Below are 55,418 nucleotides of genomic sequence, written 5' to 3' on the forward strand. Positions count from 1 at the left end.
GCCCGGTTACATTCCGAACCCGGAAGCTAAGCCTCACAGCGCCGATGGTACTGCAGGGGGGACCCTGTGGGAGAGTAGGACACCGCCGAACAAATATTGGGAAAACCCCCGCACTTTCAAGTGCGGGGGTTTTCTGTTTTCCGGGGGGTATTACGGTGATCTCTATGAGTAGCTTTGTGGTCAGGTCCGTGCGCGCGGACGAGTGGCGTGCCGCCAAGAAGCTTCGGTTGGCTGCCCTGCAGGATCCCATCGCGCATCTCGCCTTTCTGGAGACGTACGAGGAGGTTGTGGGCCGGCCTGACTCCTTCTGGCAGGAGCGGGTGCAGCGGGGGGCCGAAGGTGCGACCGGTGCTCAGCAGATCATTGCCGAGGGGCCCGACGGAGAGTGGGTCGGGGGCCTGGTGGTGCTTGTTGAGGACGCGGGGACCGCCGACTGGGCCGGGTTCCCTGTCGAGCGGCGGCAAGGGCACATCGTCGGAGTGTTCATGCTGCCCGAGCATCGTGGGTGCGGGCTGACCGATGTTCTCTTCGACGCCGCGCTGGAGTGGGCCTGGGAGGCCGCGGGCGCTGAGCGGGTGCGGTTGATCGTGCACCCTGACAACGTCCGGGCGCAGCGGTTCTACCGGCGCGTGGGGTTCGTACCCAGTGGGGTCAGTGTGCCGGTGGGTGGGGGTGCGGATGGCTCCGGGGCTGAGATGGAGCTGGAGTTCGTGCTGGAGCGGGAGTCACACCTGTAGGTCGTGGTGGGGCCAGCGGGAACGGAGTTGTTCTCTTGACCGGAGCAGGGCCATGGTGGGCATGCCTCGGTCTGTTCCGGTGGTGAGTAGCTCCGGGAGCTGGGGGAGAGGGGCGACCGCTGCGACGTCGTCCAGGACCAGGGTCAGTGGTGGGTCGAGGCGACCGGAGGATGACCGTTCGGCCATGCGCCGGCCGCGCTCGACCACGCTTGCGGCCAGTGCGGTCAGGAGGGGCATCGCGCCCGGGTTCGTCCTGGGGTCCTCGATAGGTTCACCGACCACATAAAGCGTGCCCCCTTCCGCGATGAAGGAATCCAGCGCGAGGGCATCACTTCGGTTCGCCGCGCACGCCTCGCGGATGTTCACCGTCGACAGTGCGGCGAGGGCTCGGCCTGTCAGCTCCTGGGCGATGTCCCGGCGTTCGGGGTACGCGGTCAGGGTGGCCTCGAGTTCGCCGGCGGCGCCGGGGGCCGCCTTGGGGTTGGTGCGGAGGATGCGTACGGCTTCCTGGACGTTGATGCCCTGGGACCAGCGGTGTACGTGGCGGATCGTGCGGGCGTCTATCGCGGCGGCGTGCAGGTAGCTGCGGAGGAGTGTTTCCGCGGTTTCGGTCGTTGTTCGGTCGATCTTCGCGGTGGGGCGGACCGGAGTGAGGAGAGCGGCAGCTCGCGCTGCCGCTGTGTTTCTGTCCTCGCAGCCTGTGGTGGGGGGCCAGTGGAGGCGGGCCGGGGTGTCGCAGAGGTGGGTGGGGTCGTAGAGGAGGGTGGGGCCGAGTTTGGCTCGGGCGTCCTTTGTCTCCTGCCAGAGGGTGGGGTTCGAGGTGATGATTAGGGCGGGGCCCTCGGCGTTCTGGATGGCTTCGGTTGCGGGGGGTGTGCGGGTGTCTTGGGTGCCGTAGAAGATTGTTTCCCACCCACCCACCCGTTTGCTGTCTGCTGCCATGGGTGCCGTCGACAGCGCCTTTGCGGGTTCCGGTGACGGTGGTGGTTCGGGGAGCTGTGGCTGTGGCTGCGTGTGGGCAGGCTCTTCGAGGGGCCTTTCCGCTTCGGCCAGCGGCTCCGTGCGTTGTTGGGGGACCTCGCCGCGAGATGCCCTCCTCGCCGTCCGTACCGCCTTCCAGCGGGCCAGGGTGCCCACGGTGAAGATCGTCAGGACCGACAGGATCATCAGTTGGCCGATGAACAGGCCCCAGAACAGGCCCCAGCCCGAGAGTTGGTTCGGGGGTGTCGTCGGCCAGGCGCCCGGGACGTCCTGGGGGTCCGTGATCAGGTGGCGCAGGGCCTCCGGAGTACGGGTGAACGTGATGCCCTGGGGCCAGGCGCCGTGGGACAGGACGCCGGCCAGGCCTGTTGCCGACCAGACCAGTAGCGTCAGGCCCAGCAGGAAGCCGATCAGGCCGATCAACAGGCCGTCGGAGACGCCGCGTTGGCCCTGCTGTTCTGGCTGGCCTGCGTCCGGTCTCATCGCTTCATGCCACCGTTGACTCGGGGGAGTCGTCGAGGTCGCTGAGGTGCTGTTCGACGAAGGCCGCCGCGCGTTCCTCGGCTTCCAGTTCCGCTGCTCTGAGGGCGTCGTCGGTCAGTTCGCGGTCGCGGGACGATTCCGTCATGGCCCGGTCGGTGAAGACGAGGGCGCGTTCGGTTTCCGTGACCAGGTGTTTGACCACCTGGACGTTGCCGTTGACGTCCCAGACGGCGATGCCCGGTGTCAGGGTGGGGATGATTTCGACCGCCCATCGCGGTAGGCCGATGACGCGGCCTGTTGCTCTGGCCTCGTCGGCCTTCTGGGCGTAGATCGTCCTGGTCGAGGCCATTTTCAGGATCGCGGCGGCTTCCTTCGCCGCCGCTCCGTCCACCACGTCGGACAGGTGGTGGACGACCGCCACGAAGGACAGGCCGAGGCGGCGGCCGAACTTCAGCAGGCGCTGGAAGAGCTGGGCCACGAACGGGCTGCTGATGATGTGCCAGGCCTCCTCGACCAGGAAGATGCGCTTCTTCCGGTCGGGGCGGATCCAGGTGTGCTCCAGCCAGACGCCGATGATCGCCATCAGGATGGGCATGGCGATGGAGTTGCGGTCGATGTGGGACAGGTCGAAGACGATCAGGGGGGCGTCGAGGTCGATGCCGACCGTGGTCGGACCGTCGAACATGCCTCGCAGGTCGCCGTCGACCAGGCGGTCCAGGACCAGGGCGACGTCGAGACCCCAGGCCCGTACGTCGTCTATGGCGACGTTCATCGCTTCCGCGGACTCCGGCTCGGGGTGGCGGAGTTGCTCGACGATGTCCGTCAGGACGGGCTGGCGTTCGACGATCGTCTCGTTGACGTAGGCGTGCGCGACCTTCAGGGCGAAGCCCGAGCGTTCGTCGAGGCCGTGGCCCATCGCCACTTCGATGATCGTACGGAGGAGAGCCAGCTGGCCTGTGGTGGTGATGGCGGGGTCGAGGGGGTTCAGGCGGATGCCCATGTCCAGGGCGGCCATGGGGTCCAGGCGGATGGGGGTTATCCCCAACTCCTCCGCGATGAGGTTCCATTCGCCGACGCCGTCCTCGCCCTGCGCGTCCAGGACGACCACCTGGCGGTCCCGGAAGCGGAGTTGGCGCAGGACGTAGGTCTTCTCCAGGGCTGATTTTCCGTTGCCCGATTCGCCCAGCACCAGCCAGTGCGGGGCGGGGAGTTGCTGGCCGTACAGCTGGAAGGGGTCGTAGATGTAGCCCTTGCCGGAGTACACCTCGCGGCCGATGATGACGCCGGAGTCGCCGAGGCCGGGGGCCGCCGTCGGGAGGTAGACGGCCTGGGCCTGGCCGGTGGACGTGCGGACGGGCAGGCGGGTCGTCTCCACCTTGCCGAAGAGGAAGGACGTGAAGGTGTCGGTGAGGGCGGTCAGCGGGTCCCGCATCAGCGCATCAGCCCTACCTTCGGATTCCGGTGGCGAACGGGAGAGTGTTGACGAACGCTCGGTGGTGCTCTCGGTCGCACCATTCGAGCTTCAGATACGACTTGCCGGCGGACGCCCTTATCGTGCGCTTGTCGCGCGCCAGGGCCTCGGGTGAGCGGGAGGAGACGGTGATGTAGCCGACCAGGTTGACGCCGGCCGCGCCGCTCGCGAGGTCCTCGCCGCGCTGGTCGAGGCGGTTGTGGGAGGCGATGTCGCGCGGGTCGACCGTGCGGTTCATCTTGGCGGCCCGGCTCGCCTCGGCGTCGTCGTTGGTCTTTTCGGTGAGCATGCGTTCGATGGCGACCTCGGTGGGTTCGAGGTCCATCGTGACCGCCACCGTGCGGATGACGTCGGGCGTGTGGACGAGGAGCGGCGCGAGGAAGTTGACGCCCACCGGCGTCATCGGCCATTCCTTCACCCACGCCGTGGAGTGGCACCAGGGGGCGCGCGTCGACGACTCGCGGGTCTTCGCCTGGAGGTAGGTCGGCTCCATGGCGTCCAGTTCGGCCGGCCAGGCGTTGCGCTTCGTCATCGCCTGGAGGTGGTCGATCGGGTGGTCCGGGTCGTACATGGAGTGGATGAGAGACGCCAGTCGGCCCTGGCCGAGGGGCTGGCGGACGCGGATGTCCGCCTCTTGGAGCCGCGAGCAGATGTCCGTCATCTCGCGGGCCATGACGACCGCGAGTCCCGCGTCGCGGTCGACCTTCTTGCCGTGCTGCGGTCGGGCGGCGCGCGCCATCGTGTGGGCCTCGGCGGCCAGCTCACGGGTGAAGTGCATACAGGCGACGAGGTACGCGCGGTGCTGTTCGCTGCTCGTCGACACCATGGACTGGAGCTGGTCGTAGGAGTGCTGCAGCCATGGGGGGGACTTCTCGTCGCCGCGTACGGCCACGTCCTTGGCGTGGGCGTCCGGGTCGGCGGGGAGGGTGCGGGCGAGGATCTGGAGGCGGGTGACGAAGCCGTCGCCGTTCGCCACGTGCTTGAGCAGCGTGCCGAAGCGGTCGACGAGGGCCTCCTGGTCCTCGCTGTCGCGCAGGCCGACGCCCGGGCCCTCGATCTCGATCGCCGCCGTCACCGTACGGCGGTCGGCGTGCAGGAGTACGGCGATCTCGTCCGGGCCGAAGGGGGCGGCGAGCCAGTTGATGCGGCCGATGCCCGGGGGCGGGCCGATCTCGACCTCGCGGCCGTCGATCTGGGTGCCGGCCTCCATGACGGAGCTGCGGTAGGTCGTGCCCTGGCGGAGCGTGCGCTTGTAACTGCGGTTGATCTCGAACCACTTGTAGAACGTGCGGCGCTTGTACGGGACGTACACCACGGCGAGTGCCAGCATCGGGAAGCCGGTCAGCAGCACGATGCGCAGGGCCAGAACGGGTACGACCAGGCCGCACACCATGCCGAGGAAGGCGCCCACGATGATGAGCGCGATCTCGCCGGACTCGCGGTTGCGGCCGACGATCGCGTTCGGCCGGGCGCGGCCGATGAGATACGTACGGCGGGGCGAGACCGTGTGGGCCACATGGGCCACATGGGAATCGGTGGTCAACGCCCGTCACCTCCAGGGCGGTTGGATCGGTTGCCTGCGTGCGGGCTGCTGCGCGGCGGGGGTGCGGCGGAGGGGACAGATCCGCCGCCGCCCGAGGGCCGCGAGCTGTGCGCGGCCACGCCGCCGGAGACGGGGTTGGCGGGGCGCGCCGCGGAGGACGACTGGCCGCCGCCTCCACCGCCCCCGTTGTTGTCCGCCCGGCTGCTGTGGGTCTTGATGCCCTGGGCGACGAGGGTCGCCGGGGAGCTGATCACTGCGGCGGCCTTGCCTTCGGCGCCCTGCATGATGCGGTTGTTGCGGGAGTTCGCGATCTCGTCGCCGAAGCCGGGGACGAAGCGGTAGATCATGGCGCTCGCGAAGATGGCGAGCAGGATGATGGACAGGCCGGAGACGACGGCCGAGAAGGCGTCCGGGCCGTCGTTGGTGGAGAGTGCTCCGGCGAGGCCGAGGACGATGGCAATCACCGGTTTGACCAGGATGACCGCGATCATGATGCCGGCCCAGCGGCGGACGTGCCCCCACAGGTTCTTGTCGACCAGCCCCGCGTACACGACCGTGCCGAGCAGTGCGCCCACGTACAGCAGGGCGGCCCGGATCACGAGCTCCAGCCAGAGGATGCCGGCCGCGAGGATCGACACCATGGACACCACGATCAGCATGATCGGGCCGCCGCCGATGTCCTGGCCTTTGGCCAGCGCGCCGGAGAAGGTGCCGAAGAACGTGTCGGTCTGGTCGCCGGTCGCGCCCGCGAGGACCTCGGTGACTCCGTCGGTCGCCGAGACGACTGTGTAGAGGATCAGGGGTGTGAAGGCGGAGGCCAGGACGGTCAGCCAGAGGAAGCCGATGGCCTCGGAGACGGCCGTGGTGAGGGGGACGCCCCGCATGGCCCGTTTGGCGACCGCGAGCAGCCACAGCACCAGGGTCAGGACGGTGGACGCGGCGAAGACGACCGCGTACTGCTGGAGGAACTTGGTGTTGGTGAAGTCGACGCTCGCGGTCTCCTTCACGGCCTCGCTGAGCTTGTCGACCGTCCAGGAGGCGGCGTCGGCGCAGCCCTTGGCGAGGGAGGAGAGGGGGTCGAGGGTGGAGGTGGGGTTGGGGACCGAGCCCGTGCCGGCGCCGCCCTGCTGGACCTCGCAGAGATCCTTCGCGTCGCCGGTGAGCAGCGCGCACTCTTCTTTTCCGGCCGTCGGCGAGGGGGTGGCGGAAGGCGTCGGGTCCGCGTACGCCTGGGAGGCCAGGAGCACGGCCGTCGTTTGTACGGCTGTCAGCGCGCCGGCGAGCTTGAGCACGAGGTAGGGCCTAGCTGGCGTGTTACCGGGCATAGGTGAACCCTCCGTACTCGTCGATGGCCTTGGTGATCTCGTCGGAGTCGGCGGCTCTGTCGTCGCCGGGGACCGGATTGGGGCCGTCCTTCGCTGCGTAGGAGACGATCTTCCAGTCGTCGCCCGACCAGCGCATGTCGTAGGTCCAGGTGTTCCAGGACGAGGTAACCGGATTGGTGGACTTCTCACCGGCGATGCCGCTCAGGCCGACGTACCAGATGTCGACCGTGGCGGTGGCGCCGCCGTACGCCACGGTCTTCGTGCCGACTGGGGTCACGCGGGAGACGAACGTGCTGCCCTCGGGGGCGTTGCCGCCCGCGTCGAGGCCGAGTCTCGTGAGGAGGTTCGCCGAATAGGTCTTGTCCAGCAACGGCTTTTGTTCGGCGGCGGCCTCGCTGGTGAAGAGGGCGTCGACGATCGAGTCCCGGGTGTCCTTGCGGAACATGCCGGTCGAGCCCAGGGACACCGCGTAGTTGGCGGCTGCCGACTGGGCGCCCTCGCGGTTGTGGGCGAACCCTGTCGGGATGCCGGCCGCCTTCTTCGTGACCGGCTGCTCGCCGGAGGCCGCGGTGGGTGCTGTGTCGGGTTGGCCGGCGCTGCCGCTGGTGCCGCCGGAGCCGCTGCCCGCCGTGGAGGACGCGGAGTTAGAGGAATCGTCTCCTCCACGGTTCGCGAAGGCGATCGCCGCGATGAGGAGGGCGACCACGGCGACGCCCGTCACCATGCCCCGGGACGACTTGGGGCGCCGGGCGCCGCCGTACGGGCCGCCGGTTCCCTGGTCGTGGTAGCGGGTGCGGGTCTGGCCGGTGCCGCCGTACCCGCCGTCGTCGGAGCGCGCGGAGTCGCCGTTGCTCTGGCTGTCACCAAGGCTCATTGCGCGTCCGTCCCCCTCGAACTCGTTGCGAACTCGTGTCGAATCCACGCGTACGGGTACGCGTGACAGTACGACGGTAGCCGTGCTGGTCCCCGCGCGGGCGCGGTGTGGTGACTCGACATCAGGGAGACGCAACCTCAGTCGGTGGGCACAACGGGTGGGTGGATGGTGGAGTGAAGAAACCGGGCGCACCCGGGTGGTCCGACTGACGAGACGCGCCACGCGGGGTGGCGCCGGCTACACGGCCATGCCGTACACGATCGTGAAGAGGGTGCCGAGTGAGCCGATGATGAACACACCCGTCAGGCCGGCGATGATGAGGCCCTTGCCCTGTTCCGCGCTGAAGGTGTCACGTAGCGCCGTGGCGCCGATACGCTGCTTCGCCGCACCCCAGATCGCGATGCCCAGGCACATCAGGATGGCCACGGCCATCACGACCTGAACCATCGTCTTCGCCTCGGTGCCCAGGCTGCCGAAGGGGCCCCAGTCCGGAGCGATCCCGCCGATGATGGTGTTGATGTCGCCCTTTTCGGCCGCAAGCCACATGTAAGTCACCGCCCCTGTCGGGTAGTTCCGCGCGCCCCCTGCCGCAGTGCAGAGGTCAGGTCCATTCTCGCCGACAATGACCCTGTCGTATGTCGACTTGAAGTCATTGATTGGCGGGTTTCGTACGAATACCTTGCCACCGACCCTCGCGGCACCCTATGGGGGAGCGCGGGACGGTGTGCGAGGGGTTGAACGGATCGTATGGTCACTCTGTGTATCACGGCAGGTTACGCCGAGCAATGAGGTGTGGGCGGAACCTGTGGTGTGGTTCCGTCGTTGACCACCGATGGCCAGCCGCGGCCACCAGTACGGACACGGACCGCTTCTGACGGTTCGTATCCAGGTAAAGGCTATCGCGGACCTCGGACATGGCGACGGGCCGCGGCTGGCAGCCGCGGCCCGTTCCCCAGTGCCCGCCGGTGATCCCCACGACCTCCGGTGGCGTTTGTGTGATCAGTTGCGATTTGGCTTGATCTGGTGGTTCTGGCGGTTCTGGTTGTTCTGCTGGTCGGGGATCAGCCGGTGAAGCCGGTCAGGCCCTGCGGGGTGCCCAGGCCGGTCGGGCCGTCGTAGCCGGCGCCGGCGGTGCAGAAGTAGCTCGTGGAGCAGGTGCCGTTGTTGCCCGACGTCACGTCGTTGAGGGCCGAGGTGCCGGCCACCTTGTAGGGGAACTGCGCCGGGTAGGAGCCGGTGGAGGGGGTGCCGCCGAGGGCGTAGACGCCCGCGATGATCGGGCTGGCTGCGCTGGTGCCGCCGTAGGTGACCCAGCCGCTCTCGCCGTAGGTGTCGTAGACCGAGACGCCGGTCGCGGGGTCGGCCACGGCGGAGACGTCGGAGATCATGCGCTTGGTGCAGCCGGTGTCGGTCTGCCAGGTCGGCTTCGCGTCGTACGCGGAGCAGCCGGAGCCGGTGCCCTCGGTGCTGCTGGTCTTCCACACCGTCTCGGTCCAGCCGCGGGTGTTGGAGGCGGTGGACAGCTTGGTGCCGCCGACGGAGGTGACGTACTTGGAGGCCGCCGGGTACTCGGCGCCGTAGTCCGAGTCGCCCGCGCTGACCGTGATGGCGACGCCGGGGTGGTTGAAGTACGAAGTGTCGTAGCTGGTGTCGGAGGACGACTCCGAGCCGCCGTAGCTGTTGGAGACGAACTTGGCGCCCAGGGTCACCGCGCGGTTCACGGCCGTGCCGAGGTTGGCCATCGAGGCGGAAGTGGCCTCGACCAGCAGGATCTTGCAGTTCGGGCAGGTGGCGCTGGCCATGTCCAGGTCGAGCGAGATCTCACCGGCCCAGCCGCTGTCGGCGGCGGGGAGGGAGGTCGTGGAGCCGCTCTGGCTGACCTTCTTGAAGCAGCCGCTGGCGACGGTGCAGGCCGGGAGGCCGTAGTACGAGCGGTACGCCGCGAGGTCGGCCGCCGCGTTCGGGTCGTCGTACGCGTCGACGATCGCGATGGTCTCGCCGGAGCCCTTGGAGGAGGCGGCGGAGGTCAGTCCGTAGGCGGACTGGATGTTGCTGGGGCCGTAGCCGGTGGGGGTGGCCGAGGTGGCGTGCGGCTTGATGGTCGCGGGCGTGGTGCCCCTCCTCGCCGCCTGTTCCTCCTGGAAGGCGGTGGTGCCGCCGGTGACGCGCAGGGCACTGCAGGACGCGAAGCCCTTCGCCGGGGTCGCGTCACACTGGTTGGTGTAGCTCACGTGGGCCTTGGCGACCTGCGCGGCGATGGTCTTCGCGGTGACCTTGGGGGTCGCCGAGGGCGCGGGGGTCGCTGCTCCGGCCTGGGCCGCGGTGCCGAGCCCGGCGAGAGCGAGCGCTGCGGTGGCCACGGCGGCGGTGCCTATGCGGCGCCATCTGCCGTGCGTGGACTGGCTGCTGGGGGGTGACGTACGCAACGTACAGCCTCCTGTTAGGGGGTTGGCAGGGGCAGTGCGGGTGGGGGTTGGCCGCCGGTGCGGTGTCCCCGGCGGCGGGTTGGCGGCCCGCGACGACCTTCGCTTGTTGAGTACGTGACAACAAGATGGGTTGCGGAATCCTGACTTCCGCGTGACTGAAGGGGGTTGCTGGGTTACCGATCACTGACGTGGTGATGGGTGGGGGGAGGGTGTGGCTTGACCATGTGCACGAGTCATCCACATGTTGTGGACGGGGGAGCGGCTGTCCGTGCGGGAGGTCAGTCCCGGCTGTACGCGTAGGCGCGTTCCACTCGGGCGACCTCAACGCTGTACGAGGAGTACCAGCGTTGACGTCCGAGCCGTTGCGCTTCGAGGTGTTCCGGGTGGGCCTTCCAGGCCGTTATCGCGGCCTCGTCCGTGTAGTAGATGACGACGAGGTCGCGGCCCTGCTCGTCCGTCATCGACTCGCGGCCGAGGTAGCCGGGTTGCGCCTCACCGAGTTCGGCCATGCGCTCGCTCATCGCCGCGTAGCCTTCGAGATCCTCGGCCGGCCGGGTGGTGATGATCACTGCGTAGTACGGCGGTTCGGGGCGGGCGAACGAGGTGGTCATGCGGAGAGCCTCCGTCGGTAAGGAGTGTGTGACGCCAAGACTACTGACGTCAGGCACTCCTCGGTCGGACGAAGTGATCGAACTCGCCTGCCCGCACGCCGAGAACGAAGGTGTCCCATCTCTGGCGGTCGGTGGTGACGACTGTGCCGGGAGTAGTGGTTGAGTGGAGATGGACGAGGGTGTCGGGGTCGGGGTTGTCCGAATCTTCGGGGGTTGTGACGAGGGTGAATTCCTTCGGTGGGGGCGCGTCCGTCTTCAGGGTGGTGAGGAGGGCGCGGAAGGTCGTGGAGGTGGTGGTGAGGGTGGCTCCGGTGGGGTCGCCGGATTCGGTGAGGTGGATGCCTTCGGGGGTGGCGGCTATGTGGACGCAGGAGGCGCCTTCGGAGCAGTACGACGACTTCTGCCAGTGCGGAGTCATGGGGATCCGTCCCTTCACAGGTCTCGTATCACGTTGTGGATGAGCTCCCGGGACTTCTCCGGGTCGAGCGCCATGGCCTCGATACGGTCGAACAGTGTGCGGTATTTGCGCAACTCCGCCTCGGCGTCGAGGAAGGCGAGGCCGTGTGTGACGGTCTGGACGTGTACGAGGTGTCCTCGATCGCCCTGCCGGAAGACCCGGACGACTATGCGACGCCAGATCTGATCGTGCTGCCCGTCGAGTGGGAAGAGGACGACGACTGGTTGGCCGACGCTGCGGATGCCGCGCTCGCCGTCGAGGTCATCTCCCAGTCCGAGAAGTCCCGGGACATCAGGGACAAGGCCGACTGGTACGCCGTCGTTCGCGTACCCGTCCTCCTTGCCATCGATCCCAGAAAGGCCACCTGGGCCCTGCACACCCGACCTGACAACGGCGCCTACCGTGACGTGTTGACGGGCAAGTTCGGGGAGTCCGTGCTGCTGCCCGAGCCGTTCGGCGTCGAGATCGTGACCGACGGGTTCCCTGTGTACGGGGTGGCTCCGCGTTCGGGTCGCAAGTCCGGGGCGTAGAGCTTTTACGGGTTCACGCACGATTCTCAGCGACGAGGTGTGCCTCTTCTTGATTTCGGGCGTCAGAGTGGCCACTGATGAAGCGACTCACTCGTCCTCGGCCTCGTCATCAGCGGTGGCACGTGCTGTTTCCCGTGGTCGCGTTGCTCGCCGTCACCTCCGTCTCCGGGGCCGGGCCGGGCAGTGCCTCCTCAGGGGTGCTCCGGGTTGTCGCCGTGGCGCGGGCGGTGCCTCGGAGTGCCCGTGTAGGGGCCCTGTTCAGCGGTGATCTGGAGGGCGGGCACTTCTGTACGGCTTCTGTGGTGCGTAGTGGGGGGCGGGATGTGATTCTCACCGCCGCGCACTGTCTTGGAGGGGACGGGGACACCGACGTCGTGTTCGTGCCCGGGTATCGGGACGGGCGGGCGCCCTACGGGGTGTGGCGGGTGACCCAGACCTTTGTGCCGAAGGCCTGGAGCGATCGTTCCGACGAGGACAGCGACTTCGCCTTCGCCACCGTCGCTTCGAAGCACAGGCAGGATCTGGAGGATGCCGTGGGGGCGAACGTCCTTGTCACGGGGCGGGCCACCGGGGCCGCCACGGTCGTCGTCACCGGGTATCCCAACGTGCGGGACGCGCCGCTCAGCTGTACCAACCGGCCGACCGCGCACAGCCGTACGCAACAGCGCATCGAGTGTCCCGGCTTTACGGACGGGACGAGTGGGAGTCCCTGGGTGGATGCGCGGGGGGAAGTGACGGGGGTGCTCGGCGGGTTCGAGCAGGGTGGGGCGACTGATGACGTTTCCTACAGCGCGGTGTTGGGGGGTGCGGCTGCCGCTCTGTATGAGGAGGCGTCCGGGTCCTCCTGAGCGCGGCGCGTTTTCGTCATGATCACCCCGAGCATTGGGTAGCGCCTCTACACTGACGTGGGCGTACTCCCTGGCGGTGAGGGGCGGTTGACGGTGCGTAAGGCATGGATCGTGGCGAGTGTTGCCGTCGGTGGCGCCCTCAGCTTCGTGATGCTGCTCGTCGTCGGCGTCTATCTCGTCGCCGGGAACGTCGCCGGTGGGGTGGGCGGCGGGACCGTCGCCCTCGCCAAGGGGGCCGTGCCGGCCGCGTATTCGGCACTCGTACAGAAATGGGGCAATCTGTGCCCCGCCATCAATCCCGCCCTGCTCGCCGCGCAGCTGTACCAGGAGAGCGGATTCAATCCGAATGCCAAGAGTCCGGCAAAGGCGGAAGGGATAGCGCAATTCATCCCTGGTACGTGGGCCACGCACGGAATCGACGGCGACGGTGACGGCGACCGTGACGTCTGGGACCCGAATGACGCGATTCCGTCGGCCGCGTCGTACGACTGCGAGCTCGCCTCGTACGTGAAGGACGCGCCCGGAGACCCGACGCACAACATGCTCGCCGCTTACAACGCGGGGGCGTACGCCGTCCTCAAATACGGGGGCGTACCGCCGTATTCGGAGACCCGGAACTATGTGAAGACCATCACCACGCTGCAGGCCAGCTTTGCCGCTCCTGTGGGGCGCGTCGACCCCTCCGAGCAGGCGGCCGGGGCGATCAACTACGCCCAGGAGAAGCTCGGCACGCCCTACCTCTGGGGCGGCACCGGTACCGCTGAGCAGCAAGGACGCTTCGACTGCTCCGGGCTCACCCAGGCCGCGTACGCGAGGGTGGGCATCGAGTTGCCGCGGGTGGCGAACGACCAGTACAACGCCGGGCCGCATCCCTCGCGGGCGGAGTTGCTGCCGGGCGACCTCGTCTTCTTCTCCGACGATCTCACCAACTCGCGGGCCATCCGGCATGTGGGGATTTATGTGGGTGGCGGTTACATGATTGACGCGCCGCGGACCGGTGCGGTCATTCGGTTCGATCCCATCGACACCCCCGATTACTTCGGGGCGACCCGGGTCACCGAAGATGGCGCGAAAGCGTTGCCCACGGCCGTGTGAGCGCAGCGTGAAACCCTCCCCTGAGCTGCGCGTATGCGTCTCTCTTCGATAACGTCTGCGTGATCATTCGGTGGAGAGTGGAACGTATTAACGGAGGGTGTGCGTTCCTGTTCCAGTGGTGGATTCACCGGCGGCCGGATCGGGCGCCTGTGGCACGTGTCAGGCGTGGACAGTGGGGGGTCCCCGCGTCACGGGGTGGGCAGGAGCGGCGCACGCAGCAGTGCGCTCTGGACATGACGACGAAGGGCCGCAGCACCATGGCTGGTCTCGCCGAAACCGGGTCGAACCCCGACGTCGACCTGCTCTACGACATCAACGGTCTGGCCAAGGACGCGCCCCGGTGGTTCGACCGGGTGGTCGAAGTCGTGGGTGAGTACGGGCTGTTGGCGGCGATGGTCGTCCTCGTGGTGTGGTGCTGGTGGAGTGTGCGGCGGCGGGGTGGGGACGAGGCGGTCTCTTCCGTGGCCGCACTAGTCTGGGCGCCGCTTGCCGCGGCTGTCGCCGTGATCGTGAACATCCCGATACGGGGTTTCGTGGAGCGGCCCCGGCCCTTTCTCGATCATCAGGGGCTCGAGGTTCTGGTCTCAGGGAAGACCGACTACTCGTTCGTGAGCGATCACGCGACGATCACCATGGCGATGGGGGTCGGGCTGTTCGTGGCGAACCGGAGGTTCGGGGTCGCGGGGATAGGGATCGCGTTGGTGGAGGGGTTCTGCCGGGTTTACATGGGGGTGCACTACCCGACCGATGTGGTGGGTGGGTTCGCGCTGGGGACGGCGGTCGCGTTGCTGCTGTCGCCGTTGGCCATGGCGCTGCTTACTCCGGTTACCCGGGCTGTTGAGGGGTCGGCTTGGGGTGGGGCGTTGATTCGTGCTCGGGGTGCGGGCTCGGGCGCGGGACGGGGGTCTGTGGTCCCGGGGGCTCGGGCGGAGGCCGGTGACGGGGAGCGGGACCTGGCGGCGTAACGGGCCTTGGTTCGCCCCCGCCGTCACTACGGTCCCGTCCTGTCCCTGGGAGCGCTTCCCCGGGACCCCCGGATCGTGCTGAAGGTGCTTGTCCTCCATCGCAGGGCGGGCTGGAGACGCGGGGCCGACGTTGTGGAGGGGTTCTGCTTGTGCTGCGAGGGGTGGGGGTGGTGGGAGGAAGGGCGGGCTGGGTCTGCCTGGGCCTGGGCTGCGCAGATGCGGTGAACGGGTGAGCGGGAAACGTGACTTGGGCCGCACCGGCGTTGCCGCCTCGGAAGCCGTGTCTCGACTCCGAGAGCAGCCCCCTTCTCGGGCCCGCGGCGGAAGAAGGCGTAGCCGCGGCCCCGGGCCGGGAAGCCTACGAGGCGGCACACCACGAGCATGCCGACCGCGCTGACCCGTCGCTGGGCACGCACTGCCTCCACCCGCGATCTCGGCGGCAGGCACACAAGGCATGAGGTGTGTGCGCAACCCGTATGGGCTGACAGGGTTTTCTGGTTACTGCAACGGCATGGTCCGAGCGTCTGTCCGGACTCCGGCGGTCCAAATGGGACAAGTGTGCTTGTATCAATGATCACCTTTGTGAGGAGTGAGAATGCGCGTTCGTAACGTGGCGATTGCCTCCGCTGTGGCGATCGGTGCCGTCGTGATGACATCCCTGCCCGCGACGGCCGCCGACACGACCACCACGTTCACCGTGACCGCGACGTCAGGGCTGGCCATCAGTGCGCCTGACAGCGCGGCTCTCTCGTCGGCCGCACCTGGCGGCACTGCGTCCGGCTCACTCGGCAACGTCACAGTGAATGATCAGCGTTCCCAGTTGAACAGCACCTGGACGGCGACGGTGGCACTGAGCACCGCGTTCACGACGGGCACCGGCACGGCCTCCGAGACGATTTCGGGAGGGCAAGTGACGTACACGCCAGGCAACCCCGTCGCGGAGACCAATCCTCCGCACACTCCGGGAACTGTGGGAACCCTGACCGCGCAGCGCAATGCCTACGTTCGGGCCAGTGGCGATGGCGCCAACGCCGTCACGTGGAACCCGTCGGTCAGCGTCGCCGTGCCAGCGGGCAATGTGTCCGGTGACTACTCGGGCGTCATCACCCATTCGGTTTCCTGAGCGTCCCGGACATGTGGAGAAGAAACCTGTCCTTGCGAGTGCCGGGCGCGGCTCTGGCCGCGCTCGCCCTGACGTTTCTGGGCATGCCGGGAGCCGCTGCGGCCACTGAGGCCAACGGTTCGTCCGATCCTGGATACGTCGGGTTCCGTCTCCTCGAGGCCCCGCTCGTCCGTCGCGACGACCCCCGTGCCTTGAAGTACATCGTCGATCATCTGAAGCCGGGAACCGTCATCGAGCGCCGGTTCGAAGTGGCCAACAAGAGCGACACCGGGCGTGCGGTGAAGCTGTACGCGGGCGCGGCAGGGATCGCGGACAACCAGTTCGCCTTCGCCGAGGGCCGGAAGCCCAACGAACTGACCCGGTGGACCAGTGTGAAGCCCTCCGTGCTCACCCTCGGTGCGTGGGAGAAGACCGAGGCCAAGGTCACGATCAAGGTGCCGGCCACCGCGACGCCGGGAGAGCGCTACGCGGTGGTGTGGGCGGAAAGCGGAACACCACCCGACGAACGGCACAACATCGGCTCGATCATGCGCGTGGGAACGCGGGTGTATCTGGACATCAGTGACAGCGGGGAGTACGCGGACTTTCGGATCAAGAAGATCGTCGCGCTCCGCAGCAAGGACGGTAGGCCCAGCATCGTCGCCCAGGTGCACAACACGGGTAAGCGGGCCCTGGATCTGAGGGGGAAGCTTCATCTCTGGGACGGCCCCGGTGGGTTGGACGCAGGGGTCCATCCGGTCACCGAGGGGACGACGCTTCCGCCGGGCGGCTCCGGACGCGTCAGGGTGGAAGGACTCAACAGAAGTCTGCCCACCGGGCCCTGGGCCGCGCGGCTGGAACTGGAAAGCGGAATGGTGCGGCACAGCCTTTCCGCCCGTTTGACCTTTCCGGAACCCGGCGGTATGTCCACCGCGTGGATGGTGAGTTCGTCGAACCGTCCGTACTGGTATACGGGGGTGGGTCTGCTGGCTTCGAGCGGTGCCGTCCTGCTGCTCTTCAGGTACCGGTCCGTAACGCGCCACCTGAAAACCTGACTGAAGGCTCTTCCCTGGCCGGCCGGGTGAACCCGGCTCGGTTCGGGCGCCGATAGGACACACAGATATCTTCGAGTCCCTCAGTATGGTGAACAGCCATTTTGCGGGTGCGTAGAAAGGAGCATGAGTGGGATCAAGATCCCTCTCATGGCCCCGGATCTCTTTGCGGATCGGGACCGGAGGAATGCTGTGTGTGGGCTGCTTGGTTCTGCCGCCGGAGGCCGCGGCGGAAGCGAAGACCATGACGATCTCGCCGGTCTTCGCCGTTCCCCGGGCCGTGCTGGCGCCCCCTGTGATCACCGTGCCGGCGACGGGCAGTCTGGGGGCGGTACAGGCGGGCCAGACGGGGATCGTGAAACTCGGGTCGGTGAAGGTGACCAGCAGCAATAACCGGACCTGGGTGGCGACGGTCTCGGTCACGAGCTTCAAGACGGGGGGCGGCTCACCTTCGGAGACCATTACACCCGGCAACGTGAGCTACTGGTCGGGTCCCGTGGTGTCGAAGTCGGGCCCGGGAACCCCTGTTCCCGGCCAGGCCACCGCAAGCAATCGCGTTCCGCTGAGCGCCTCCCGGACAGCCTTCAGCTACAGCACCCAGTTGGCGGTCACCAGCTCCGTGACCTGGCAGCCGACGCTGAACGTGTCGGTGCCTGCCACCTCCGTGGCAGGCACCTACTCCGGCACGCTCACGCATTCGGTCGCCTAGGGACCAGTCGATGAGCCGGCGTCGGTCGGCTCATCAGGTTGTGGTGTTGAGCAGGACCGACACCTCGTCCGTAGAGATGATGGCGGTCGTCACATCAGGGCGTGTGTCCTCGTTGAAGTCCCCCACCGTCACGGAGAACGCCCCGGCGGCGACGTACCAGTTGCCCTTGGCGCCGAAGGTGCCGTCCCCGTGGCCCGGCAACACCGACACCGTGCCGACCGCGTTCGCGGTCACCAGGTCGACGGCCGAATCGCCGTTGAAGTCCGCACGGTCTATCGACAGCGGGCCCGCGCCCGTTGCGTAGTCGACTTTCGAGTCGAACGTGCCGTCGCCGTTGCCCAGCAGCACCGACGCCGTGGCGTCCTCCAGGTTGGCGATCGCCAGGTCGGTATTGGTGTCCCCGTCGAAGTCCTCCGTCACGATCCGGTCGGGCGAGCTTCCTGTCGCGTAGTCGACGTGGGTGTCGAAGGTGCCGTCGCCGTTGCCCAGCAGGATCGAGACGGTGTTGTCACCGACGTTGGTCACGGCCAGATCGAGGTTCGTGTCCTTGTCGAAGTCAGCCACGTCGACCCCGTAGGGCCAAATTTCCACGCCGTAGTCGACGTGGGTGTCGAAGGTGCCGTCGCCGTTGCCCAGCAGGATCGACACCGTGCTGTCCAGGACGTTCGTGACGGCCAGATCGAGGTTCGCGTCCTCGTCGAAGTCGGCCACTGCGACCTTGACCGCGTACGTCCCCACGCTGTAGTCGACGTGCGTGTCGAAGGTGCCGTCGCCGTTGCCCAGAAGGATCGACACGGTGTTGGCGTCGCTGTTGACCGAGACCAGGTCGAGGTGGCCGTCCTCGTCGAAGTCGGCGATCTCCAGTCCGTCCGGGACGCTGCCGACGGCGTAGTCGACGTGGGTGTCGAAGGTGCCGTCGCCGTTGCCGAGCAGGATCGACACGGTGTTGTCCGAGTTGTTGTTCACGGCCTGGTCGAGGTGGCCGTCCTCGTCGAAGTCGCCCACCTTCACTGCCACGGGACCGGCTCCCGTGTCGTACTCGACATGGGACGCGAACGCCGGAATGGTTGCCGACGCGGTGCCTTGAGCCGCGAACAGCGCTGTCGCCGCCGCCACGACCGTCACGACATATCTGCTGCTTCGTCGGCCCCTGTTGGCCTGATGATTCTTCGACATGTTTCCTCCTCTGCGTCTGTGTACCGCTTTCCGAGCGACGACCTGAGGAATGTCGATACGGTGGCCTATGCGACTCGCCAGGATTTACGCTCAGTTTGGTCTTCAGTGCACCCCTGATAGACGTCATGGGGAGCCGAAAAAGGGAAACGAGACCGCGTTTGTTGAGGAAATCTCGGCTGCCAGGTCAAGCTTTCTACCGAGGTCACGAAAGGACACACTGAAACCACCCCTACGGTCCCGCACCCTTGACACACCGTCAATCGGCAAAACAATGCCAGGAAGGAGGAATTGGCGCACTCGGAGCCCTCGCACCGGTTGTGAGAAAACCGTCGACGCGCGCCGGAGCCGACCACGGTTCAGGGCTGTTCAGAACCGGCTTGAACCATTTCCCGCACAGCCGGTCCCAGGAGGCGTTCGTAGCGGCAGAGAGCGGCCACCGATCCGAGAAAGGCCAGGTGGTTGCCTTTTTTCCGCTCGTAGCGGGGGCTGGGTCTGCGATATCCGGTCAGCCAGGACGTGGTGCGCTCGATGATCCATCTGTGGCGGCCGAGCCTTTCGCCGGAGTCGATGGCCTTGCGGGCGATACGGGCGCCGATGTCTTTTCCTATAATCACCACCGCGGGTGAGGTGCGTCGTCTGCCTTGTCTGCATGAAAGCGCCGGGGCTTTGAAATCGGCGCTCAGCCTGGGCCGAGGCAGGGGTGGGGGCAGGCTGGGAATGCCGGCTCGGTCATCGGTTCCTACAGTGCCTGGGGGTACGTGAACACGCGGGTCGGGTCGTACTGGTGCTTCAGTTTCTGCAGACGCGGCCCCGCGGCCCCGTAGTACGCCTTGCGCCAGTTTCTCAGGGTTGGGTCTGTGTAGTTCTGGTAGGCGGCGCCCGAGGCGTACGGGGACATCGCGTTGTGGGTTGATGTCAGCCAGGACTGGGCCGTTGTGCCCGTCGTGCCCGCGCGCCAGGACACGATGTACTGGGCCAGCATCCTGCTGCGGCGGTGGACGAATGCCGTCGCCGTCGGTGAGACCCGGTTCACCGCGCCCCCGAGGGCCGTGAACGCGATGCTGCCCGAGCCGCCCCGGACCTGTGTCATCCGGGAGAGCAGCGTCTGGATGCCCGCCGGGGAGAGCGAGCGGTCGAAGAAGTCCGAGCGGGCCGCGTAGGTCTCCCGGCCCAGCGCGCCCTGTGGGGAGCGGCCCGGTGTGCGGCCCGGCAGGTGGCACTGCGCGTCCGTCGCGAAGGACGAGCAACCCGCGTACACCTCCATCGCCTCCTCGTACGAGCGGCGCCTGAGCGAGACGCTACTGGCCGGGGAACCGATTCTGTCCGCCAGGCGGTCCACCGCGTTCTGCAGCTCCCGGTAGGTGCCGAGCGAGAACGCCGAGATGGAGATCGTGGGGGTCCCGCCCGCCGCGTTCGCCACGTGCAGGGCCGACCAGATCTCGTCCGGCTGCGTCGGGCCCCACTCCTGCCAGGCCTTCATGACCGCCGCCGCCTTCCGCCACGGCCAGGACATGTACGCCGCGACCGCCTGCGGCGCCGGGTGGGTGCGGAAGTGGAGTTCGGTGACGATGCCGAAGTTGCCGTTGCCCGCGCCTCGCAGGGCCCAGAAGAGGTCCTTGTTCGTGGTGGCGTTCGCCGTCAGTTGGCGGCCGTCCGCCGTGATCAGGGTGGCCTGGGTGAGGCTGTCGCAGGTCAGGCCGTACGCCCGGGACACCACTCCGTGGCCGCCGCCCAGCGTCAGGCCCGAGACTCCCACCGTGGGGCACGAGCCCGCCGGGATCGTGACGCCCTTCGCCGTCAGGGCGCGGTAGACGTCGATGAGTTTCGAGCCCGCGCCGATCACCGCCGTGCCGCCGCCCGCCCGCACGCGGTTCAGCTTCGACACGTCGACGATCAGGCGGCCGTTGCCCGAGGACCAACCCGCGTACGAGTGGCCGCCGTTGCGGATCGCCACGGGGACGGAGTGGGCGCGGGCGTAGGAGAGGACCGTACGGATGTCGTCCGCGTGGGCCACGTACGCCACCGCGGCCGGCTTCAGGCTGTCGAAGCGGGTGTTGTAGAGCTGGCGGGCCGCCGCCCAGGAGGCGTCCCCGGGACGGATCAGCGGGCCGTCGAGGTCACGGGCGAGGGCCGTCCAGTTGGCGGGGGAAGAGGCGCTCGTCGCGGTGAGAGGCGTGGTGCCCGAGGGTGTGGTGGGGGCCGCCTTGGCTCCCGCCTCTGCCTTCGGGCCCGTGCACGCCGCCGCCGTCGTCATCGCCGTCAGGGCGGCCGCCGCGCCGCCTCCCATGAACGTACGCCGCTGCATGGTGCTCCTCGATGTCACAGGTCCTCGGGTCCCTCGGGTTGAGCCCTCGCGGCTCCCGTCGAACGAGACGGGTTCCATGCATCGTTAGTTCCACTCCCCGCTGCGTTTGCGGGAGGAAGGGGATGGAGGTATTCCGGGCTTGTACAGCAGGAGACGGACGGGCGGGGCCGTTCTGCCGGTCGGGACCCACACGTGTTCTCCCCGTAAGCGTTCCGTGACCTCACCGCACCGACCGCAGGGGTTCACCCGCCGTTCACCCGCGCCCGTAGGCGGCTTCACCTGATCTGCCTACTTTCGGCCTTACCGGTGCCGCGTGTGCCCACCCGGGCGCCCCGGCTCCGCCCATACTTCGCGACCTCGCACGCCGCCGGATTCAGGACGGCGGCTCCTGGAAGGAAACACCCGACAGTGAAGCTTCAGCGCATGAACCGGCGGGCCCTCACCCTCGGTGCTCTCGCCGTCTCCGGCGCCCTGGCCCTCACGGCGTGCGGCTCCGACGACACCGGCACCGACAAGTCCGCCGGCGGCGGCGCCTCCACCGCGGCCAACAGCTCCATCAAGTGTGACGACGCCAAGGGCCAGCTGCTGGCCGACGGATCCTCCGCGCAGAAGAACGCGATCGACGCCTGGGTCAAGGCATTCACGGCCGCCTGCCCCGGCGTGCAGATCAACTACAAGGGTGGCGGCTCCGGCGCCGGTGTCACCGCGTTCACGCAGGGCACGGTCGCCTTCGCCGGTTCCGACTCGGCGCTGAAGCCCGAGGACGTCGCCGCCTCCAAGAAGATCTGCACCGGCGGCACGGGCATCGACCTCCCGGCGGTCGGCGGAGCCATCGCGCTCGCCTACAACCTCCCGGGTGTCGACAACCTCGTCCTGGACGCGCCCACCCTCGCGAAGATCTTCGACAGCAAGATCAGCAAGTGGGACGACCCGGCGATCAAGGCGCTGAACCCGGGCGCGACGCTGCCCAGCACCAAGATCCAGGCGTTCCACCGCTCCGAGGACTCCGGCACCACGGACAACCTCACCAAGTACCTGATCGCCACCACCCCCGAGAACTGGAAGTACGAGGGCGGCAAGGCCTGGCAGGCCAAGGGCGGCCAGGCGGCCTCCGGTTCCTCAGGCATCGCCGCGCAGGTCAAGCAGACCGCGGGCGCGATCGGCTACATGGAGCTGTCTTACGCCAAGGACCTGTCCACGGTGTCCGTCGCGACGGGCGCCAGCGCCCCGGTCAAGCCGTCCTCCGACTCCGCCACCAAGGCCATCGCGGCCGCCCAGGTGGTCGGCACCGGCAGCGACCTGTCGCTGAAGCTGGACTACAACACCAAGGCCGAGGGCGCGTACCCGATCACCCTGGTCACGTACGAGATCGCCTGTGACAAGGGCAACAAGGCGGACACCCTGCCCGCCACGAAGGCCTTCCTCCGCTACATCACCAGCGAAGAGGGCCAGGGAATCCTGAGCGGGATCGACTACGCGCCGATCCCCGCCGACATCATCGCCAAGGTTCGGACCACCGTCGAGAGCCTGGCCTGATCTGAGAGTGCGGTCGGGTTCCGCCGTCGGCCACCGCCGCCGACGGAACCCGCCCGCACCGTCCGGTGCACCGCCGCCAGGAGCCGCATCCCCGGGTGCGGCCCCGCAGACCGGAGAACCCGATGGACACAACCACCAAGAACCCAGACACCACCCCACCCGCAGCCCCCCAGCCCCCCTCGGCTGAGGAGAAGCGCGCCGCCCGCGGCGCCACCCGTCTCGGTGACCGGATATTCCTCGGTCTCTCCCGAGGCTCGGGCATCCTGCTGCTGGCGATCATGGCCGCGATCGCGATCTTCCTGACCTATCGCGCGGTCCTCGCCATCAGCAAGGACGAGGGCAACTTCCTCACCACCTTCGAGTGGAACGCCAACCTCAACCCGCCGGTGTTCGGCATAGCCGTCCTGGCCTTCGGCACGGTGGTCTCCTCGATCATCGCCATGGCCATCGCCGTCCCGGTCGCCGTCGCCATCGCGCTGTTCCTCACGCACTACGCCCCGCGCAGGCTGAGCGGTCCCATCGCCTACGTGGTCGACCTGCTCGCCGCCGTACCGTCCATCGTGTACGGCCTGTGGGGCGCCCTGGTCCTCGTACCGCACATGAACGGCCTCTTCGGCTGGCTCAACGACTACCTCGGCTGGACCGGCATCTTCTCCTGGGAAGAGGGCGCGCCCCGCTCGATGCTGACCGTGGGCGTCCTGCTCGCGATCATGATCCTCCCCGTCATCACGAACGTCAGCCGTGAGGTCTTCCGGCAGACCCCCCGGATGAACGAGGAGGCCGCGCTGGCCCTCGGCGCCACCCGCTGGGAGGTCATCCGCATGGCGGTGCTGCCCTTCGGCCGCTCCGGGGTGATCTCCGCGTCGATGCTCGGCCTCGGCCGCGCGCTCGGCGAGACGATGGCCGTCGCCACCGTCCTGTCCCCGAGCTTCCTCATCCAGACCAGCCTGCTCGACCCGGGCGGCGGCACCTTCGCGCAGAACATCGCCGCCAAGTTCGGCGAGGCCTCGGAGTACGGCCGTGACGCCCTCATCGCCTCCGGTCTGGTCCTGTTCGTCATCACTCTGGTGGTCAACGGCGCCGCCCGCGCGATCATCGCCCGCCGCGCCGAGTACTCGGGGGCCAACGCATGAGCACCGTCGTAGCCGAGAAGCGCCCCGGCTCCCTGCAGGGCGCCAGGCTCCCCAAGTGGTTCCCGTGGGCGCTGGCCGGCGCCTCCGTCGCGCTCGGTATCGGCATCAGCTTCGCCGCCGGCCTGGAGAGCAGCGTCCAGTGGGGCCTGATCGCCGCGATCATCTTCGTCGTCGGTACGTACGTCATCGCCACGCGTGTCGAGGGCAAGCGGCAGGCCAAGGACCGCATCGCGACCTCGCTGGTCTGGGTCGCCTTCCTGCTCGCCCTCGTACCGCTGGTCTCCCTGCTGTGGACGACCGTCTCGCGCGGTGTGAAGGTCCTCGACGTCTTCTTCCTGACCCACTCCATGGGCGTCGTCGCCGACAGCGAGCCCGGCGGTGGCATCTACCACGCCATCATCGGCAGCCTCGAGCAGGTCGGGCTGGCCACCGCGATCGGCGCGCCGATCGGCGTACTCACCGCGATCTACCTGGTGGAGTACGGGCGCGGCGCGCTGGCCAAGGCGGTCACGTTCTTCGTGGACGTCATGACGGGCATCCCGTCGATCGTCGCGGGTCTGTTCATCCTGAGCCTCATGCTGCAGTTCGAGATGCAGCCGTTCGGCTTCGCCGGCTCGCTGGCCCTGGCCATCCTGATGATGCCGGTGGTCGTCCGTTCGACGGAGGAGATGCTGAAGCTCGTACCGAACGAGCTGCGCGAGGCGTCCCTCGCGCTCGGCATCCCGAAGTGGCGCACCATCCTGAAGGTGGTCCTGCCGACCGCCATCGGCGGCATCACCACCGGCGTCATGCTGGCCGTCGCCCGTATCGCGGGCGAGACGGCACCGGTGCTGCTGCTGGTCTTCGGCAACCCCTTCATCAACAACAACCCCTTCGAGGGTGCGCAGGCCTCGCTGCCGCTGTACATCTATCAGCAGTACGCGAACAGTGGTGGTGCGGAGGCGGCGTACGACCGTGCCTGGGCGGCGTCGCTCACGCTGATCGCCTTTGTGATGATCCTCAACCTCGGAGCTCGCGGTATCGCCCGCTGGAAGGCCCCGAAGACAGGTCGCTGACGCGGCCATCGACAGCGACCTCTGGTCGGCCCCCGTGGTCGGCCGCCCCCTCGAAAGAAGCAGTGATACCCATGGCCAAGCGAATCGACGTAAGCGGCCTCAGCGCCTACTACGGCTCCTTCCGCGCGATCGAGGACATCTCGATGACGGTCGAGCCGCGCTCGGTGACGGCCTTCATCGGCCCCTCCGGCTGCGGCAAGTCGACCTTCCTGCGCACCCTGAACCGCATGCACGAGGTCACGCCCGGCGGGCGCGTCGACGGCAAGGTCATGCTCGACGACGAGAACCTGTACGGCGCCGGGGTCGACCCGGTGGCGGTACGGCGTGAGGTCGGCATGGTCTTCCAGCGGCCGAACCCCTTTCCGACGATGTCGGTCTACGACAACGTGGCGGCGGGGCTGCGGCTGAACGGCTCGTACAAGAAGTCCGAGCTGAACGACATCGTGGAGAAGTCGCTCAAGGGCGCGAACCTCTGGAACGAGGTCAAGGACCGGCTGAACAAGCCCGGTTCGGGGCTTTCGGGTGGGCAGCAGCAGCGGTTGTGCATCGCGCGGGCGATTGCCGTGGAGCCGAAGGTGCTGTTGATGGACGAGCCGTGCTCGGCCCTCGACCCGATCTCGACGCTCGCGATCGAGGACCTGATCGGTGAGCTGAAGGAACGGTTCACGATTGTCATCGTGACGCACAACATGCAGCAGGCGGCGCGGGTTTCGGACCGTACGGCGTTCTTCAACCTTGCGGCGGTCGGGCAGCCGGGGAAGTTGATCGAGATCGACGAGACGGAGCGGATCTTCTCGAATCCGTCCGTGCAGGCTACCGAGGACTACATCTCGGGGCGGTTCGGCTGAGCCGAGGGGCTCTGTACGTTCCTCGTATACCCCTCGCGGTGCTGCATGGCGGTGCCACCGTGAGGTCGAATAGGGCCCGCCCCCGGAGCTTCCTTCCGGGGGCGGGCCCCGTTTTGCTCGCCCCCGCCGCCCCTACCCGTCCCATCCTGTCCCTGGGGGCTCTGCCCCCAGACCCCCCTACGGCCCTGAACGGGCCTTGTCCTCAAACGCCGGACGGGCTGAGACAACTGGGCCTGGGCTGGGCAGATGCCGTAAACGGGTGGGTGGGTGGGAAAGGTAGTTACAGGAACGCCAGCCACACGATCCCGTAGCCGGCGGCAGCCACCAGTGCCGCTGCCGGCATGGTGATGAACCAGCCCAGGACGATGTTCTTGGCGATCCCCCACCGCACCGCCTTCACCCTCTTCGTCGCGCCCACGCCCATGATCGCGGACGTGATGACGTGGGTCGTGGAGACCGGGGCCTTGAAGAGGTACGCCGTCGTGAACATGATCGACGCGCCCGTGGTCTCCGCGGCGAAGCCCTGGGGTGGGTCGAGTTCGATGATCTTGCGGCCCAGGGTGCGCATGATGCGCCAGCCGCCCGCGTACGTGCCGAGCGACAGCATCACCGCGCAGGCGATCTTGACCCAGACCGGGATCGGGTCGCCGTAGTCCTCGACGTCCGCGATGACCAGGGCCATCACCACGATGCCCATCGTCTTCTGGGCGTCCTGGAGGCCGTGCCCCAGGGCCATGCCCGCCGCCGACACCGTCTGGGCTATACGGAAACCGCGCTTCGCCTTGTGGGGGTTGGCGCGTCGGAAGATCCACAGGATCGCCGTCATCACCAGGTAGCCGGCCAGGAGGCCCACCAGCGGGGAGACGAACATCGGGATGACGACCTTCTCCAGGACGCCGTCCCAGTAGACCTTCGTGCCGCCCGCCAGTGCCGCCCCCACCATGCCGCCGAACAGCGCGTGCGAGGAGGACGAGGGGAGGCCGAAGTACCAGGTGATCAGGTTCCAGGTGATCGCGCCGACCAGCGCGGCGAACAGGATCGCCATGCCCGAGGAGCCCACCGGCGTCTCGATCAGGCCCTCGCTGACCGTCTTCGCGACGCCGCTGCCCAGGAACGCGCCCGCCAGGTTCATCACCGCGGCCATCGCCAGTGCCGCGCGGGGCGTCAGGGCACGGGTGGACACGGATGTGGCGATCGCGTTCGCCGAGTCGTGGAAGCCGTTCGTGTACGTGAATCCGAGCGCGACGCCGATGGTCACGATCAGTGCGAAGGTGTCCATGAAGGGGTCAGGACTCCTTGACGGCGATGGTCTCCACCGTGTTCGCCACGTGCTCGAAGGCGTCGGCCGCCTCCTCCAGCACGTCCACGATCTGCTTGAGCTTCAGCACCTCGATCGCGTCGTACTTGCCGTTGAACAGGTGGGCGAGGAGCTTGCGGTGGATCTGGTCCGCCTGGTTCTCCAGCCGGTTCACCTCGATCCAGTACTCCGTGAGGTTCTCCATCGTGCGGAGGTTCGGCATCGCCTCCGCCGTCAGTTCCGCCGCCCGCGCCAGGACCTCGATCTGCTGGTCGACGCCCTTGGGCAGCTCCTCCACGTTGTAGAGGACCACCAGGTCGACGGCCTCCTCCATGAAGTCCATGATGTCGTCGAGCAGCGAGGCGAGGTTGTAGATGTCCTCGCGGTCGAACGGCGTGATGAACGAGGAGTTCAGCTGGTGGAAGATCGCGTGGGTGGCGTCGTCGCCGGCGTGTTCCGCGGCCCGCATACGCTCTGCGATCTCGGCCCGGCCGGAGGCGTCCGCCCCGAGCAGTTCCATGAGGAGCCGCGAGCCCGTGACGATGTTGTCCGCGGATGCGGCGAACATGTCGTAGAAGCTCGTCTCCCTGGGGGTCAGACGAAATCGCACGTGAGGTCCTCGGAGTCCTTCGAAATCGGTCAGGCTGATGCTAGGCGCAACATCCGGCCACGGCTATCGGGTCGGCCCCCAGTGTCGCCCATCGGACAGAGTGGACTGCACAGTGGTCTATACCCGGCCCTATACCCAGGAAAGTTGGTTACCATATACCCGGCAGGGGTATAAGGGTGCTTTTGTGTCCGATGCTTGTCCCAACGGGAGGATGCGATGACGACCACCGAGGCCGGCGCGGAGACGCCCGACGTCGTGACCGATCACGATCGGGGTGTGCACGGGTACCACAAGCAGAAGGACGAGCATCTGAAGCGGCTGCGCCGGATCGAGGGCCAGATCCGGGGGCTCCAGCGGATGGTCGACGAGGACGTCTACTGCATCGACATACTCACGCAGGTCTCCGCCTCCACCAAGGCCCTGCAGTCCTTCGCACTCCAGCTCCTCGAGGAGCACCTGCGGCACTGCGTCGCTGACGCGGCCCTCAAGGGCGGTACCGAGATCGACGCGAAGGTGGAGGAGGCGACCAAGGCGATCGGTCGGCTGCTGCGCACCTGAGGCTGCCGACAGACCTGTGGCTTCCCGGCCGACCCCGTCGCGTACGGCGGTTTTCAGCCAGCCGACGGGACCTTGCGTCCCTCGCGTTCCTCCGCCACCCTCAGCACCGCGTCGATGCTCTCCAGGCTGAGCCGCTCCTCGCCGGCCGCCGAGGCCGCGATGATCAGGTCTCCGCACAGTTCGATCTCGGCGAGGGCCACGTGGTCCTGAACTGCCGTACCGCCGACCTGAGCCACGTGCGTCACCTCTTCTCTGCCGTAACCGCTTCCTAGAGTAGGTAGCGCTCTACGCACCGCGCATGGCACGGACGGGCTAGTCCTTGCGCTGTGGCGGACGCCGGGGCGGGCCGCCGGGTTGCTCGCCCCTCACTGTTCGGCTCACTGTTCGGCGATCCGGCCCGCGTAGATGTCCGATGGCCGTGGCAGCCGTACGCGCACGGGGGCCCCGAAGTCGAACAGCAGCGTCGTCGAGGCGACCGCGACCGTGCTCCGCTGCCCGCCGAGCCCGTTGACGAAGCTGAACCGGTGCAGGAGCTTGCGGATACGGCCCTCGTCGTCGAGGTAGACGTCGAAGGGGACCCTGGCCGTGGCGAACCCTTTCGCCGCCGCTCCCAACGGCCCCCTGTTGCCCGGCGAGGCTTTCTTCGCGGCCTCGGCGAGGTCGGCGGTGCCCCGGTAGTGCCGTACCTCGGTGTCGGCGACCCGGGTCCGGCCGACGTACGTCGCCTCGCGCGTCCCGCGCAGTACCTCGGCGGCGGCGAACGGGTCCGTGGCGCCGCCCGTCACCAGGTTGCCGTCGGACACGGTCGCCGTGTCCACCCGTACCCACTTGTCGGCGGGGACGCCCGCGCCCCGGTTCTTCATGAACAGGGCGCCCGGGGCGAGCAGTTCGGTGATCGGGCGGTGCGGGCTGGCGCCCGCCGGGTCCTGGGGGAGCAGCACCCTGAGCCGGCCGAGCTGCTTCGTGTAGTCGTAGACACCCTCGCCCCGGATGGTGACCCGGGTGCCGCCGGTGGCCATCTCCATGGAGGTGGTGGTCCTCGAGGTGCCCGACTCGACCAGGACCGTGGCCGCGCGGTGCAGGACGCGCACCGCGTCGCCCGCCGGGCGCGCGTCCTCGGTGGTGCCATCTGCACCGCCGGCCGTGCAGCCGGTGGCGCAGATGGCACAGATGGTGCAGATGGCGCTGATCAGGAAACCCGTTGGCGTGGGGGAAATGCCGACCGCCCCGCCCGCTCGCCAGTTGCGCCGTCTGTCCATCGCCGCCCACCCCCAAGCCGGGCCGTCGGTCCACGGCCGTCGTCGTCATTCCGGTTAACGAGGGGTGGGGGAGGTTGTCACGCGGATACCAGTGCTTTACCCGGGGGTGGGTACGGTTGAGGGTGTGGCGCAGCAGGACCGAAGCGAACAGTCCGAGTTTCCCGAAGAGCACTCCGTTTCCATGGTGGAGCACGGGCCGTTCTGCTTCGCCAGATGCGTCTGCGGGTGGCGCGGGCCGGCCCGTCGGGCCCGCAGCCTGGCCCGGACGGACGGCAAGGGGCATGTGGACGGCGGGCTCTAGCAACTGTCGTCCCCAACTACTCCGTCGACAGGGCCAGTAGTTCGTCGACGAGGTCCTTGTCGCGGGCCTGGGTCAGCTGGTCGCGGGCCGTTTCCGGGGGCAGCCACAGGATGCGGTCGACCTCGTCGTTCGGGGCGAAGACGCCGGACGTCGCCTCCGCCGCCCAGTAACTCACCTGTTTGGGGCGGCCGTTGGCCTCGTAGTGGGACGCGGTGAGGGGGGTGCCGGGGGTGGCCTCGTAGCCCGTCTCCTCCTCGACCTCGCGCAGCGCGGCGGCGAGTGTCTCCTCGTCGCGCTTCAGACGACCCTTCGGGTGCGACCAGTCGTCGTACTTCGGCCGGTGGACGAGGCAGATCTCCAGGCCGCCGTCCACCGGCGAGCGGCGCCACAGGACGCAGCCCGCGGCCAGTACCGGGCGTTCGTCGGGGCGGGTCCCGGGGCCGGTGTCGGGGTGTTCCTCCGCTGATGTCACCTCGTGCTCATCGCCTTCTTCTCCCAGGACTGCTGGAACGCGAACCGTGCCGCCTCCACCTCGTGGCGCTGGTCGGCGTGGAGCACGCCGAGCGCGTACGCCGTCGCCGGGGCGATGCGCGGGGTGCGGGCCGCCGCTGCCGCCGCCGCGGCGGCCTCGGAGGCGTCCCGGTGCCGGTTGAGCGCCGCGCCGGCCGACAACATCCGTACGTCGACCCGGGCTTCGTCGCCCTCCAGGACCTCGAGGGCGTAGCGGCGCAGGCGCAGGAGGAGGCGTACGTGGTGCCAGGGGGCGTCCTGGGAGTGGGGGGCCGGGTCGGCGGAGAGGCCGTGGATGAGGGCCTCGGCGTTGTAGGGGTGGCCGGCGGTGAGGAGGGGGAGGGCGGTCACGGCGTCGCAGAGGCGGTCGTGGGCCGCGAGGGCGAGGGGGCGGAGGTCGGTGGGGGTGGTGGGGGAGGCGGCGGCGGGGGTGAGGGGGACTTCGCTGGCCAGGACCGCGACGTTGTCGGCGACGGCGTGGAAGCGGGAGGAGCCGAGGGCCTGGAGGGCGGCGGAGTGGGCTCGGGTGCGGGCGAGGGTGAGCTGGCGTTCGAGCAGGGCGCCTGCCTTCGCGGCGCCCAGGGTCAGGTTGGCGCGATCCGGGGGTGCGGCCGGGTGGGTCCGGGGGCCGCCGGTGGCGGGTTCCGCTGTGCCCACCCGTTCCGCCCCAGCGGAACGACTGCCCACAGCGGGGGCCGGGGAGGTGGTCGGCTGGGTCGGGAAAGGAGCGGTTCCCGACAGGCGTTGCAGGGCCAGTAGGAGGCGGTCCAGGCGGGCCGCGTAGGCGTGTTCGCGGGCCAAGGTGCCTGAGAGCCAGGCCAGTTCGGGGTGCATCGCCTCCGCCCAGGTGGGGTCCAGGAGGGGGCGGAAGGTGTGGAGGGTGCCCGTGATGCGGCGGGCCGCGTGGCGCAGGGCGCGCGCCGCGTCCACGGGTTCCTCGCCCGGGGCGGCGGAGCCCGGGCCGGTCTCCCTGTGCAGGCGCAGGGCGCGGAGGAACTCCGTCGCCTGCGCGCGCAGGTAGTCCGCCAGGGCGTCCGCCGTCACGGGGCCGGCCGTCGTGGGGTCGGTCGGGTCAAGGTGTTGCTGGGCCACGCCTGCGCCTCCGGGCGTCAATGAGCATCTCCTGGACGTTCCGCAGTGGTTGGCCCTCGGCGTCCGTCGCGTGCCGGGTCCACTCGCCGTCCGGGCCCAGGTGCCAGGACTGCGTGGTGTCGGACATACCGGCTTCCAGCATCCGGCTGAGCGCGGCCCGGTGGGCCGGGTCCGTCACCCTGACGAGTGCCTCGATGCGGCGGTCGAGGTTGCGGTGCATCATGTCGGCGCTGCCGAACCACACTTCGGGCTCGCCGCCGTTGCCGAAGGAGAAGACCCGGGAGTGTTCGAGGAAGCGGCCGAGGACCGACCGGACCCGGATGTTCTCGGACAGGCCCGGGACTCCCGGCCGTACGGCGCAGATGCCGCGCACCCAGACGTCGCACGGGACGCCTGCCTGGGAGGCGCGGTACAGCGAGTCGATGAGCGCCTCGTCCACCATCGAGTTGACCTTGATGCGGACGTAGGCGGGGCGTCCGGCACGGTGGTGCTGGACCTCCTTGTTGACCCGCGAGATCAGGCCGTCCCGGAGGGACTTGGGGGCCACCAGGAGGCGGCGGTAGGTCTCGCGGCGGGAGTAGCCGGACAGGCGGTTGAACAGGTCCGAGAGGTCCGCGCCGACCTGCTGGTCCGCCGTCAGCAGGCCCAGGTCCTCGTACAGGCGGGCCGTCTTGGGGTGGTAGTTGCCGGTGCCGACGTGGGAGTAGCGGCGCAGCGTGTCACCCTCCTGGCGGACCACCAGGGACAGCTTGCAGTGGGTCTTCAGACCGACGAGGCCGTAGACGACGTGGCAGCCGGCCTCCTCCAGCTTGCGCGCCCACTTGATGTTGGCCTGCTCGTCGAAGCGGGCCTTGATCTCGACGAGGACGAGGACCTGCTTGCCTGCCTCGGCGGCCTCGATGAGGGCGTCCACGATCGGCGAGTCGCCGGACGTCCGGTACAGGGTCTGCTTGATGGCGAGGACGTCGTCGTCGATCGCCGCCTGCTCCAGGAAGGCCTGGACGGAGGTGGAGAAGCTGTCGTACGGGTGGTGCAGGAGGACGTCCCGTTCGCGCAGGGCGGCGAAGATGTCCGGCGCGGACGACGACTCGACCTCGGCCAGGTCGCGGTGGGTGCCGGCGATGAACTTGGGGAACTTCAGCTCGGGCCGGTCGAGGGAGGAGATGCCGAACAGGCCGGTGAGGTCGAGCGGACCCGGCAGCGGGTACACCTCGGCCTCGGTGATCTTCAGCTCCCGTACCAGCAGGTCGAGGACGTACCGGTCGATGGACTCCTCGACCTCCAGGCGCACCGGCGGCCCGAAGCGGCGCCGCATGAGTTCCTTCTCCAGGGCCTGGAGGAGGTTCTCGGCGTCGTCCTCCTCGACCTCGAGGTCCTCGTTGCGGGTGAGGCGGAAGGCGTGGTGCTCCAGGACCTCCATGCCGGGGAACAGCTCTTCGAGGTGCGCGGCGATGACGTCCTCGATGGGCACGTACCGGCTCGGGGAGGCCTCCAGGAAGCGGGACAGCAGCGGGGGCACCTTCACGCGCGCGAAGTGGCGGTGGCCGCTGACCGGGTTGCGGACGATCACCGCGAGGTTCAGGGAGAGGCCCGAGATGTACGGGAAGGGGTGCGCGGGGTCGACGGCCAGCGGGGTGAGCACCGGGAAGATCTGGTGGCGGAAGAGGGTGAACAGGCGGGCCTGCTCCTTCTCCGTCAGCTCGCTCCAGCGGACCAGGTGCACGCCCTCCTCGGCGAGCGCCGGGGCGACGTCCTCCTGGTAGCAGGCGGCGTGCCGGGCCATCAGCTCGCGGGAGCGGGCCCAGATCATCTCCAGCACCTCGCGGGGCTGGAGGCCGGACGCGGAACGGGTGGCCACGCCGGTGGCTATCCGGCGCTTCAGGCCGGCCACCCGGACCATGAAGAACTCGTCAAGGTTGCTGGCGAAGATCGCCAGGAAGTTGGCCCGTTCGAGGAGGGGAGTGTTGGGATCCTCGGCCAGTTCGAGCACCCGCTCGTTGAACGCGAGCCAGCTGCGCTCCCGGTCGAGGAAGCGGCCCTGCGGCAGCAGTTCGCCGTCGTAGGGTGCCTCCTCGTACTCGTCGAGGTCGGCGTCGATGTCGGGTTCCAGGTCGGAGACCACGGCCGAGACAGTGTGCGGGCGGTGGGACGTCAGAGAACCGACGGACGGCTGCGCGTGCTGTACCTGCGACTGGGCGTTTGGCTGGCTCATGACCCCATTGTTCCGCGCCCGGGCCGCCACCGGCGCGTCGGAACGCGCGGGCGGGAGCGCGGCGGGGGCGGAGAGGTCCGCTCCGGTCCCGTTAACGCCCTCTGGGGGCGGCGAAGGGCTGGGCACTGCGGGCGTCATTGGGTGAGCCTCGCAAGCCCGGCTGAATCACTGGTTACGGGGACATGACGTGCGGGATATCTGGGGGCGGCTCGCGGGTGCGAGGTGAGGGCGAGCAGGAGGTGCGCGTATACCCCTTCTCCCCTGCGGAAGGGGCATACGCGGGTCGGCGCGCCGTCGGTCAGGCTGTGCGGCGGCGCAGCAGCCAGAAGGCGGCGGCTGTCGTTCCGGCGGCGAGGGCGAGGGCGAGGGCGAGGGCGAGGGCGAGGGCGAGGGCGATGCCGGTCTCCATCCCTTGTTCTTCGTAGGGAATCCCGGCCTTCAGGCCGGGCGGGAATGTGATCCTCGGCCCGGGGGCGCGAAGCGCCGGAGATCTCTGCGTCTTCGGGGTGGCGGTCAGGCTGGGCGTTTCTGGTTCTCGATGTAGTCCTTGACGATGCTCAGTGGTGCGCCGCCGCAGGACGCGGCGAAGTAGGACGGGGACCAGAACACGGATCCCGTCCCGATCCGGTTGATCCGGCCGGTGTACTCCGCGCGGAGGTAGCGGGAGCTGACGCCCTTGAGGCTGTTGACGAGCTTGGACAGGGCGGTCTTCGGCGGGTAGTGGACGAGCAGGTGGACGTGATCGCCTTCGCCGTTGAACTCGCGCAGCTCGGCGTCGAAGCTCTCGCACACGTCCCGCATGATCGCCTCGCAGCGCGTCAGCATGTCGTCGTTGAAGACCTCACGCCGGTATTTGGTGACGAACACCAAGTGTGCGTGGAGGTTGAAAATTACATGGTTTCCGCGCCTGATGTCGGGATCTGGTTCCCAGCGTGGTGACATGCGCCAAGTGTATTAGGATCGAGTTGACTTGACCGGAGGGGGTGGGCTGGATGATCCGTGCGTACAAGTTCCTCCTGCGGCCCACCGTCCGCCAGGAGCAGGCACTCGGCGAGATACTGCGGGATCACTGCTCTCTCTACAACGGGGCGTTGCAGGAACGCCGTGACGCCTGGCGGCACGTCTCGAAGACCACCGTCAAGTACGGGATGCAGTCCGCGCAGCTCAAGGAGATCCGGGCGTTCGACCCGGAGCGTCAGGGCCGCTGGTCGTTCAGTTCACAGCAGGCCACCCTGCGCCGCCTCGACAAGGCGTTCGCCGCGTTCTTCCGCCGGGCCAGGTCCGGCGATGCCCCGGGCTATCCGCGTTTTCGCGGGGTGAACTGGTTCGACACGGTGGACTTCCCCAAGGACGGGGACGGCTGCCGGTTCAACTCCACCCCGCATGCTCCCGTCACCCGGGTCCGTTTCCAGGGCGTCGGCCACGTCAGGGTCAATCAGCACCGCCCGGTGGCCGGCCGGGTGAAGACCGTGTCGGTCAAGCGCGAGGGCCGTAAGTGGTTCGTCGTGCTGAGCGTTGAGCAGGACCGGCCCGAACCGCTGCCCGCGACCGGCAACATGGTCGGCATCGATCTGGGCATCGCGAACTTCCTCGCCGACTCCAACGGCGATTTCGTGCCCAGCCCGCGCCACGGCCGCCGTGCGGCCGCGAAACTTCAGGCGGCGCAGCAGGCCCTGTCCCGCTTCCCGCGCCGCAAGGCGAAGGACCGGACCGCCAACCACCGGCGCGCGGTGGAAAAGGTTGCCCAGCTGCACGGCAAGGTCCGGCGTCAGAGGCTCGACCACGCCCACAAGACCGCGCTGAGTCTGGTCCGCGCACACGACGTCATCGCGCACGAAGACCTCAAGATCCGCAACATGAGCAAGGCCCCCGCACCGAAACCCGACCCCGACCGGCCGGGCATCTTCCTGCCCAACGGGGCCGCCGCCAAGGCCGGGCTCAACAAGTCGATCAACGATGCCGGATGGGGGGTGTTCCTGACGATCCTGCACGCCAAGGCTGAAAGCGCCGGACGGGAAGTCATCGCCGTGGCCCCCGCAACACCTCCCGCACCTGCCCCGCATGCGGGCACACCGCGAAGGAGAACCGGCCCAACCAGGAAAAATTCCACTGCCTCTCGTGCGGCCACACCGCGCATGCCGACACAGTGGGAGCCACCAACGTTCTACGGGCCGGGCTGGTCCGTCGCGACGCCAACCCGGCGTAACGAGAAGCCCCCGGCTTCAACCGGGGGAGGAGTCACGAGCTGGAGGGGCCAGAAGCAAGGGAAGCAAGTGGGAGGCCGGGTGGTAGTCGCGGAAGAAGGCGACGATGTCGTAGTGGGCCAGGCACTGGGCGCCGTCCCCGCAGATCGGGTCGGCGATGTGCTTCCCGGTGGAGGTCAGGGCGCCGTTGTCCATGACCATGCCGATGTAGTCCGGGTAGCCGTTCTTGCTGGTCAGGGTCTTGGCCGGTCACAGATACGGACGCAGCGACATGATCACGAACTGGAGGACCGCGAAGGCGAAGAAGGTGCTGCCGGAGGCGGCCATGGACCGCTGTACGAGCAGTCCCGTCAGGGCGCCCACTGCCAGGCCGAGCAGCGTGTACGCGGGGGCGAGGGTGCCGTTCGCGAAGTAGTTGCCGGTGTCGTGCCACTGCTGGGGGCCCTCCCGTGGAACAGCGCGGCGTGCGCGCCCCACGCCAGGTGGTGCAGGAGGGCGAGGAGAAGGGTGCCCGCGGTGAGCAGCGCGGCCGGTACGGCGAGCTTGGCGGCGAGCCAGCGGGCCGGGGACACGGACTGGGTCCAGGCCAGCTGGGCGGTGCCGTTCTCCAGTTCGCGGCCGATGAGCGAGGTGCCCGCCCACAGGGCGGTGAGCAGCGGTACGACGTTGATGAGGCCGCCGCTGATGGTGTTGGCGGTGTCGTAGCGGGCGTAGGCGGGGCCGTTGATAGGAATCGCCCCGGAGGACTACGACACCCGCCTCGATGTCGACTTCAGCGTGCTGGAGGACGACCAGGCCCCGGCCGCATGACCGTGCAGGGCCCGGGCGGCATCATGAAGGCCATGGACGGGCTGGAGCCGAAGCTGACCGAGGACGACGTGAACGACCTGCTCGACGGCGACGAGCGGGACGCCGGATGGGACGAGGACGAGTTCGGTTGGCCGTCGGTGTACGGGTCGAGTCGGACGCTGTACCCCGAGCTCGGCCGTCCGCTGATCCGTACGAAGGGGGCGCCGCCGTCGTCGGCGCGGGGAAGTAGACGGCGTTGTCCTCGACGATCATGTCCGGCCTGCCCTGGTCGATGATCCTATGAGCTGCGGCTGCAGTACCTGGCCCCGGAGACCAATCGCTCCTGGACCGGCTTGACACGGGTCTCCAGCTGGCGCCGCCTCATCCACTCCTTTCGCTGCTGCACGCAGCTCGTCTATTCCGGCCCGGTCCGTGCCCTTGATGGATCCGGAGAGGCGATGAACAACCACCCAGCGTCCGTCGTGTATCGCTCCAGCGAAGATCCGGGATTTCCGGGTGGCGCCGTTGTGGTAGGTCAACGGCCGCTCCCCGACCCGGCGCCAGGTGAGCGCGGGCTCACCGAGGGTCTTGTCGACGACGAGTCCGGTGAGCAGGCGCGCGGCTGTGCGTGTGCTGGCCCACATACCGCCGGCGGGCAGGATGGCTCCGGTCAGGTCCCATGGCTTCGAGGGGCGGCCGAACCAGCTCGACGCCAGCAGGCGCTGGTCCATGGGTGGTCTGGCGGTCACCGTTACCGCGGGCAGGCCGAGTGGCGCGAGCACGTGATCATTGACCAGTTCCTCGTAGCTCCGGTCGGCGGCCGACGTCAGTGCCGCGCCGAGCACGGCGTACCCGAGGTTCGAGTACTCCTCACGCTCGCCCGGGCGCGTGGTGAGCAGGCTGTCGAGACGACCCACCAACTCGTTGAGCCGAGCCTGCGTGAAGTCCCTGTACGGGTTGAACAGGCCAGTGTCGGGTGGCAACCGCGGAAGGCCGGAAGTGTGGTCGGCCAGGTGCCGGAGAGTAACGCCGGTGCCGGGAGCCGCGCTCAGCCACCGCTCGACCGGGTCGTCGAGGGACACGACGTGGGTCCCAACAAGCACGTCAAGGACGGTTCCGGTCAGGACCTTGGTGAAGGATCCCAGCTCCACGTATGCGTCGGGATCATGCCCGCCGGTCACACGAGGAACGTCGAGGTGACTGCCGAGGACACAGGTGGGGGGATGTCGCACAGGGGGCCTTTCACTCGGCGGAAGCGGCCGCTACCGGTTCACGGTTCTGCGCCGGCGCACCACCGGTCCCGTCTGCCACGGCATTTTCCTTGCTGCGCGCGCCCAGTTCCTTTCCGCGCGCACCCAGCTTTCGTGCTACCCCGAGGGCGCGGGACAGTTCGGGTGAAAGGAATACGAGGTCACAGGCGATCATCGTCAATGCGAATCCGGTGAGCCCCATGAAAAAGCCGATGGAGATGTGGAAACCGATGGAAGCGGCGGCTGCCCATGGGCGCAGCGTCGGTACCAGGACTCCCATGGGGAAGTAGACGAGAAAGATGACCGTTGCATAAGTGCCGATATACACCAGCACATCGTTGTTGTACACGAGTTCCGAGACGCCGGGAAACTCAAATTCAGGAACGCGCATGATGTAGAAGAGCGCGGTTCCGTCCTGCCAGGACTGTCCCTGCACCTTGTACAGACCGCTGACCATGTAGACCAGGCACATCTGCACGGCGATCGCGGTGACGCCCAGATTGTGCAGGGGTACGCCTGCTGCTCGAACAGCCTCGGGTAGGCGCCGCGTCACGCGTTCCCCGAGCGGGGACCGCAGGGAGAAATGGTCGTAGCAGCGTGTGAGCAGCAACATCGGGATGACAAGGTGCATGAGATTGTCGCCGCCATCCATCAGAGCTGACTGCCGCTGATAGAGCGACCACAGGAATATGCCGTGCACCGCCAGGACGGGACGGCCTCCGATGCCCAGAGTGACAGCCAGTGCAGCGATCACTCCGAGGTGATAGACCACCTCGAACATGAGCGACGAAGTGCTCCACGCGTAGATGCTGAAGGTTCCCGAATCCCTCAGTTCGTCGAGGAAGATGTGGTGGGGAAGCAGCGTGTCGTTTCCGGGGCCGAACAGGTAGTGCCGGTCCCGGTACTGGCTGACGTAGAACATGAGGCCGACGAACCCGAGTAACGCTCGGGTTCCTGACACACCCAGGACGGCGACAGGGCGGCTGGCCCATGCGTCGATCTTGTTCAAGAGACTCACTACAGATCAGCGGCTTTCTTCCATGGAAAGTCGTAGGCGTCGACCTTGTCGCGGGCGTCGGGGTTCTTCCTCTGTGACCAAGGAGGGAGGGAGCGTGCGTACATCCGGACCTGCACCGCCTGGAGACCGCGGCCGTCCTCGCAGGCCTGAGCCAGTTGCGTCAGCGCGTACCGTGACAGATAGTTCACCGCTTGATCGCGTGTGCGCTTCTCGTGCGGCATCAGCGGAATGGGGTTCTCTCCCGGCTTCTCGGCCTCCTTCTTTTCCTTCTGTTCGCGGAGGCGCCTCAGGAGGTCGTCGGTCGAGTTGTACTGCTGGATGCCGTTGCTGACCACGCGGGTCATGCGCGAGGGAAAGAACCTGCTGTCCTGGACCCGCTGGATCGATGGGCCCGTCACGTCGTGGTACTTCGTGACCTCGCCGTCACTGCACCGGCCTCTTGCGATGATCCCCTGATCGACCATCACCGGGTCCGGGGCAAAGAGCATCCAGTTCTGCGCGAAGTACGGCTGGAGGTAGTCATTGAGGAACGGTGCCATCTGCACTTTGGCAGGACTCAGCGGCGTCTGGGAGAAGGCCGCTACGGAGAAGTGGGCACCCAGGAGGGCGGCACCGGCAAGCAGTACCGCCCTCTGGACGCGACGATGCGCTGTCACCTATCGAAAGCGGTCGAGTCGGAGACCTCGCCGGAGATGTTCGCCGGCTCGCTGAACAGGCCGCCGAGGCTCAGGTTGTCCGTCAGCGCCCCCGCAGCGTTGGCCAGGGAGCTTCCGGCGGCCCTGGCGTGCACGGTCGCCCGGCCGGCTGCCCGGGTGGCTGCCCGACCCGCAGCGCTCGCAACAGCCTGCGGCGCCTTGTCGGCACCCTTACTGACGGTGGTCGCCTGCTCCGCCACGGGCGCGGCGGGCGTGGCCTGGGCCGAGCCCTGCATGGTCAGTGCAAGGCAGGTACCCGCGACGGCGGCGCCGATGACGGCTCCGGCAGTTCGCTTCTGCATAGTTCCCCATTTCATGTACTGGTCGTCTTCAGCCCTCACGGATGCCCGGTCTCACTGCGCGTTCCTCTGGATGAGGACGCCACGGAGGATCGTTCGGGGCAGTTCCCCCGCGTCCAGGGCTGAAGCCAGCTGCATGGTGCAGCTATATGGAAGCAAACAAAGTCAAACGCAGAAAAGAACGTCATGACCTTTGGTCGCGTTCGCTCCTGTCGAAGACTCTAACCATGGTCACTAAGTCTTCACAACCTGTTTCTTTAAGGTTGCTGAGCGAATACGCTCCATACATCGTAGGTGATCTAGGTGGAAGCCAATAGATCATTGTTCACCCAAGATGGATCAGTATGTTGATTTGTGTTAATTTTCTGCCAGGTATGGGTGATTTGCGGTTAGGGTGACGGCGGTGGCAATTACGGCGGGCCGCCTGCTAGTGGGAGGAGCAGCCGGTGGGGAAGGCGGATGTCGCGATTGTGGGGACGGGCCCGAACGGGCTGGCGGCCGCAGTGGTCATGGCCCGCGCCGGATTGCAGGTGGAACTCTTTGAGGTCCACCACGAGATCGGCGGGGGGCTGCGCAGCGCGGTGTTGTTCGACGATGACGTCACGCACGACGTATGTGCGGCCGTTCATCCCATGGCGGTCGCGTCGCGGTTCTTCCGGGAGTTCGATCTGGCCTCGCGCGGGGTTCGCTTCCGGCAACCCGAGGTCAGCTACGCGCACCCTCTGCCCGACGGCGCGGCAGCCCTGGCCTACCGCGACTTGGAGGCGACCTGTGCACGGCTGGGGGCGGATGGCGAACCCTGGCGGCGCATGATGACCCCCCTGCTGGCCCGGAGTTCCGCCGTGGTCGATCTCGTCCTCTCCCCGCAACGCGCCCTTCCGCGGGACCTGCTTGGGGCGGTCGGGTTCGCCACGCGCGCTCTCACGCACGGCACTCGGCTCGGACGGCGCACTCTGACGACAGAAGGGGGCAGGGCCCTGCTGACCGGCGTCGCAGCCCATGCCGTGGGACGACTGCCGAGCTTGGCCTCAGGCGCCATCGCACTCCTGCTGGGCCACCTCGCCCACGGCAGTGGCTGGCCACTTCCAGAAGGCGGCAGCAGCCGCGTCGCCGAGGTCCTGGCCGCAGACATCGCCGCCCACGGCGGCACATTCCACACCGGACAGAAGATCGATGATCTGAGGCAGCTGCAGGGATCGAAGGTGGTGCTCTTCGACACCGCCCCGAAAGGCCTGCTGCAAGCCGCCGGTGAGCTGCTCCCCACCCGGTACGCTCGCCACCTCTCCCGCTTCCGCCACGGTCCGGGGGCCGCCAAGGTGGACTTCCTCGTCAACGCCCCCATCCCCTGGCGCCATTCTGAGGTCGGTCTGGCGGGCACCGTGCACCTCGGCGGAACGCGGGCACAGATAGAGCAGCGGGAAACTCTCACCGCGGCGGGTGTCGCCGTACCAGATCCCTTCGTCCTGGTGGTCGACCCCGCCGTCGCCGACCCCACACGGGCCCACGACGGAAAGCGGCCGGTGTGGGCCTATGCCCATGTGCCGAACGAGAGCTCCCTCGACCCTGTGGCCATGGTGCAGGCGCACATCGAGCACTACGCGCCCGGCTTCAGTGACACGATCATCGCCAGCCGCGGCATCAGGGCCAGCGACTACGAGTCCTACAACCCCAATTACGTCGGCGGTGACATCAACGGCGGTGCTGTGACGCTGAGGCAAAGCATCCTCCGTCCGGCTCCCCGCGTGGATCCCTATCGCACGCCGCTCCGAGGCGTGTACCTGTGCTCCGCGTCCACACCGCCAGGGCCCGGCGTCCACGGAATGTCCGGTTACCTGGCCGCCCGCTCGGCGCTGAGGCGGGAGTTCGGCATCCGTACGGCGCCGAGCTTGGCCCCTGGCGAGAGCGACGCACTCGTCCAGGGAGGGAAGTGAAGGAAGAGCACACCCTCGTGCGGCTACCGGCGCCGGCATCCCCTGGCGGCCTCAGGGGTTGGCGCGACCACGGACCGGAAGCTTGTTAATGTTCGCGACATGACAGTTGATGAGAGTGAAGAGCCGAGCATGGAGCGCGAGTTAGAGACGCAGCCCCAGCCCTGGTGGGCGGGCCTCGGCGGTCCTGTCGGCGGCTTGGTCCTGATGGTCCTCGGGCTCGGTCTCTTGCTGTGGGCCTTCCTGGGCCGCTCGGGCTCGAACGTCCCTTTGATCTACCAGGCCGCGAAGATCGTAGCGGTCGGCCTTGTGATAACCGGTACCACTCTGGTGGCGCGCCGACGCGTCACCTCGCGGCGTCCCGGCTCGGAGACAGAGTCCGCTTCACGGCCGTGACACGTTCGGGCCCCGGCGGGACGAGGGCGCCACTTTTTCCGTTGTCAACGCCTTCTACCGCAGCGCGCCGAGGCCGTTGCCGGCGCTGCTTCTCACTCGTGGTGCCGGCTTCGTCGCCATAACGGTGTCGTCTGTGGCGCGGCGCTCCGCCGCCTTGCGAGCGGGCACCGCCGAACCCGTACGGGCCGACATCCCCAGCCCCGCAAGATCACCTCCTGGATCACGTGCCCCGGCTGGTGCGTGGCGCGCACGAACGACCCGAGCCCTCCATACGGTCTGTGCGCTGTGTGTCTAGGCCACGAGAGCCAGCCCTGCGACTGAGACAGCTACGGCACGGACGGCGTGATCACGGTCAGCCGCGACGCAGGGCGCTTGCCGAGGGCGAGGGCGAGCGTGACCCGGGTGCGCTGGCCGCCCGAGAGGGTGCGGATCTTGGCGTCGGGGTCGAGGGCGCCGTCCGCGACGATGCCTTCGGCGACGGCCCTGTCCCAGCGCCGGGGGTTGAGTTCCCGGCCCAGGCGGAGGGTGTCCTCGACGGTGAGCTGGGGGTGCAGGGGCTTGTCCTGGGCGACGTACGCCATGCGTTCGCGCGCCGCCGCCGGGCTGGTGCCGAGGACGGTGAGCGTGCCCTCGGTGGGCCTGAGGAGGCCCGCCGCGTGGGCCAGCAGCGTGGACTTGCCGGCGCCGTTGGGCCCGACGACCGCGCAGACGCGCCCGGCCGGCAGCCGGAACGCGCACTCGCGCAGCGCCCAGCCCTTCCGCCGGCCGAACCGCTTGCCCAGCCCGGCCGCCTCCATGGCGGTGTCGCTCATCCCTGGTCCCCCTTGAAATGCGTGTCGAGTACGGATGTGAACAGCGCGGCCACGTCGTCCCGTTCGAGTCCGGCCTCGCGGGCCCGGCCGGCCCAGTCGGCCAGTTCGGCGCCCAGGGGGGAGTCCGCCGGGGCGGCCCCCAGTGACTTGCGGACGAACGTGCCGAGGCCCCGCCGCGCCTCGACCAGGCCCTCGCGCTCGAGCTCGCGGTAGGCCTTCAGGACGGTGTTCGGATTGATGGCGGTGGCCTCCACGACCTCACGGGCCGTGGGCAGCTTGTCGCCGGGTTCCAACAGGCCCAGGCGCAGGGCCTGTTTGGTCTGCTGGACGATCTGCAGATAGGTGGCGACGCCGGTGCGTCTGTCGATGCGGTACTCGACCACTCGTACAACCACCCTTTCACTAATTGAGTAGTGAAAGGGTGGACCAAGAGAGGGGGCGGTGTCAAGATCACCGCCCCCATCCGCGAAGACCGCTGACGCTCTATGACTCCGTGCGGTACATCAGGTCCGTCTCGTGGGTCTCGAAGCCCAGTCGCTCGTACAGGCTCACCGCCGCCGCGTTGTCCGCGTCGACGTACAGCATCGCCGTGGGCAGCCCGCGCTCCGCCAGATGGCGCAGGCCGATCGTGGTGAGCGCCCGGCCGAGGCCGCCGCCCTGGGCGTCCGGGCTCAGGCCGATGACGTACACCTCGCCGAGGCGCTCCGCCGCGTGCGTCTTCGTCCAGTGGAAGCCGATGAGTTCGCCCTCGCGGAAGGCGAGGAAGAAGCCCTCCGGGTCGAACCAGGACTCGGCCTTGCGGTCGTCGAGGTCGCGTTGGGTCAGCGAGCCCTGTTCGGGGTGGTGGGCGAAGGCGGCGGCGTTCACCGCGAGCCAGGCCGCGTCGTCCTCGCCGGGGACGAAGGTCCGTACCGTCACGTCCTCGGGGAGCTTCGGCTCCGGCAGCTCCAGGTCGGCCAACGGCCGCCGCAGCTGGCGCAGTTCGCGGAAGAGGGTGAGGCCGAGGACCTGGGCCAGGTGCCGGGCGGCGGAGTGGCCGCCGTGCGCCCACACGCGCAGCCGCTTGCCGGATGCGGCCAGCAGGGCCGAGCCGAGGGCGCGCCCGTGACCGTGTCCCCGGTGGGCCGGGTGGACGACCAGTTCGGCGGCCGGGGCCTCGACCGGGTCGGTGTCCTCCAGCTGGGCGTAGCCGACGAGTTCACCGCCCGCGCTCAGCAGGAAGTGCGACACGCCCGGGCGGGCGCCCCCGCGCAACTGCAGCCGTCCCTGCTCGGAAACCGCCTGCTGACCGTCGTTCCGGGAGGCTTCCGCGAGCAGTGCGAGAACGGTGTCCGCCTGCTCGGAGGTGAGGGCGGCCAGGGTGTCGATGGAACGAGACAGGCCGGAGGGGACAAGGGGCTCAGTGCCGTCGCTGGTCATGGCTACGAGGGTACGGCCTGCCCGATTCATGGTGAATCTCCCGGGGAGGCAACCGTTCCGTAACCCTCAACCCCTGTCGCGCTACGCGCGTTGACCCTAGGCTGCGCCGGGACGGGCTGAATTCTCACCCTCTTCTTAAGAGTTCACCCTCTTCTTATGTCTTCCTCACCTCGCGAACCTCAGGGGGGCACATGCCAGCCACACCCCAGCCGTACCACCGCCGCAGACGCCGTACGCGCGCGCTGATCGCCGGCGCCGCCGGGCTCGTCACGGTCGGCGCTCTCGCCGCCGCCGCACTTCCGGCCAGCGCCGGCGACAGCTCGGCCAAGCCCGGCGGCCACGGCCACGGCAAGCCGAGCCGCTACCAGGACGTGCAGTTGCTGTCCTTCAACGACCTGCACGGCAACCTGGAACCGCCGTCCGGCTCCTCCGGCCGGGTCACCGAGATCCAGCACGACGGCACGACGAAGACGATCGACGCGGGCGGTGTCGAGTACCTCGCCACGCATCTGCGCGAGGCGCGCGGGGACAACCCGTACTCGATCACGGCGGCCGGCGGCGACATGGTCGGCGCCTCCCCGCTGATCTCGGGCCTCTTCCACGACGAGCCCACCATCGAGGCGCTCAACGGCCTCGACCTGGACGTCACCTCGGTCGGCAACCACGAGTTCGACGAGGGCGCCAGGGAATTGGCCCGCCTGCAGAACGGCGGCTGCCACCCGACCGACGGCTGCTACGTCAAGGGCAAGAAGTTCAAGGGCGCCGACTTCCCCTACCTCGCGGCGAACGTGCTCGACGCGAAGACCAAGAAGCCGATCCTCAAGCCCTACTGGGTGTGGAAGCACAACGGCGTCAAGATCGGCTTCATCGGCGTGACCCTGGAGGACACCCCCGGTGTCGTCTCCGCCGAGGGAGTGAAGGGCCTCAAGTTCAAGGACGAGGTCGAGACGATCAACAAGTACGCCAAGGAACTGGAGAAGCAGGGCGTCAAGTCCGTCGTCGCGCTGATCCATGAGGGCGGTCTGCCGGCCTCCGGCTCGTACAACTACGACTGTGACGCGGCGGGCGCCGGCTCCGGGATCTCCGGTCCGATCGTCGACATCGCGAAGAACATCACCCCGAAGGTCGACGCGCTGGTCACCGGCCACACGCACGCCGCGTACGCCTGCACCATCCCGGACCCCTCGGGCAAGCCGCGCACGGTCACCTCGGCCGCGTCCTTCGGCCGCCTCTACACGGACACCACGCTGACGTACGACCGCTGGACGGGTGACATCGCCCGTACGGCCGTCCGCTCGGCGAACCACGTGGTCACCCGGACCGTCGCCAAGGCCCCGGACATGACCGACCTGATCGCCCGCTGGAACACCCTCGCGGCGCCCATCGGCAACCGCGCCATCGGCTACATCTCCGGCGACATCCCCAGCACCGGCACCGAGTCCCCGATGGGCGACCTCATCGCCGACGCGCAACTGGCGTACGGCAAGAAGCTCGACCCGGAGACCGACCTCGCGCTGATGAACCCGGGCGGTATCCGCGCGGGGCTCACCTTCGCGGCGAAGGGCGCCGAGGGCGACGGTGTCGTCACCTACGCCGAGGGCTTCACGGTCCAGCCGTTCTCCAACACGGTCAACCTCCAGAACTTCACCGGCGCCCAGCTGATCTCCGTACTCCAGGAGCAGGTGAGCGGTGGCAACACGGCCTCGCCGAAGGTGCTTCAGGTGTCCTCGGGGCTCACCTACACGCTCGACATGACGAAGACGGGCGCGGCGCGCGTGGTCGTCGACTCGGTCAAGCTCGGCGGGGCGGCGATCGACCCGGCCGCCACCTACCGCGTCGCGACGAACAGCTTCCTCGCGGGCGGCGGCGACGGCTTCCCGACGCTGGGCCAGGGCACGAACGACCTGGTCGGCACGGACGACCTCGCGGCGCTGGCGGACTACCTGACCGCCAACTCCACGCCCACGACACCGATCGCGCCGCCGGCGGCGAAGCGGATCACGATCGTGCAGTAGTGGTGATCGTGCGGTAGTGGTTGGAGAAGTTCCAGCACAGAGGGCCCAAGGCTTGTCGCCTTGGGCCCTCCGCAATTCTGTTCCGGGTCGGTCAGCCGGCCGTCGGGGTCCAGTCACCCAGCCAGTCGGCGATCTCCTGGTTGGCTGCCTGGGCGTCGGTCAGGATCGGGCGGTCGCCACTCGCGGCGCCCGAGCCCGCGCCCGTGTTCTTGTACTCGGCGAAACGGTCCTCCTTCCAGGAGAAGCCGCTCATGTCGGTCCACGGGGTGGTCCTGATCGCGGCGCTCAGGGTGGTGTTGCGGATCGTGGTCTGCGGGTCGAGGCTCGCGTCGCCGCCCGCGTGCCAGGGACGGCCGAGGTAGAAGCTGCGGTCGGAGACGTCACCGCTCACCGTGGAGTTGGCGATGAGGATGCCCTTGCGGTTCGCGACGGTGCTGGGGGCCGTGACATAGCCGGCCGAGGTGCCGTTCCAGCGCTTCTTCAGGGTGATGACGGACTTGTCGATCACGGCGGTGGCCCGGCCGAAGATGAAGTCGACGTTGCCGATGACGTACGAGTTGGTCATGTAGACCCGGCCCAGCTTGTCCTTGGACGCGGTGTCCACCAGCAGGGTGTCCTGGTCGCCGCTGACGATGACGCCGTCGAGGAACACCTTGTCGGCTGCGGTGCGCAGGGCGACCGCCTGGCCCGCGATGTCCTGGTGGGCGCCCTCGTCGAAGTCGTTGGAGATGGTCAGGTTGCGGGCCTGGAAGTCGTCCGCCTCGACGGCGACCGTGGCGCTGCCGCCGGTGCCGTACGTGCCGGAGCCGTCGGGCTTCGGCGTACCGGAGGCGTTGTTGAAGACGATCGTGGTGTCCTTGCGGCTGCCGCCGCTGCCCTGGATGGTGACGTGCGGCTTGTTGGAGGGGACCTTGACCAGCTCGCGGTACGTGCCCGGCTTGACCGAGATGACCACCCGGGAGGGGTTGTTGGCGGGTACGGCGTTCACCGCGGCCTGCACGGTCCGGTACTGGCCGGAACCGTCGGCGGCGACGGTCAGGGTCGTGGCGGCGGCGGACGTGGTGGTCGCGGTCGCACTGGTCGTACTGGTCGCTTTCGCGACCGAACTACGGGGACCCGCACCGGACTTGAGCAGGGCCGACACGTCGGCCGCCTTGTCGAGCGTGTAGGCGTAGTACGTCTTCGGGTCCCAGGCCGCGCCCGACCCCCCGCTCTCGTTCTTGCCCGTCGTCCCCGAGAAGACGTTGCCGCGCTGGACGAGCGTGGCGGTGGCGTCCCGGACGACGGGGTTGGTCATGCCCTGGAAGTACGAGTTCTCCAGGACCATGTTCGTCTTGCCGCGCGAGTAGTTGCCGTACGAGGACTTGATGGTGGTCCCCGCCTCGTCCTCCAGGTAGTTGTTGTAGAGGTGCGCGTGGGCCACGTTGTCGGTGGAGGGGTTGCGCTGCTCGGTCTCGCGGATCCAGTTGTGGTGGATCGTGATGTCGGCGGTGGTGTTCTCGGTCCAGCCGATCCCGAAGGCCTTGTTCTCCTGGCTCAGCTTGTTCCAGGAGACGGTCAGGTAGGTCGTGTCCTTGCGGCTGTCGATGAGACCGTCGGCCATGTGCCGCAGATCGTTGTGGTCGATCCACACGTGGTGGGCGCCGTCCATCTGGATGGCGTCGAAGTCGTGTTCCTTGTCGTTCCAGACACCCTGGTAGGCGTCCCGGATGGTCAGGTTCCGGATAATGACGTTGTGGACGCCCTGCCCGAGGAAGAACCCGCCGCCGACGATGTGCCCGGCGGTGCCGGACCCGATGATGGTCTTGTCGGAGGCGACCTTGATCTCCTTGCCGACCGGGTTCATGTTGATGGTGGCGGCGACGACGATGATGTACGGCTCGGCGGCGGTCGCGTACTTCTCCAGGTCGGCGAGCGTCTTCACGGTGACGGTCTGGCCGCCCCGGCCGCCGTAAGTCCCGTTCTGACCAAGGGCGTTGACGGACGCGAAGCCGTTGGCGACATCCGTGACACCGGCGAGCGCGGAGGAAGCGGCCCTGGCCGAGGTGGTGGCGGAGGCGGCGGACGCCTGGGGCTGCGCGTCCGCGCCGAACACTCCCAGGACACCTCCGTAGGCCATGGCCCCGGCGGAGGCGAGCGCCAGGGGGACTCCGGCGAACAGGGCGGTTCTGCGCCGACGGTGACGACTACGACTGCGGCTGCGACCAGGGGTGCGGCTGCCGGGCTCGCTGCGGGTTTCGCTCACGGCTGCTTCCGTTCGAGTGAGGGGTTAACTGGAGGGGGAACCACGTCACTTGGCGGTCGCCGCCGAGGGGGAAAAGGTTGCCGTGCCGAGAAGTCGAAGAACGGGGAGCGGAAAGGAAACGGAATGATCGGGACGGTGTTCCGTACGGCGGACGTGCCTGCGGGAGACAGATTCGACTACTGGCAGGAACTGGTCGGCCGGACGCGCTCCAGCGCGCTCGTCAGCGAGCACGCCGCCGAATTCTGGGCTGAGCAGCGGCTGTTGGAGCTGGGGCCGGTCATCGTGAGCCAGCTGTCGTTCAAGCCGACGCGCTACCGGCGGACCGCCAAAATGGTCCGCCAGGCCGACCCCGAGTTCTACCACCTGACGCTGCTGATGGACGGCGGGCTGGCACTCGACCACGTCGGGCAGGCCAGCACGTTCACCGCACGTGACCTGCACCTGGCCGACAGCTCGCAGCCGTACGACGTCAGGTCGGCGGACGACCGGCAGGGCGGCGTCGTCACCGGAATGGCCGTGGACTTCCCCAAGTCGCTGCTGCCCCTGCCACCGCACCGCGTACGGGAGTTGCTGGGCCGGCGACTGCCCGGGCAGGAGGGGGTCGGCTCTCTCCTGGCGGACTTCGTCGTCGGCCTGGAACGCCAGTCCGGCACCCTGCAGCCCTCCGACGCGCCCCGCCTCGGCACGGTCGTCCTCGACCTCATGTCGGCCTGGTTCGCGCAACTCCTGGAAGCGGAGGCCGCGTTGTCACCGGAGAGCCGGGGCAGGGCCATGGCACAGCGCGTCCAGGACTTCATCCGGCAGAACCTGCACGACCCAGAACTGACACCGCCCGTCATAGCCGCCGCCCACAACATCTCGCTCAGCTATCTGCACCGCATCTTCCAGCAGCAGACCCAGGGTGAACCGGTCGCGGCGTGGATCCGCCGCCGACGGCTGGAAAACGCCCACCGAGACCTGTCGAACCCGGCCCTGCTCGGTACGCCGATCCACACGATCGCGGCCCGCTGGGGCTACCCCCGGGCCTCCGACTTCACCCGCGCCTTCCGATCGGCGTACGGGATCTCACCCCGTGACCACCGGCAGCGGACGCTGGCCGAGGGAAGCTGACTGGCCTGAAGTAGACGCAGTGCCAAGAAACTGTGCACCGGCTGCGAACGACAACAGAGCGGCGCCAGGGCATTGTTGTTCCCGCAACGGGGGAACACCTCGGGCGCGGAGCTGACCGACCCGATCTGCTCAGCTCCGCGTCCGAGGAAACCCGGCATCACCGGTCACAGTCACCGGTCATGACTGCTCAAGCTCTCCCGGCACCGCATCCGGCGGCGGAACCGCCGCCCCCGGCAGCCGCACGGTGGCCACCGTGCCGCCGCCCGCCGCGCGGGCCAACGTGACCTCACCGCCCGCCTGTTGCACCGTACGGGCGACGATGGACAGGCCCAGGCCGGAGCCCGGCAGTGCTCGTGCGCTCGGGGAGCGCCAGAAGCGGTCGAAGACGTGGGGGATCTCGTCGGCGGGGATTCCGGGGCCGTGGTCGCGGACCGTGAGGACACCGGACGTGAGCCCCACCTCGATCGTGCCGCCTTCGGGGCTGAACTTCACCGCGTTGTCCAGGATGTTGACCACCGCCCGCTCCAGGGCGGTGGGCTCCGCCCGGACGAACCAGGGCTGGATGTCCGCGGTGATCGTCAGCTCGGGGCCGCGGAGTCGAGCGCGGCGCAACGCCGATTCGACGGTGTCCTGCAGGGGGACCACCTGGACGCGCTCTCCCTGCTGGCCCTCCGGCCGGGACAGCTCCTGCAAGTCGCCTATCAGGGCGGCCAGTTCGGTCATCTGGGCCTTCACCGAGGCGAGCAGCGCCTTGCGGTCGGCCTCGGGGATCGGGCGGCCCGTCTCCTCGCTGCGGGTGAGGAGTTCGATGTTGGTGCGGAGGGAGGTGAGGGGGGTGCGGAGTTCGTGACCGGCGTCGGCGATCAACTGCTGTTGCAGCTCACGGGAGTTGGCGAGGGCGGAGGTCATGGAGTTGAAGGAACGGGAGAGGCGGGCGACCTCGTCGTCACTCTCGTCCTCGACCGGGATACGAACGGTCAGGTCATCGGTACGGGCCACGTGCTCGACGGCTTCGGTGAGCTTGTCGACGGGCCGGAGGGCGGCCCGTGCCACCGCGAGCCCGGCGGCGCCGGCGCCGAGCACTCCGACTCCGGAGACGAGAAGGAGGATCAGCGCAAGCTCGTTGAGAGTGGACTGGGTGCCGTGGAGGGGAGTCGCGACGAGCACGGCGACCCGCTGTCCGTCGGAGGAGTCCACGCCGAGGAACACCGACAGCACGCGTACGGAATTGCCGTCCTCGTCGCTCCCGTTGCGGAAGATGTGCTGGCCGGACTCCGTCGCGTCCGTGATCAGGTCCCGGTCGCTCTTGGTCACCCGGACCGTGCCCTTGGAGAACGGGGTGACGCAGGGATCGCCCTTGACCTTGATGAGCTGGACGTAACTGTTCGGGACGGGCCCCCGACTGTCGTTCTGCAGCGGGGTCTGGGAGCACTCGTTGAGCACCTGATTGAGGATGCCCGGCCTGTTCACCATCTGCTGCAAATCGTTGTTGACCTGTTCGTACAGTTTCCCCTGCACGATGAACCAGCAGGCCACCGAGACAGCGCCCACCGCGAACGCCACCGCCGCCGCCACCAGCAACGCCAGCCGGGACCGGATCGGAAGGGACTGGTACCGCCGTACCACCCGGCTCATTCCGCGCCACCCTGTCGAAGTACGTAACCCACGCCCCTCACCGTGTGGACGAGGCGCGGCTCGCCGCCCGCTTCCGTCTTGCGGCGCAGGTACATCACGTACACATCGAGGGAGTTGGAGGACGGTTCGAAGTCGAAGCCCCAGACCGCCTTCAGGATCTGTTCCCGGGTGAGGACCTGGCGCGGGTGGGCCAGGAACATCTCCAGGAGGGTGAACTCCGTGCGGGTCAGTTCCACCGCCCGGCCGCCGCGCGTCACCTCGCGGGTCGCGAGGTCCATGCGCAGGTCGGCGAAGGTCAGGGACTCGTCGTCGGGGAGGCTGCCGGCGACGGCCGCCGCCGCGTAGGAGCTGCGGCGCAGCAGGGCCCGTACCCGGGCGAAGAGTTCGTCGAGTTCGAAGGGCTTGACCAGGTAGTCGTCGGCTCCCGCGTCCAGGCCCGTCACCCGGTCGCCGACCGTGTCCCTGGCGGTCAGCATCAGGATGGGCGTGGTCGTGCCCGCGCCGCGCATGCGTCGGGCCGCCGTGAGGCCGTCCATCCTGGGCATCTGGATGTCGAGGACGACCAGGTCGGGCTGGTACGCCGTCGCCTTCTCCAGCGCGTCCGCGCCGTCGACCGCGACCTCCGTGTCGTACCCCTCGAAGGCGAGGCTGCGCTGGAGTGCTTCGCGCACCGCCGGCTCGTCGTCGACGATCAGGATGCGCTGGGGGTCACGGTCGCCTTCGGCGGGGCTCATGGTCGTGGATTCCTCGGGTGCGGTGGGACGTGCCGGGCGGCTTCAGCCTCGCACGTTTCCGGTCTGCTGCGGAGAGAAGTGATCGCTGCGGGGGCGGTCAGCCGCGCGCGGTACGGCGGCTGCGTGCCGTCGTCCTGCGGCCGGCCGCCGCGCGCTTGACCGTCGCGATCTCCGGCGCCCGGTTCGTCGGCGGGTGCAGGGCGTAGGCCACGCCCAGGGCGAGGTCCAGGGAGGCCGGGCCGGTGGCCGCCGTACCGGCGGTCAGCTGGTGCGAAACCTGATTGATCATGACGTACCCCTCTGTCTCTGCTGCTGGTGACTGCCTCAGCTGGTGGAGCCCGAGCGCAGCGTCGCCAGGTCGGACTTGACGGTGTTGATCGGGATGGCGAAGCCGAGCCCCGTGCTGCCCGCGTCCGACGAGGACGAAGCCGCCGAGTACATCGCGGAGTTGATGCCGATGATGTTGCCGTTCATGTCGATGAGCGCGCCGCCGGAGTTGCCGGGGTTGAGGGACGCGTCCGTCTGAAGGGCCTTGTAGGTCGTGGTGGACGAACCGGTGTCGCCGTTGAACTGCCGGCCGCCGAACTCGAACGGCCAGCCGTCGCCGCCCTGCCACTGCTGCTGGCCCTGGCCTTGGTCCTGGCCCTGGCCACCCTCCGTGGCGACCGTGACGTCACGGTTGAGCGCGGACACGATCCCGCTGGTGACCGTGCCGGTCAGCCCCTCGGGGGAGCCGATCGCCACGACCTGGTCGCCGACCTGGACGCCGGCGGAGTTGCCGAGGGTCGCGACCTTCAGGCCGGAGGCGTTCTCCAGCTTGATGAGGGCCAGGTCCTTCTTGCTGTCGGTGCCGACGACCTTCGCGGTGTACGTCTTGCCGTCGCTCGTCGACACCTTGATCGACGAGGCGTCCGCGATGACGTGGTTGTTGGTGATGATCTCGCCGTCGGACGTGATGATCACGCCCGAGCCGGTCGACGAACCCGCGTTCGAGGTCGCGTTGATCTCGACGATGCTGGGGCTGACGGCGGCGGCGACCCCGGCGACCGTGCCCTTGGCGCTCGACGGCACCACGTTGGTGCTGGTGCTGCTGGAGGTGACGGCGGTGTCCGAGTTGGTCAGCTCCTGGATGCCGTACGCCGTGCCGCCGCCTATCGCCGCGGCGACGATCGCCACGGCGGCGAGGAGGGCGAAGGGGCCCTTGGCGCGCTTCTTGCGCGCGGCGGGGACGACGGGGACGGCGGGTGCCCCGCCGATCGGGCCGCCCGGGCCACCCGGGGCGCCGGGAGCGGCCGGGGCGCCCGCGAACATCGTCGCGGTGGCCGCGGGCTGCTGCTGCGGAGCCCGGGAGGCCTGCGGAGCCCGGGAGGCCTGCGGGGCCTGCGGTGCCTGCGGTGCCTGCGGCGCCTGCGTTGCCTGGGGCGCCTGCCATCCCTGCGGTGCCTGGGAGGCCTGCGGTGCCTGGGAGGCCTGGGGGGCCTGCGATGCCTGCGGTGCCTCGGAGGCCTGGGGGGCCTGCGATGCCTGCGGCGCCCGCGGAGCGGTCTGCTCCTGGTACGCGGGCTGCTGGACCGTCGGCGGCTCGTACGCCGGCGGGGGCGGCCACTCGGGGTTCACGGGAGAGGAGGCAACGGGCTGCTGGGGGTACGCGGACTGCGGCTCGTGGCCCTGGGGGGTCTCGTACTCGCCGCTGCGGCGGAAGCTCTCGGTCATGGAACAGAGCTTGGCCCGCCAGCATGAGAGCTGGCTGAGTGCTCCCTGAGAAGCCCGGCAGAAGCTCGTTCGCCCGATATAAGGACGGCCGTTGCGCCGATGAGAGACGGATGAGAGACCCGCTGAGCGGAGACGAGCGGCTATTCGCAGCCGCAGGAACGCCGGGTCACCAACCGGGACGGGAACTGCTTCAGCCGCTCACGGCGCGAGCCCGCCACCCGTACCCCGTCGTCGAGGACCAGGTCGACGGCCGCGCGGGCCATGGCCGAGCGGTCGGAGGCGACGGTGGTGAGGGGCGGGTCCGCCAGCGACGCTTCCTTGATGTCGTCGAAGCCGGCCACCGCCAGCTCGCCGGGAACGTCGATCCGCAGCTCGCGCGCCGCCCGCAGCAGGCCGATCGCCTGGTCGTCGGTGGAGCAGAAGATGGCCGGGGGGCGGGTGCTCGGGTCGGCGAGGATCTCGAGGGCGGCCTTGTAGGCGTCGTACCGGTTGTAGAGGACCTCGAAGAGGCGGCCCTCCGTGGAGACACCGGCCTCGTCCATCGCGCGCCGCCAGCCCTGGACGTGGTCGGAGACCGGGTCGCCGACCGCCGGGGTCTCGGCGACGCCGCCGATACAGGCGACGTACTCGTAACCGTGCTCCAGCAGGTGGCGGACGGCGAGGTGGGCGCCGCCGAGGTCGTCCGTGACGACGGCGACGTCGTCGATGGCCTCGGGCCGCTCGTGCAGGAGGACGACCCGGGCGTCCCAGGCCTCGATCTCCGCCGCCGCGTTGTCGTTGAGGGCGTGGCTGACGAGGATCAGCCCGGAGACCCGCATACCGAGGAAGGCCCGCAGATAGTGGACCTCGCGTTCGGCGACGTAGTCGGAGTTGCCGACCAGCACCATCTTTCCGCGCTCGGACGCGGCCTGTTCGACAGCGTGCGCCATCTCCCCGAAGAAGGGCTGGCGCGCGTCCGGCACGATCAGGCCTATGAGGTCCGTGCGCCGCGACGCCATCGCCTGGGCCACCCGGTCGGGCCGGTAGCTCAGTTCCTTGATAGCGGCGAGGACACGCTCGCGCGTGGCCGGGGCAACCGGCCGGGGTCCGTTGTTGATGACATAGCTGACGACGGCGGTGGAGGTCCCCGCCAGCCGAGCCACATCATCCCTAGTCACCTTGGCCACGCCGCGGAGTCTACGCGGATGGACCCGCTCTGGGCAGGGGCGTCAGGAGCCCGTTCCACCTGCCCGGAGCGCGCACCGTGCCGTGCGCCGTCACCCGCGTACCGTGGGTTACGCCTCCGCGCTGACCTCTGACGACTCCGCGACCGCGTCCAGGGCCGCCGTATCGCCCGTAACGCCCGCATCGTCCGACTTCGCGAGGGCCGCCTTGGCCTTCGCCTCGTCGGTCGCGCGCTCGCCCTTCTCCGGCGTAACGAATCGATAACCGACGTTCCGGACGGTCCCGATCAGCGCCTCGTGCTCGGGTCCGAGCTTCGCGCGCAGCCGTCGTACGTGCACGTCGACCGTGCGGGTGCCGCCGAAGTAGTCGTAGCCCCAGACCTCCTGGAGGAGCTGCGCGCGCGTGAAGACGCGGCCAGGGTGCTGGGCCAGGTACTTCAGCAGCTCGAACTCCTTGAAGGTGAGGTCGAGGACCCGGCCCTTCAGTTTCGCGCTGTACGTCGCCTCGTCGACCGACAGGTCACCGTTGCGGATCTCCATGGGGGAGTCGTCGTTGACGATCTGCTGGCGTCCCATGGCGAGCCGCAGGCGGGCCTCGACCTCTGCCGGACCGGCGGTGTCGAGGAGAACGTCGTCAATGCCCCAGTCGGCGGTGACGGCCGCGAGACCGCCCTCGGTGACGACGAGGATCAGCGGACAGCCGGGCCCGGTGGAGCGCAGGAGCTGGCACAGGCTGCGCACCTGGGGCAGATCACGCCGGCCGTCGATCAAGATGACGTCGGCACCGGGGGTGTCGACGAGAGCGGGTCCCTCCGCCGGAGCCACGCGCACGTTGTGCAGCAGCAGGCCGAGAGCGGGAAGCACCTCCGTCGACGGCTGGAGGGCGTTGGTC

General features: G+C 68.5%; 55 protein-coding genes, 1 rRNA gene and 3 pseudogenes (1 of these 59 running past the window's edge). 22 read left to right on the forward strand and 37 right to left on the reverse strand.

The window, feature by feature from the left end; translation table 11 throughout:
* Window positions 1–91 (forward strand): 5S ribosomal RNA (rrf, locus tag PV396_RS25720); the annotation flags it as partial.
* A gap of 73 nt (window positions 92–164) precedes the next feature.
* Window positions 165–737: a GNAT family N-acetyltransferase gene (locus tag PV396_RS25725; protein ID WP_319208474.1), complete on the forward strand. Its 573-nt coding sequence runs from the start codon at window positions 165–167 to the stop codon at window positions 735–737.
* On the opposite strand, the gene PV396_RS25730 is transcribed toward PV396_RS25725, so the two are convergent.
* From PV396_RS25730 to PV396_RS25775, 10 genes are all read right to left on the reverse strand, one after another.
* Window positions 726–2,201, reverse strand: a complete 1,476-nt coding sequence (locus PV396_RS25730; RefSeq protein WP_319208476.1) for a type IV secretory system conjugative DNA transfer family protein — start codon at window positions 2,199–2,201, stop codon at window positions 726–728. The two genes, PV396_RS25725 and PV396_RS25730, sit on opposite strands and share 12 nt — an antisense overlap.
* A gap of 4 nt (window positions 2,202–2,205) precedes the next feature.
* A complete protein-coding gene (locus PV396_RS25735) occupies window positions 2,206–3,633 on the reverse strand; it encodes an ATP-binding protein (protein ID WP_319208480.1) in 1,428 nt (475 codons plus the stop codon).
* A gap of 13 nt (window positions 3,634–3,646) precedes the next feature.
* Window positions 3,647–5,188, reverse strand: coding sequence for an SCO6880 family protein (locus tag PV396_RS25740; RefSeq protein WP_416071491.1), 1,542 nt, complete (start codon window positions 5,186–5,188; stop codon window positions 3,647–3,649).
* A 23-nt stretch (window positions 5,189–5,211) separates the two neighbouring features.
* Window positions 5,212–6,540 (reverse strand): hypothetical protein, encoded by a 1,329-nt coding sequence (locus PV396_RS25745; RefSeq protein ID WP_319208484.1) that lies wholly within the window; start codon window positions 6,538–6,540, stop codon window positions 5,212–5,214.
* Window positions 6,530–7,414, reverse strand: a complete 885-nt coding sequence (locus tag PV396_RS25750; protein WP_319208487.1) for a hypothetical protein — start codon at window positions 7,412–7,414, stop codon at window positions 6,530–6,532. The genes PV396_RS25745 and PV396_RS25750 overlap by 11 nt, the downstream gene beginning before the upstream one ends.
* A gap of 237 nt (window positions 7,415–7,651) precedes the next feature.
* Window positions 7,652–7,960 carry a hypothetical protein gene (locus PV396_RS25755; protein ID WP_053742551.1) on the reverse strand — a complete coding sequence of 103 codons (309 nt, stop codon included), beginning with the start codon at window positions 7,958–7,960 and terminating at the stop codon, window positions 7,652–7,654.
* A gap of 515 nt (window positions 7,961–8,475) precedes the next feature.
* On the reverse strand, window positions 8,476–9,840 hold the full coding sequence (locus PV396_RS25760) for a S53 family peptidase (RefSeq protein ID WP_319208490.1): 1,365 nt from the start codon (window positions 9,838–9,840) through the stop codon (window positions 8,476–8,478).
* Between the two features lie 278 nt (window positions 9,841–10,118).
* Window positions 10,119–10,451 (reverse strand): antibiotic biosynthesis monooxygenase, encoded by a 333-nt coding sequence (locus tag PV396_RS25765; RefSeq protein WP_319208491.1) that lies wholly within the window; start codon window positions 10,449–10,451, stop codon window positions 10,119–10,121.
* 49 nt (window positions 10,452–10,500) lie between these two features.
* The gene (locus PV396_RS25770; RefSeq protein ID WP_319208492.1) at window positions 10,501–10,869 is read right to left on the reverse strand and encodes a DUF397 domain-containing protein; all 369 of its coding nucleotides are present in this window, start codon (window positions 10,867–10,869) and stop codon (window positions 10,501–10,503) included.
* A gap of 14 nt (window positions 10,870–10,883) precedes the next feature.
* Entirely contained in the window at window positions 10,884–11,090 is a 207-nt protein-coding gene (locus PV396_RS25775) for a Scr1 family TA system antitoxin-like transcriptional regulator (RefSeq protein WP_319209300.1), read from the reverse strand.
* Here PV396_RS25775 and PV396_RS25780 point away from each other — a divergent pair.
* The 7 genes from PV396_RS25780 (at window position 11,013) to PV396_RS25810 (ending at window position 17,209) form a co-directional block, all read left to right on the forward strand.
* On the forward strand, window positions 11,013–11,438 hold the full coding sequence (locus PV396_RS25780) for a Uma2 family endonuclease (protein WP_319208494.1): 426 nt from the start codon (window positions 11,013–11,015) through the stop codon (window positions 11,436–11,438). The two genes, PV396_RS25775 and PV396_RS25780, sit on opposite strands and share 78 nt — an antisense overlap.
* Window positions 11,439–11,515: 77 nt before the next feature.
* On the forward strand, window positions 11,516–12,286 hold the full coding sequence (locus PV396_RS25785) for a serine protease (protein ID WP_319208497.1): 771 nt from the start codon (window positions 11,516–11,518) through the stop codon (window positions 12,284–12,286).
* Window positions 12,287–12,373: 87 nt separating this feature from the next.
* Complete coding sequence (locus PV396_RS25790) at window positions 12,374–13,381, forward strand: bifunctional lytic transglycosylase/C40 family peptidase (RefSeq protein ID WP_319209301.1); 1,008 nt, start codon at window positions 12,374–12,376, stop codon at window positions 13,379–13,381.
* Window positions 13,382–13,638: 257 nt separating this feature from the next.
* The gene (locus tag PV396_RS25795; protein ID WP_319208498.1) at window positions 13,639–14,346 is read left to right on the forward strand and encodes a phosphatase PAP2 family protein; all 708 of its coding nucleotides are present in this window, start codon (window positions 13,639–13,641) and stop codon (window positions 14,344–14,346) included.
* Between the two features lie 595 nt (window positions 14,347–14,941).
* Window positions 14,942–15,469: a hypothetical protein gene (locus tag PV396_RS25800; RefSeq protein ID WP_319208500.1), complete on the forward strand. Its 528-nt coding sequence runs from the start codon at window positions 14,942–14,944 to the stop codon at window positions 15,467–15,469.
* Between the two features lie 11 nt (window positions 15,470–15,480).
* Window positions 15,481–16,503 (forward strand): peptidase, encoded by a 1,023-nt coding sequence (locus PV396_RS25805; RefSeq protein ID WP_319208502.1) that lies wholly within the window; start codon window positions 15,481–15,483, stop codon window positions 16,501–16,503.
* Window positions 16,504–16,696: 193 nt separating this feature from the next.
* Window positions 16,697–17,209: a hypothetical protein gene (locus tag PV396_RS25810; RefSeq protein WP_319208503.1), complete on the forward strand. Its 513-nt coding sequence runs from the start codon at window positions 16,697–16,699 to the stop codon at window positions 17,207–17,209.
* Between the two features lie 33 nt (window positions 17,210–17,242).
* Here the strand turns inward: PV396_RS25810 and PV396_RS25815 are convergent, their stop codons facing one another.
* The 3 genes and pseudogenes from PV396_RS25815 to PV396_RS25825 form a co-directional block, all read right to left on the reverse strand.
* The gene (locus tag PV396_RS25815; RefSeq protein WP_319208504.1) at window positions 17,243–18,385 is read right to left on the reverse strand and encodes a VCBS repeat-containing protein; all 1,143 of its coding nucleotides are present in this window, start codon (window positions 18,383–18,385) and stop codon (window positions 17,243–17,245) included.
* A 356-nt stretch (window positions 18,386–18,741) separates the two neighbouring features.
* A pseudogene (locus PV396_RS25820) lies at window positions 18,742–19,052 on the reverse strand (transposase); the annotation flags it as partial.
* A 72-nt stretch (window positions 19,053–19,124) separates the two neighbouring features.
* A complete protein-coding gene (locus tag PV396_RS25825) occupies window positions 19,125–20,690 on the reverse strand; it encodes an FAD-binding oxidoreductase (protein ID WP_319208505.1) in 1,566 nt (521 codons plus the stop codon).
* Window positions 20,691–21,098: 408 nt separating this feature from the next.
* Between PV396_RS25825 and pstS the strand changes: the two genes are divergently transcribed.
* The 4 genes from pstS (at window position 21,099) to pstB (ending at window position 25,262) form a co-directional block, all read left to right on the forward strand.
* A complete protein-coding gene (gene pstS, locus PV396_RS25830) occupies window positions 21,099–22,226 on the forward strand; it encodes a phosphate ABC transporter substrate-binding protein PstS (protein ID WP_319208508.1) in 1,128 nt (375 codons plus the stop codon).
* Between the two features lie 122 nt (window positions 22,227–22,348).
* On the forward strand, window positions 22,349–23,359 hold the full coding sequence (gene pstC, locus PV396_RS25835) for a phosphate ABC transporter permease subunit PstC (protein ID WP_319208510.1): 1,011 nt from the start codon (window positions 22,349–22,351) through the stop codon (window positions 23,357–23,359).
* Window positions 23,356–24,414: a phosphate ABC transporter permease PstA gene (pstA, locus tag PV396_RS25840; protein WP_319208512.1), complete on the forward strand. Its 1,059-nt coding sequence runs from the start codon at window positions 23,356–23,358 to the stop codon at window positions 24,412–24,414. Before pstC ends, pstA begins: the two co-directional genes overlap by 4 nt.
* Window positions 24,415–24,485: 71 nt before the next feature.
* Complete coding sequence (pstB, locus tag PV396_RS25845) at window positions 24,486–25,262, forward strand: phosphate ABC transporter ATP-binding protein PstB (protein WP_319208515.1); 777 nt, start codon at window positions 24,486–24,488, stop codon at window positions 25,260–25,262.
* A gap of 280 nt (window positions 25,263–25,542) precedes the next feature.
* Here pstB and PV396_RS25850 read toward each other — a convergent pair whose 3' ends face one another.
* Window positions 25,543–26,541 (reverse strand): inorganic phosphate transporter, encoded by a 999-nt coding sequence (locus tag PV396_RS25850; protein ID WP_319208517.1) that lies wholly within the window; start codon window positions 26,539–26,541, stop codon window positions 25,543–25,545.
* A gap of 7 nt (window positions 26,542–26,548) precedes the next feature.
* Complete coding sequence (locus tag PV396_RS25855) at window positions 26,549–27,169, reverse strand: DUF47 domain-containing protein (RefSeq protein WP_053742085.1); 621 nt, start codon at window positions 27,167–27,169, stop codon at window positions 26,549–26,551.
* Between the two features lie 216 nt (window positions 27,170–27,385).
* On the opposite strand from PV396_RS25855, the gene PV396_RS25860 reads away from it, so the two are divergent.
* Window positions 27,386–27,727: a metal-sensitive transcriptional regulator gene (locus PV396_RS25860; protein ID WP_319208520.1), complete on the forward strand. Its 342-nt coding sequence runs from the start codon at window positions 27,386–27,388 to the stop codon at window positions 27,725–27,727.
* Window positions 27,728–27,780: 53 nt separating this feature from the next.
* On the opposite strand, the gene PV396_RS25865 is transcribed toward PV396_RS25860, so the two are convergent.
* Both PV396_RS25865 and PV396_RS25870 read right to left on the reverse strand, forming a co-directional pair.
* The gene (locus PV396_RS25865; RefSeq protein ID WP_319208522.1) at window positions 27,781–27,972 is read right to left on the reverse strand and encodes a hypothetical protein; all 192 of its coding nucleotides are present in this window, start codon (window positions 27,970–27,972) and stop codon (window positions 27,781–27,783) included.
* Window positions 27,973–28,104: 132 nt separating this feature from the next.
* Window positions 28,105–28,986 carry a hypothetical protein gene (locus PV396_RS25870; RefSeq protein ID WP_319208524.1) on the reverse strand — a complete coding sequence of 294 codons (882 nt, stop codon included), beginning with the start codon at window positions 28,984–28,986 and terminating at the stop codon, window positions 28,105–28,107.
* A 124-nt stretch (window positions 28,987–29,110) separates the two neighbouring features.
* Here PV396_RS25870 and PV396_RS25875 point away from each other — a divergent pair, with 124 nt between their 5' ends.
* On the forward strand, window positions 29,111–29,287 hold the full coding sequence (locus PV396_RS25875; protein WP_319209361.1) for a hypothetical protein: 177 nt from the start codon (window positions 29,111–29,113) through the stop codon (window positions 29,285–29,287).
* A gap of 16 nt (window positions 29,288–29,303) precedes the next feature.
* Here PV396_RS25875 and PV396_RS25880 read toward each other — a convergent pair whose 3' ends face one another.
* The 4 genes from PV396_RS25880 to tnpA all read right to left on the reverse strand — a co-directional run bounded on the left by PV396_RS25880 (window position 29,304) and on the right by tnpA (window position 34,043).
* Window positions 29,304–29,759, reverse strand: coding sequence for an NUDIX hydrolase (locus tag PV396_RS25880; RefSeq protein ID WP_319208525.1), 456 nt, complete (start codon window positions 29,757–29,759; stop codon window positions 29,304–29,306).
* Window positions 29,756–30,889 (reverse strand): CHAD domain-containing protein, encoded by a 1,134-nt coding sequence (locus PV396_RS25885; protein ID WP_319208527.1) that lies wholly within the window; start codon window positions 30,887–30,889, stop codon window positions 29,756–29,758. Before PV396_RS25885 ends, PV396_RS25880 begins: the two co-directional genes overlap by 4 nt.
* Complete coding sequence (locus PV396_RS25890) at window positions 30,870–33,101, reverse strand: RNA degradosome polyphosphate kinase (RefSeq protein ID WP_319208528.1); 2,232 nt, start codon at window positions 33,099–33,101, stop codon at window positions 30,870–30,872. The genes PV396_RS25885 and PV396_RS25890 overlap by 20 nt, the downstream gene beginning before the upstream one ends.
* Before the next feature lie 513 nt (window positions 33,102–33,614).
* Window positions 33,615–34,043, reverse strand: a complete 429-nt coding sequence (gene tnpA / locus PV396_RS25895; RefSeq protein WP_319208529.1) for an IS200/IS605 family transposase — start codon at window positions 34,041–34,043, stop codon at window positions 33,615–33,617.
* Between the two features lie 50 nt (window positions 34,044–34,093).
* On the opposite strand from tnpA, the pseudogene PV396_RS25900 reads away from it, so the two are divergent.
* Window positions 34,094–35,307: pseudogene (locus tag PV396_RS25900) on the forward strand (RNA-guided endonuclease InsQ/TnpB family protein).
* Window positions 35,308–35,323: 16 nt separating this feature from the next.
* Here PV396_RS25900 and PV396_RS25905 read toward each other — a convergent pair.
* Both PV396_RS25905 and PV396_RS25910 read right to left on the reverse strand, forming a co-directional pair.
* Window positions 35,324–35,506: a hypothetical protein gene (locus PV396_RS25905; protein WP_319208530.1), complete on the reverse strand. Its 183-nt coding sequence runs from the start codon at window positions 35,504–35,506 to the stop codon at window positions 35,324–35,326.
* 48 nt (window positions 35,507–35,554) lie between these two features.
* Window positions 35,555–35,782 carry a hypothetical protein gene (locus PV396_RS25910; protein ID WP_319208531.1) on the reverse strand — a complete coding sequence of 76 codons (228 nt, stop codon included), beginning with the start codon at window positions 35,780–35,782 and terminating at the stop codon, window positions 35,555–35,557.
* A 39-nt stretch (window positions 35,783–35,821) separates the two neighbouring features.
* Here PV396_RS25910 and PV396_RS25915 point away from each other — a divergent pair, with 39 nt between their 5' ends.
* Together PV396_RS25915 and PV396_RS25920 are read left to right on the forward strand one after the other, a co-directional pair.
* On the forward strand, window positions 35,822–36,010 hold the full coding sequence (locus PV396_RS25915) for a hypothetical protein (protein WP_319208533.1): 189 nt from the start codon (window positions 35,822–35,824) through the stop codon (window positions 36,008–36,010).
* A 101-nt stretch (window positions 36,011–36,111) separates the two neighbouring features.
* Window positions 36,112–36,390 carry a hypothetical protein gene (locus PV396_RS25920; protein WP_319208535.1) on the forward strand — a complete coding sequence of 93 codons (279 nt, stop codon included), beginning with the start codon at window positions 36,112–36,114 and terminating at the stop codon, window positions 36,388–36,390.
* Here PV396_RS25920 and PV396_RS25925 read toward each other — a convergent pair.
* The 4 genes from PV396_RS25925 to PV396_RS25940 form a co-directional block, all read right to left on the reverse strand.
* On the reverse strand, window positions 36,364–37,275 hold the full coding sequence (locus tag PV396_RS25925; RefSeq protein ID WP_319208536.1) for a serine hydrolase domain-containing protein: 912 nt from the start codon (window positions 37,273–37,275) through the stop codon (window positions 36,364–36,366). The two genes, PV396_RS25920 and PV396_RS25925, sit on opposite strands and share 27 nt — an antisense overlap.
* 61 nt (window positions 37,276–37,336) lie before the next feature.
* Window positions 37,337–38,362, reverse strand: coding sequence for an HTTM domain-containing protein (locus tag PV396_RS25930; protein WP_416071472.1), 1,026 nt, complete (start codon window positions 38,360–38,362; stop codon window positions 37,337–37,339).
* Entirely contained in the window at window positions 38,362–38,907 is a 546-nt protein-coding gene (locus tag PV396_RS25935; RefSeq protein WP_319208539.1) for a DUF5819 family protein, read from the reverse strand. Before PV396_RS25935 ends, PV396_RS25930 begins: the two co-directional genes overlap by 1 nt.
* A gap of 107 nt (window positions 38,908–39,014) precedes the next feature.
* Window positions 39,015–39,359: a hypothetical protein gene (locus tag PV396_RS25940; RefSeq protein WP_319208540.1), complete on the reverse strand. Its 345-nt coding sequence runs from the start codon at window positions 39,357–39,359 to the stop codon at window positions 39,015–39,017.
* Window positions 39,360–39,802: 443 nt separating this feature from the next.
* Here PV396_RS25940 and PV396_RS25945 point away from each other — a divergent pair, with 443 nt between their 5' ends.
* Together PV396_RS25945 and PV396_RS25950 are read left to right on the forward strand one after the other, a co-directional pair.
* Window positions 39,803–41,287 (forward strand): NAD(P)/FAD-dependent oxidoreductase, encoded by a 1,485-nt coding sequence (locus PV396_RS25945; protein WP_319208541.1) that lies wholly within the window; start codon window positions 39,803–39,805, stop codon window positions 41,285–41,287.
* Between the two features lie 129 nt (window positions 41,288–41,416).
* Window positions 41,417–41,680, forward strand: coding sequence for a hypothetical protein (locus PV396_RS25950; protein ID WP_319208543.1), 264 nt, complete (start codon window positions 41,417–41,419; stop codon window positions 41,678–41,680).
* A gap of 365 nt (window positions 41,681–42,045) precedes the next feature.
* On the opposite strand, the pseudogene PV396_RS25955 reads toward PV396_RS25950, so the two are convergent.
* From PV396_RS25955 to mshD, 3 genes and pseudogenes are all read right to left on the reverse strand, one after another.
* Window positions 42,046–42,492 (reverse strand): annotated as a pseudogene (locus PV396_RS25955) (ATP-binding cassette domain-containing protein); the annotation flags it as partial.
* Window positions 42,489–42,875: a GntR family transcriptional regulator gene (locus PV396_RS25960; protein ID WP_319208544.1), complete on the reverse strand. Its 387-nt coding sequence runs from the start codon at window positions 42,873–42,875 to the stop codon at window positions 42,489–42,491. The pseudogene PV396_RS25955 and the gene PV396_RS25960, both read right to left, overlap by 4 nt.
* A 100-nt stretch (window positions 42,876–42,975) precedes the next feature.
* Window positions 42,976–43,911 (reverse strand): mycothiol synthase, encoded by a 936-nt coding sequence (gene mshD, locus PV396_RS25965; protein WP_319208546.1) that lies wholly within the window; start codon window positions 43,909–43,911, stop codon window positions 42,976–42,978.
* A gap of 191 nt (window positions 43,912–44,102) precedes the next feature.
* On the opposite strand from mshD, the gene PV396_RS25970 reads away from it, so the two are divergent.
* Window positions 44,103–45,926, forward strand: a complete 1,824-nt coding sequence (locus PV396_RS25970) for a bifunctional metallophosphatase/5'-nucleotidase (RefSeq protein ID WP_319208548.1) — start codon at window positions 44,103–44,105, stop codon at window positions 45,924–45,926.
* 91 nt (window positions 45,927–46,017) lie between these two features.
* On the opposite strand, the gene PV396_RS25975 is transcribed toward PV396_RS25970, so the two are convergent.
* The gene (locus PV396_RS25975; RefSeq protein WP_319208549.1) at window positions 46,018–48,171 is read right to left on the reverse strand and encodes a pectinesterase family protein; all 2,154 of its coding nucleotides are present in this window, start codon (window positions 48,169–48,171) and stop codon (window positions 46,018–46,020) included.
* A gap of 123 nt (window positions 48,172–48,294) precedes the next feature.
* On the opposite strand from PV396_RS25975, the gene PV396_RS25980 reads away from it, so the two are divergent.
* Window positions 48,295–49,281 (forward strand): helix-turn-helix domain-containing protein, encoded by a 987-nt coding sequence (locus tag PV396_RS25980; protein ID WP_319208550.1) that lies wholly within the window; start codon window positions 48,295–48,297, stop codon window positions 49,279–49,281.
* A gap of 177 nt (window positions 49,282–49,458) precedes the next feature.
* Here PV396_RS25980 and PV396_RS25985 read toward each other — a convergent pair whose 3' ends face one another.
* The 6 genes from PV396_RS25985 to PV396_RS26010 all read right to left on the reverse strand — a co-directional run.
* Window positions 49,459–50,916: a HAMP domain-containing sensor histidine kinase gene (locus PV396_RS25985; protein WP_319208552.1), complete on the reverse strand. Its 1,458-nt coding sequence runs from the start codon at window positions 50,914–50,916 to the stop codon at window positions 49,459–49,461.
* Window positions 50,913–51,650: a response regulator transcription factor gene (locus PV396_RS25990; RefSeq protein WP_319208553.1), complete on the reverse strand. Its 738-nt coding sequence runs from the start codon at window positions 51,648–51,650 to the stop codon at window positions 50,913–50,915. Before PV396_RS25990 ends, PV396_RS25985 begins: the two co-directional genes overlap by 4 nt.
* A gap of 97 nt (window positions 51,651–51,747) precedes the next feature.
* Window positions 51,748–51,939, reverse strand: a complete 192-nt coding sequence (locus PV396_RS25995; RefSeq protein ID WP_319208554.1) for a hypothetical protein — start codon at window positions 51,937–51,939, stop codon at window positions 51,748–51,750.
* A gap of 35 nt (window positions 51,940–51,974) precedes the next feature.
* Window positions 51,975–53,363, reverse strand: a complete 1,389-nt coding sequence (locus tag PV396_RS26000) for a S1C family serine protease (RefSeq protein ID WP_319208555.1) — start codon at window positions 53,361–53,363, stop codon at window positions 51,975–51,977.
* Window positions 53,364–53,503: 140 nt separating this feature from the next.
* Window positions 53,504–54,529 (reverse strand): LacI family DNA-binding transcriptional regulator, encoded by a 1,026-nt coding sequence (locus PV396_RS26005; protein ID WP_319208556.1) that lies wholly within the window; start codon window positions 54,527–54,529, stop codon window positions 53,504–53,506.
* A 108-nt stretch (window positions 54,530–54,637) separates the two neighbouring features.
* Window positions 54,638–55,418, reverse strand: partial view of a response regulator transcription factor gene (locus PV396_RS26010; protein ID WP_319208558.1) — the 3' portion only. It continues 20 nt past the right edge of the window; only the last 781 of its 801 coding nucleotides appear in the window; its start codon lies beyond the right edge, outside the window; the stop codon is at window positions 54,638–54,640.

The sequence above is a fragment of the Streptomyces sp. ME02-8801-2C genome (genome assembly GCF_033793965.1).
GTDB lineage: Bacteria > Actinomycetota > Actinomycetes > Streptomycetales > Streptomycetaceae > Streptomyces.

Excerpts from the sequence above, each read along its gene's own strand:
- PV396_RS25725 (WP_319208474.1), top strand. The coding sequence starts at position 165 with ATGAGTAGCTTTGTGGTCAGGTCCGTGCGCGCGGACGAGTGGCGTGCC.
- PV396_RS25730 (WP_319208476.1), bottom strand. The coding sequence starts at position 2,201 with ATGAGACCGGACGCAGGCCAGCCAGAACAGCAGGGCCAACGCGGCGTC.
- PV396_RS25735 (WP_319208480.1), bottom strand. The coding sequence starts at position 3,633 with ATGCGGGACCCGCTGACCGCCCTCACCGACACCTTCACGTCCTTCCTC.
- PV396_RS25745 (WP_319208484.1), bottom strand. The coding sequence starts at position 6,540 with ATGCCCGGTAACACGCCAGCTAGGCCCTACCTCGTGCTCAAGCTCGCC.
- PV396_RS25750 (WP_319208487.1), bottom strand. The coding sequence starts at position 7,414 with ATGAGCCTTGGTGACAGCCAGAGCAACGGCGACTCCGCGCGCTCCGAC.
- PV396_RS25755 (WP_053742551.1), bottom strand. The coding sequence starts at position 7,960 with ATGTGGCTTGCGGCCGAAAAGGGCGACATCAACACCATCATCGGCGGG.
- PV396_RS25765 (WP_319208491.1), bottom strand. The coding sequence starts at position 10,451 with ATGACCACCTCGTTCGCCCGCCCCGAACCGCCGTACTACGCAGTGATC.
- PV396_RS25770 (WP_319208492.1), bottom strand. The coding sequence starts at position 10,869 with ATGACTCCGCACTGGCAGAAGTCGTCGTACTGCTCCGAAGGCGCCTCC.
- PV396_RS25785 (WP_319208497.1), top strand. The coding sequence starts at position 11,516 with ATGAAGCGACTCACTCGTCCTCGGCCTCGTCATCAGCGGTGGCACGTG.
- PV396_RS25795 (WP_319208498.1), top strand. The coding sequence starts at position 13,639 with ATGGCTGGTCTCGCCGAAACCGGGTCGAACCCCGACGTCGACCTGCTC.
- PV396_RS25800 (WP_319208500.1), top strand. The coding sequence starts at position 14,942 with ATGCGCGTTCGTAACGTGGCGATTGCCTCCGCTGTGGCGATCGGTGCC.
- PV396_RS25805 (WP_319208502.1), top strand. The coding sequence starts at position 15,481 with ATGTGGAGAAGAAACCTGTCCTTGCGAGTGCCGGGCGCGGCTCTGGCC.
- PV396_RS25815 (WP_319208504.1), bottom strand. The coding sequence starts at position 18,385 with ATGTCGAAGAATCATCAGGCCAACAGGGGCCGACGAAGCAGCAGATAT.
- PV396_RS25825 (WP_319208505.1), bottom strand. The coding sequence starts at position 20,690 with ATGCAGCGGCGTACGTTCATGGGAGGCGGCGCGGCGGCCGCCCTGACG.
- pstC (WP_319208510.1), top strand. The coding sequence starts at position 22,349 with ATGGACACAACCACCAAGAACCCAGACACCACCCCACCCGCAGCCCCC.
- pstA (WP_319208512.1), top strand. The coding sequence starts at position 23,356 with ATGAGCACCGTCGTAGCCGAGAAGCGCCCCGGCTCCCTGCAGGGCGCC.
- pstB (WP_319208515.1), top strand. The coding sequence starts at position 24,486 with ATGGCCAAGCGAATCGACGTAAGCGGCCTCAGCGCCTACTACGGCTCC.
- PV396_RS25850 (WP_319208517.1), bottom strand. The coding sequence starts at position 26,541 with ATGGACACCTTCGCACTGATCGTGACCATCGGCGTCGCGCTCGGATTC.
- PV396_RS25860 (WP_319208520.1), top strand. The coding sequence starts at position 27,386 with ATGACGACCACCGAGGCCGGCGCGGAGACGCCCGACGTCGTGACCGAT.
- PV396_RS25870 (WP_319208524.1), bottom strand. The coding sequence starts at position 28,986 with ATGGACAGACGGCGCAACTGGCGAGCGGGCGGGGCGGTCGGCATTTCC.
- PV396_RS25890 (WP_319208528.1), bottom strand. The coding sequence starts at position 33,101 with ATGAGCCAGCCAAACGCCCAGTCGCAGGTACAGCACGCGCAGCCGTCC.
- tnpA (WP_319208529.1), bottom strand. The coding sequence starts at position 34,043 with ATGTCACCACGCTGGGAACCAGATCCCGACATCAGGCGCGGAAACCAT.
- PV396_RS25905 (WP_319208530.1), bottom strand. The coding sequence starts at position 35,506 with ATGGTCATGGACAACGGCGCCCTGACCTCCACCGGGAAGCACATCGCC.
- PV396_RS25920 (WP_319208535.1), top strand. The coding sequence starts at position 36,112 with ATGACCGTGCAGGGCCCGGGCGGCATCATGAAGGCCATGGACGGGCTG.
- PV396_RS25940 (WP_319208540.1), bottom strand. The coding sequence starts at position 39,359 with ATGCAGAAGCGAACTGCCGGAGCCGTCATCGGCGCCGCCGTCGCGGGT.
- PV396_RS25950 (WP_319208543.1), top strand. The coding sequence starts at position 41,417 with ATGGAGCGCGAGTTAGAGACGCAGCCCCAGCCCTGGTGGGCGGGCCTC.
- mshD (WP_319208546.1), bottom strand. The coding sequence starts at position 43,911 with ATGACCAGCGACGGCACTGAGCCCCTTGTCCCCTCCGGCCTGTCTCGT.
- PV396_RS25970 (WP_319208548.1), top strand. The coding sequence starts at position 44,103 with ATGCCAGCCACACCCCAGCCGTACCACCGCCGCAGACGCCGTACGCGC.
- PV396_RS25980 (WP_319208550.1), top strand. The coding sequence starts at position 48,295 with ATGATCGGGACGGTGTTCCGTACGGCGGACGTGCCTGCGGGAGACAGA.
- PV396_RS25985 (WP_319208552.1), bottom strand. The coding sequence starts at position 50,916 with ATGAGCCGGGTGGTACGGCGGTACCAGTCCCTTCCGATCCGGTCCCGG.
- PV396_RS25990 (WP_319208553.1), bottom strand. The coding sequence starts at position 51,650 with ATGAGCCCCGCCGAAGGCGACCGTGACCCCCAGCGCATCCTGATCGTC.
- PV396_RS25995 (WP_319208554.1), bottom strand. The coding sequence starts at position 51,939 with ATGATCAATCAGGTTTCGCACCAGCTGACCGCCGGTACGGCGGCCACC.
- PV396_RS26000 (WP_319208555.1), bottom strand. The coding sequence starts at position 53,363 with ATGACCGAGAGCTTCCGCCGCAGCGGCGAGTACGAGACCCCCCAGGGC.